The sequence below is a fragment of the Asticcacaulis solisilvae genome, from assembly GCF_017875235.1.
Classification (GTDB): Bacteria; Pseudomonadota; Alphaproteobacteria; order Caulobacterales; family Caulobacteraceae; genus Asticcacaulis; species Asticcacaulis solisilvae_A.
In genome coordinates, this window is sequence record NZ_JAGGMI010000010.1 from 113417 (window position 1) to 167512 (window position 54096).

The following is a 54096-nucleotide window of genomic DNA, read 5'->3' on the forward strand; positions in this document are numbered from 1 at the left end:
TGTTCATCAACCTGTTGCCAGTGTTCGGCGTCATCCTGTCGGTTATTATCCTGCGCGCCCCGCTCGAAGCCTTCCACCTGGTGGCGATGGCGTTGGTCATCGGCGGGATTGTCCTGTCGGAGTGGAGCCGGGCTAGGTCTTCATCCCCTTTACCGCGCTGAAGAACAGACTATCGGGCAGAAGCGCCAGTAACTTGGCGCCTATCGAGAACGCCGCTGGGAAATGGATTTCGAAGCGCTTGCTGTTCAAGCCATTGGCGATGATCTTCGCGGCTGTCTCGGCCGAGATTTTCATCGGCATGTCGAAGGTATTCTTGTCGGTCAAGCGCGAGGTGACAAAGCCCGGATTGATCAGCTTGATGTCGAACCTGTGGCCCCATTCGGCACGCAGCGAATTGGCCAGCGAGATGACACCAGCCTTGGTGGCGGCATAGGGCTGGGCATTGGGCAAGCCGCGATAACCGGCAACGCTGCCGCACAGCACGATCTGTCCGCCGGCCTGCGCCTTCATCAGGCTCAAAGCCGTCTCGACCGTATTGAAGGCGCCCGACAGGTTGATGTCTATGATCGACCGCGTTTCCTTGAGGTCGAGTTCGCCAAGGTGCATCGGCGTATAGGCGCCGGCCATGAAGATAATGCGATCGGTCTGCGTCCAGGCGTGAAAGAGCTGCTGGGCGGCTGACATCAGGGTCGCGATATCGGTGACATCGGCCTGTATGGCCAAATGGCCATGACCCGACAGGCGTGCCCTGACGGCTTCAAGCGCCTTGGCGTTGCGCGCCGTGACGCAGACCGTCTCGCCGCGTTTGGCCAGTTCAACCGCCAGTGCCTCGCCGATGCCGCTCGACGCCCCGATGATCCACGTGTTTGTCATGCGCCCATCCCAAGCAACTGCTTGCGCAAGACGGGCTGAGATGTCTTGGCCCCCAGCCAGATATCGAAGAAGGCCCGGCCAAAGGCAGGATCTTCGACACGCCCGATCACCTTGCCATCGCGATGAAAGCTGGTTGAGCCATCGGCGTGGCGGACGCCGGTCAGGCTCGCGCCCTTGGTCACATCCGGGAAGATACCCGCCATGTCTTTGCCCCACGCCGCCAGTTGCGTCTCGCTGTGTATGCCCTGACGGCGCATCTGCTCGACCGAATTACGGGCGATGTCGCGGCCTTTCAGTGTGCGCAGGTAGGAAAGCTTGAGCGCGAACGGCTTGGACGCCGAATAGACGCCGCCCGGCGCATACAGGGTGGCGTCGAACACCGGCAGGGTCAGGTAGGTCATCCGCCCTGCCCCGACCTTTTGCGCACCCGGAAGCTGCGGCACCTCGGCCAGGGCAGGCGTTGCGCAAAGACAGGCGAAACTCAACAACAGCAGGCGGCGATGCATCGGCTTTATTCCCGGTGAACAGCTTTTACGCCGGGGCATTTTGGTTGGATCGGCAACGGCCTTGCTTTCTTCGACTCGCCAAACCATGTAAGAAGGCGAATGATGAAAAAGATAAAGCAAGAGAAGGTCCGGCTGCCGCAGGGGCTGCCCGACGATCAAACCCTTCTGAAGACCCTGCAGGACAATCGCGAACTCGATCTCTCCGACATTGCCCGCATGTACGGCCTCAAGGGTGAGGACCGCCGCGCGCTGCGCCATCGCCTGAAAGCCCTTTCCGAAGCCGGCAAGCTCGACAAGCGCGGCCGCAAGACCTTTGGCGCCATGGGCCAGCTGCCCGAAACCGGCGTGGTCGAAGTCGTCGAGCGCGACATCGACGGCGAGCTGTGGGTCAAGTGGGGTAAACCCGAAGAGAGCAAGACACCCCTCGCCCGCCTGGCGCCGCTCAAGAAGAGCGCCCAGCAGACGCCACCGAAACTCTACGACCGCCTCTATGTCCGCTTCGAGAAGGTCTCGGACGGCTGGGTCGCGCACCTGGTCAAGGTTCTCGACCAGGACGCGCCACGGCTCGTCGGCGTCGTCCGCAAGGGCCGCCGCGAAATCCGCCTGGAAAGCGTCAACCGCAAGGAAAAGGACAGCTACGTCCTGACCGGCGCCAAGATCGAGGAGCTTGAGGACGGCGATGTCGTCCTGGCCGCACCCGCCGGCGGCAATCACCGCTATGGGCCCAAGCCCGTCCGCGTCGTCGAGGTCATCGGCAAGGAGGATAGTCCGCGCATTGCCTCGATCATGGCCATCCACAGCCACGGTCTGCCGGTCGGTTTCCAGTCTTCAACCGAAGACGAAGCCAAATCCGCCAAGGCGCCTGATCTCGGCAAGCGTACCGACCTGCGCGACCTGCCGTTCATCACCATTGACCCGGTCGACGCCAAGGACCACGACGACGCCGTTTACGCCCACGACGACGACGATGCGGCCAATCCCGGCGGCTTTGTCGTCTGGGTCGCCATCGCCGATGTCGCCCATTACGTCACGCCAGGTTCGTCGCTCGATCGCGACGCGCGCGACAAGGGCAATTCGACCTACTTCCCCGACCGCGTCGAGCCTATGCTGCCGCACGTCCTGTCATCGGGCCTGTGCTCGCTGCAGGAAGGCGAAAACCGTGCGACTCTTGCCGTGCGCATGGTCTTCGACGCTTCGGGCAAGAAGACCGGCCACAAGTTCGTCCGCGGCCTTATGCGTTCGGCCGCCAAGCTCTCTTACGAGCAGGCGCAGGCCGCCATCGATGGGAATCCGGACGACAAGACGGGTCCGATCCTTGAGACCTTGCTGAAGCCTTTGTGGGCGGCGCACGCGTGCCTGACCAGGGGCCGCAAGGCGCGCCAGCCCCTGGCCATCAACTCACCCGAACGCCGCGTCCACCTCGATGCGGACGGCAATGTTGTCAAGATCGAGCCACGCATCAGCCTGGATGCCATGCAACTCATCGAAGAGATGATGATCCAGGCCAATGTCAGCGCCGCCGAAGAGCTGGAAAAGCATCGGACGCCGCTGATCTATCGTGTCCACGAAGCGCCCTCGATGGAGAAGATCGGCAATCTCGCCGACTTCCTGGGTACACTGGGCCTGCCGTGGAACAAGGGCGAACCGCCGCGCACGGATCGGTTCAACCGCCTGCTGGAACAGGCCAAGGACACGGAAAACGCCGAGATCATCAATGAAGTCGTCCTGCGTACCCAGATGCAGGCCCACTATAGCGCCGAGAATTACGGCCACTTCGGCCTGAACCTCGACAAGTATGCCCACTTCACCTCTCCGATCCGCCGCTATGCCGACCTAGTCGTGCATCGGGCACTGATCCGCGCGCTGAAGCTGGGTGAGGACGGCCTGACCGACTACGAGATCAAGACGATGGCCGACACGGCCGACCACATCACCCAGACCGAACGCCGGTCGATGCAGGCCGAACGCGAAGCCATCGAGCGCTATATCGCCGCCTACCTGCATGACAAGGTCGGCGCGTCCTTTCACGGCCGCATCACCGGCGTTACACGCTTTGGCCTGTTTGTGAAGCTCAACGACACCGGCGCCGACGGCCTGGTGCCGGTCTCAAGCCTCGGCAACGACTATTACATCCACGACGACGTCCAGCACGCCCTGATCGGCGAACGTTCGGGCACGCGCTGGCGACTGGGTGCCGAGGTCGAGGTCGAACTGTCCGAAGCCGTGCCGATCACCGGTGGCCTGTTGTTCAAGATGCTGTCGGAGCCTGAAAACGCCGATCCGAACGCGCCCCGCCCGCGCCTCGGGATCCGCAAGCGTAGCGATGGCGGCGGCTTCCAGCCGCGCGGCAAGGGGCCGAAGAAGCCGGGCTTCCGCGACGAAGCGCGCGGACCGAAAAGAGGCGGCCCGCGCGACGGCGTCAAGAATATGAAGAAAAAGAAGAAGCGTTAGGGTTTAACTGCCCCAGCGGCGGGCCACTCGCTGTCGCCGACGCGCTTGAGGTTCATTTCGACGACGGTGCGCGCCGGCTGGCCTTGCGTGACATATTGCTGGACTTCGTGCCAGGTGCCGTCCTTGATCGTGATGGTGCTGACGATATTGGCATTGGGACCGGCAGGGATTTCCCAGACCGCGCCCGTATCGGTCGGAGTCATTTTGAACGTGCCCGATCGGCCGGCATTGTAGGTACGGAACTCGTAGCCCTGCGTCTGGGTATTCCACGAAATGACGCCGAACGCGTTGAAGCCGATCTTGCCGTCCGCCAGATAGCCCGTGCCTTCGACGACCAGGACATCGCCACCGAGCAGCGGCCCGATCCGCTCGGTCTGCGTCACATTGAACGGCACGCCACCGGGGCCCGTCCCCTTGGCTTCGCCCTTCCAGACGCCCTTCATGGCGTCGAATTTCGCCATGGCGGCGGCGTTGACGCCGGCCTCCCCGGCAAAGGCAGGCATGGCTATGGCGGCGGCGATCAGCGCACCGGCGGCAAGTACGGTCTTCAGCATGTCAGTCTCCCTCAGCGATAGCGGTGAGGTTAACACGCCGCCAGACTCGCGGCTTGAAGATTTCGGACTTCGAACTTTGTCGCATTGCCCAACGGCGACCCGGTGGCCACTTCGCCGGGAAATGCTCCGCTCAGCAGAGTTCCAGCAGATTGAAATGCCGTATCTGGTCGAGGTAGGCGCGCAGTTGCAGCGGCGACATGCCGAACACGGCCTTCAGTTCCCGCGTGAAGTGCGGCTGGTCGGCATAACCGTGATCGGCCGAGATGGTCGCGACATTGCCCGATCGTTGATAGGCCAAGTCGATGCAGGCCCGGCGCACACGCCGCAGCCGGGCGAAGACCTTCGGTGACAGTCCCGTCTCACGCTGAAAGCGGCGGCGCAACTGCCGCTCGCCGATCGCACTGCTGGCCATGAGGTCGCTCATTGCCGCAAAGCCATCGCTGTCGACCAGCTTCTGCGCCAGGGCACAGACCTCTGCGTCGAGCAAGCCGTGATCAGGGCGCCCGGAAAGAGCCGCTTCAAACCCTTCGGCAAAACGGGAAAGGCTGTCCGCTCCGCCGCACGCCGACTGGATGGCCGCGCCGAGCTCCGGCGACAGCATCATCATGGGCATTTTCTGGCCAACCAGCCCGATCACGTCAGATCCCATTACGGCGCGCCAAGCGCCTGAGCGAATGCGCGCGCCGCGATAGGTCAGCCCGCGCTGCACCGGCACACGTACCGCAACCGGCGATGGCCCGGCGACACTGACAAAGGGGCCGCCCGGCATGGGTTCGATCACGGCGATATTGGCCGTGCCGTCCGGGACGATAACGTGTTCGTAGCTTTCCGGATCGCACGCTTCGGTTCCGAACGCCCAGAACCGTTCGATGAACGGGGCGAACTGTGGCGACGGCGCGCGCTCCTCGTATTTCATGGATAGGGTGTTCCGTCCTTATGCGTGAACCGCCAGGCACCATCGACCATTTCGGCGGCAATGTCATCGTCCGGGTAGGATGCCGTATCGCCGGGCGTGCGATCGCCGACTTCGAGATAGACGACGTCTTCACTGCCCTGGTTAGTCAGGACGTGACCGTCGGGCAAGCCGGCCTTGAAACCGGCGCACATGCCGGCCGTCAGGACCGTCTCGCCGACGTCCGTGACCAGCGTCGCCGTGCCGCTTAAGATGTAGATGAACTCGTCCTGGCGGGAATGATAGTGCCGGAGCGCCGACTGGCCGCCAGGAAGGATGCGCGTCAGATTGACGCCGAAGTTGGTCAGTCCAAACAGATCGCCAAGCGTGCGCTTCTCGCGCCCCTTCATCATCGAATAGAACGGCTCGGGATAGACCGAGGGCTTGACACGCGGCGCGACATCCGCTGCTAGGACGGCGATTGGCTTGGCTTCAGGCATGGCGTTTCCCTGTGTTTGACGGGCCAAAGCTATAAAGTCGCGGCACTGCCAAAAAAAGCGCGACATCCTGCCATTTGGCCATTGACTTTGGGCGGATGGTGAGTATTTTCCGCGCCTCGCAATTCTTCGCGCCGGATGTTACCGCGCGCGCCAAATCGTACTGTTAGGGACACCCGTCATGGCTAAGCCAGCTTCGATCAAGATCCGTCTGAACTCGACGGCTGACACCGGCTTCTTCTACGTCACCAAGAAGAACGCCCGCACCAAGACCGAAAAGATGGTCCTGAAGAAGTATGACCCGGTCGTGCGCAAGCACGTCGAATTCAAGGAAGGCAAGATTAAGTAATCTGCTTTTCAATCTAGATTGGCCTTGAACATTCCCCCCCCTCGTTCAAGGTCTGCGGAAGCCGCGCCTTTGAGTTCCCCCAACTCGGCGCGGCTTTTTCGCGTCTGGCCCTTTTTACCGCCCTACAAGTGGGGCGGTAAAAAAGATCTTACGCCGCGGCGCGGACGACGACCTTGTTGCGGCCGGACTGTTTGGCCTCATAAACGGCTTCATCGGCCCGTTTGACGAAGGCTTCCGGCGAATCGCCTACACCCTGGGATGTCGCGACACCTACCGATACCGTGACATTCAGCGCGCGGCCGTTGGCCAGGACGAACGGCGTATCCGCGACCTGGGCCCGCACGCGCTCAGCAATGTGGGCGGCGTCAACCGCATCGGTTTCCGGCATCAGCACAACGAATTCCTCACCGCCGAAACGACACGGCATGTCGATCGCGCGGACGTTCAGCCCCAGCCGGCGGGCAAATTCCTTCAGCACCTCGTCGCCGGCGTCGTGGCCGTGCGTGTCGTTGACCGTCTTGAAGAAGTCGATGTCGAGCACCAGCAGCGATGGCGCCGCCCCGCCCTTGAAATGGCGCGCCATCAGAAGGTTCAACTGATGATCGAGGAAGCGGCGGTTGTTCAGCCCGGTCAGCGGATCGGTCACCGCCAGTTCCAGGCTGCGGTCGAGCGAATTGCGCAGGAAGTCGCTGTAACGCTTGCGGCGGATCTGGGTGCGGGCGCGCGCCAGCATTTCCTGCATGTCGAGCGGCTTGGCGATGACATCATTGACGCCCAGTTCCAGCGCCTTCAGCAGACGGTCGCGGTCGTCGGGATTGATGATCCCCAGCACCGGGCGCTGACGCGTCGCCTCCTGAGAGCGCAACTGCGCCACCCAGCGCAACGGATCGAAGGTCTTGGCCGTCATGTTCAGCACAACCAGGTCGACGCGGCCGGCTGAAATCTGAAGCGCATGGGCCGGATCAGTCAGGTAGGCGCAGCGATGATCCTGGCCCAGTTGCAGCATCAGCCGCTCGGCCTGGCGTTCATTGTCATCGAGAATCAGCACATTGCCGGTCGCCGAGATATGGCGCTGCAACTGCTCCGAATCACTCAGGCCCGCGCGGCGCGACGAGGCTTCGCGCAGGCGGATGTCATCCACCATCTGCTTGAGGCGGACCAGGGCCTTCAGGCGCGCCATCAGCACCATGTCGTCGAACGGCTTGGTCAGGAAGTCGTCGGCGCCGGCTTCGAGACCCGACAAACGGTCGTCGCGGCCGTCGAGCGCCGTGACGAGAATGATCGGAATATGCCGCGTCTCGGGATTGTCCTTGAGCTGGCGGCAGACCTCGTAACCGTCGATGCCGGGCATCATGACGTCGAGCAGGATGATATCGGGTTGCGCGGAGATGGCGACCTCGATGGCGCCCAGTCCGTCGGCCGCTGTCAGGACTTCATAGTAATCCGCTTCCAGCTTGGCCTGGAGCAGGCGCACATTGGCGGCAATGTCGTCAACGATCAGAACGCGGGCGGTCATGACTTAACTCAGCCCAGATAGCGCCGGACCGTTTCCAGGAAATGCGTGACCGAGATCGGCTTGGAGATATAGGCCTCGCAGCCGCCGTCACGGATACGCTCCTCGTCGCCCTTCATGGCGAAGGCCGTCACGGCCACCACCGGAATGTGCGACAGCTCGTCGTCTTCCTTCAGCCACTTGGTGACTTCGAGGCCGGAGATTTCGGGCAGCTGGATATCCATGAGGATCAGGTCCGGACGATGCTGGCGGGCAAGCGTCAGGGCCGACAGACCTTCACCGGTCTGAAGCGTCTCATAACCCTGCGCGTCGAGCAGGTCATGGAAGAGCTTCATGTTCAGCTCATTGTCCTCGACAATGAGGACCTTCTTGTTGGTCATATCGACAACCTTTGTGCCCTCGAACATCTAAACCGCCACCTGTGCAAGTGTCGAATCGGGGCGCAGCCGGATTCCGTAAGTCTTCTGAGAACGTTTAGCAGGGAGTCTCTTAAAGGCAGGTGAAGGGGAAGCTAACGAGAGGTAAAAATGCGTAGTTAATTCCTTAGCAAAACGTTAGTATATAAGGCTTTTTCACGTCCGTTAGGGGTATGTTTACCGCTTCTCGACAAGGCGGCAGATTCGGCTATAAGCGTGCCAATCTCACAGCCCAGATAAGGTGCCTCCAATGTCCAAATCCGAAGAGCGTCTGAGCGCGCTCGGCCTCAGCCTGCCGACCCCGACCTCCCCGGTCGCCAACTACGTGCCCTTCGTGCGCACCGGCAATTACGTCCACATCTCCGGTCAGCTGTCGAACGACGGCTCGGGCCGCATCAAGGGCACGCTGGGCGTCGACGTCTCGATCGAGGAAGGCCAGGAAGCGGCGCGCCTGTGCGGCCTGAACCTGCTGGCGCAGATGAAGGCGGCCGCCGGCGGCGACCTCGACAATATTGTGCGCGTCGTCAAGCTCAACGCCTTCGTCCAGGCCGGCCCGGACTTTTACGATATCCCGCAGGTCATCAATGGCTGCTCGGACCTGATGGTCGCCGTCCTCGGCGATGCCGGCCGCCATGCCCGCTCGGCCGTCGGCATGTACAAGATTCCGCTCGGCTTCGCGGTCGAGATCGACGCGTTTGTGGAAGTGGCGGATCGCCGATAGCTCCGTCGCGTTACGGGGTGAGGGGGACCGTGTCCCCTTCCTCTTTAAAGATAAATCAGGGCAGCCCTTCCAAGGGGCTGCCCTGATTTATATCTAAGGCGAGGGGGCTCAGCCCCCTCGACCCCATAAGCCGACAGGGCTATTGTCGCCGCATGACCTCCCCCACCCTCTCCCTGCACGATCGGATCAGCGATATCGGTGAGGCCGCGTGGGATGCGCTTCTGCCCGATCAGAACCCGTTCACCACCTTCGCCTATCTCGAAGCGCTGGAAAGCACAGGTTGCGTCGGCGAAGAGTCGGGCTGGCAGCCGGCGCACCTGGCCTTGCGCGACGGCGACGCCGTCATCGGCGCCATGCCGCTCTACATCAAATACCATTCGATGGGCGAATACGTCTTCGATCACGCCTGGGCCCGCGCCTATGAACAGGCCGGCGGCGACTATTATCCGAAGCTGCAATCGTCCATTCCGTTTACGCCGGTCACCGGCCCGCGGCTGCTGGCAAAAGACGTAGCAACGCGCCAAGCTCTCCTTAATGCCGCCATGCGCGTCTGCGACCAAAACCGCCTGTCGTCGCTGCACATCACCTTTCCGCTCGAGGAGGAATGGCTGAGCGCAGGCGAACAGAACATGCTACTGCGCCAAGACCAGCAGTTCTGGTTCGACAATCCCGGCTATGGCTCCTTCGAGGATTTCCTGGCAGCCCTGTCGTCCAATCGCCGCAAGGTCATCCGTCGCGAACGCCGCGACGTGCAGGCGCAACTGTCTTTCCGTCTCATCACCGGCAAGGACATTACCGAAACACATCTCGACGAGATGTACGCCTTTATCCGGAACACCTACGACCGCAAATGGGGCCAGCCCTATCTGACCCGCGCCTTCTTCTCTAGCGTGACGGAACGGATGCGCGACCGCATCCTGCTGGTCTTCGCCTATGACGGTGACCAGGCCGTCGCCGGCGCCATCAACTTCATCGGCGGCGACATCCTATATGGCCGCCAGTGGGGCGCCACGGTCGACGTCCCCTTCCTGCATTTCGAAGTCTGCTATTATCAGGCCATGGACTATGCCATTGCGCACGGGTTGAGGCGCGTCGAGGCCGGCACGCAAGGCGAGCACAAGCTGATGCGCGGCTACCTGCCCCACCCGGTCTATTCGGCCCACTATATTCGCGACGCCCGCCTACGCCGGCCGGTCGCCGACTATCTGGAACGCGAACGCGTCGCCGTCGTCGAGCAGATGGAGCTGATGGAGGCCGAAGCCTCGCCATTCAAAAAAGGCGAATAAGGGCGTATGATCGCCGGATGGACCGCTACCGCACCTATTCGGCCTTTTTTGACTTTTACCTCAGCGAACACAGCCGGCCGCTGACGCGCGCCCTGCACTATGTCGGATCAAGCTGCGGCATCGCCGCCCTGATCGCCACAATCTCAACCGGCAATCCGTTATGGATAGCGGCAGGGCTATTGGCCGGCTACGGCTGCGCCTGGATCGGGCATTTCTTCGTCGAGCACAACAAACCCGCGACCTTCACGTATCCGCTGTGGTCGTTCATCGGCGACTACCACATGTTCTTTCTGTGGCTGACGGGACAGTTGGGTAAGCGCATGAAGCGCGTCAGAGGTTCCTGAACCAGACATCGAGGCTGCGCGCCTGCGCCCGCATCGACGCGGCGCGTTGTGCCGCCTCTTCGTCGCGACCCCAGGTCTCGGACTGGAAGTCCTCACCGACGCGCGACGCTTCAAACGCCGCCTCGCCGGCAATCCGGCCCTTCCACACCGCCAGCGCCAGAACGACTGAGCCAAACAACGGAATGGCCGACATCAACCCAGCGCGCTCATAGGCCGTGGCGCCTTCGACCAGAGCCTGGATGCGCGCGGCTGTTTCCGCCGGCTGCGGCTTATGGATCAGGGTGCGGTTCTGGCGGAACTCTAGTCCCAAGGCTTCGTTGGCCCAATCGATCAGCGGCAGCCAGGCGGCGTCCTCACGTTCGATCAAGGCCGCCGGATATTCCGACGGATAACAGACAAGGTCGGTTTCGGTATAGCGCAGCACTTCGCCGACCGTTTCGGCCACCAGCGTGTCCATGCGATCGACCGCGGCAAAGCCCAGACGTGTCAGCGGCATGTCTTCATAGCCGACATATTCGCCGACAGCCGCCCACTCACCGGCGACCTGTCCCGCCACGGCCAGGGTCGGGAAGCGCAGCACGTGGCCTTGCGGCGTCTTGACTGCGCGGCCGTCGAGGTGGATTTCAAACCCTTCCGCGACCTGGGCCGGCACGGCTTCACGCCAGAAGCGCTTGGGGCGGTGGCCCAACTGGTCGCTCTTCTTCGAAGGGGCTTCGGCCTTATAGGTCATATCGCAGCCTTTACGTTTTCGGGCACGAAGGCATCGAGCGCCGCATTCAATTGGTCGAAATCGTGGACGATGATGTGCGCACCAGCGGCCTTTAGCTCATCGACCGTATGAAAGCCCCAGGACACGCCGATCGTATAGACGCCGGCGCTCAGGCCCATGCGAATATCGTGCGCGGTATCGCCGATCATCACCGTCTGGTGCGGATCGACGCCGAGATGGTCGAGATTGCATTTGAGCATATGCGGGTGCGGCTTTGACGGCCCGTCATCGGCGCAGAAGCTGCAATCGAAAATGCCGTGCCAGTCATAGACGGCCGTATTGCGCTCGATGCCGCGCCGCGACTTGCCCGTCGCCATGCCCATCAGCCAGCCTTCGGCTTTCAAACGGCGCAGGCAGGCATCGGCGCCGTCGTAAAGCGGCTCATGGAAATCGGGCTGGGCATGGGCGCGGATAAAGGATTGCTTGTATTCGTAGGCGTAGCGTTCGGCGACATCGAGGGCGAGGTCCGGCCGCATGCTCTGGATCGCTTCCAACAACGAGAGGCCGACAATCTGTCGAACGTCCTCGTAGGTCGGCTCGTTCAAACCAAGGATCGCAGCCGCTTCCTGAAGGCCTTTCAAAATCGAAGCGCGGCTATCGACCAGAGTCCCGTCAACGTCCCATACCGCTAATTTTAGTTTGCGTTCAGTCGCCACGCAGGCTCTCCTCGCATTCGCTCGGGCGGGCAGTCGCCCTTGCCAAAAAGCCTTCAGCTTTTTGGAAGCTCATCGCTTACTCTTCTTCACGCGCACAAACGGATCGGGTTCGGCGTCGTGCCAATCAAAGCCAAAGCGATCAAAACCCGCCTTGCTGACCGGATCGAGCGGCGCTTCGACGATCAGCGTGCCTTGCGTCGGGTGCGGCAGCTCGATGCGGCGGTGATGCAGTTGCAGCCCCAGGCCCTCCGACAGTTCGCGGCTGGCTTCGTTGCCGTATTTCGGGTCGCCCAGGATCGAATGGCCGATCGCCTGCATATGGGCGCGCAACTGGTGCGTCCGGCCGGTGTGCGGGCGCAGGCCCATCCAGGCGACGCGCGGGCCGGCGCGGCCGATGGTGACATATTCGGTTTCGGCCACTTCGGCGCCCGGCTCTTTCGGATCAGCGACCTGAACAATTTCGCGGTCGTGGAAGCCCTTTTTCACCAGCGGCACGTCGATATAGCCGTCTTCCGGCTTGGGGTTACCGACGACCAGCGCCCAATAGGTCTTGTTGGCGCGGCGCTTGGCAAAGGCCCCCGCCAGACGTGCGGCGGCGGCCGGCGATTTGCCGAGCAGCAGCACGCCCGACGTATCGCGGTCGAGACGGTGGACCAGGCGCGGACGCTCCAGCCCCTCGCCCCACGCCGACAAAAGCCGGTCGATGTGGTTCTTGGTCTTGGTGCCGCCCTGGACCGCCAGGCCCGACGGCTTGTTGATGGCGATGACGTCTTCGTCTTCGTAGATCACCAGCGAGCGCGCATACTTGATTTCCTGCGGGCTCAGCGTCGCGCGTTCGCGCTTTTGCTGGTCCTCGGTCGGTGCGTCGGGCAAAGGCGGTACGCGCACGGTCTGGCCTGTCGTCAGCCGCGTATCGGCCTTGACCCGGCCGCCGTCGACGCGCACCTGGCCCGATCGAACAAGCTTGTTCAGTTGGACGTGATTGATGTGCGGCCAGCGGCGCTTGAAAAACTTGTCGAGGCGGACCCCGTCCTCGCCGTCGGTGACGTAGAGGGTTTTGACTTCTTTACTCATGCGGCAACCTTTCGCACGATGAACAGCCCCAGCGCAACCGCGGCAATCGATAATACCACCGACAGACCGGCATAAATCATGGCGCCTGCATAGTCTCGGCGCTCCAGCATCTGCACCGTCTCCAGCGAAAACGACGAAAAGGTCGTGAAACCGCCTAGGACGCCGGTGGCTAGCAACAGGCGCATGCGCTCGCCTTCACCGGGGTTGCGCAGGATAAAGCCCATGACCAGCCCCATCAGCAGCCCGCCCGCGACGTTCGCGGCAAATGTGCCGTAGGGCCAGAAACCGTTCAGCCAGCGTCCCAGGCCATAGCGCGCCACCGATCCGACGCCACCACCAATCAAGACAAGAAAAACATTCAACATAAGGCGGTATTACGCCTCTTGGCCCGAGGTGCATAGTCCACTAAGTACGCTTTTGCGGAAACCAAAGGACCAAAGCCGATGAGCCTCGATCTGACCTACGATACCGGCAACATCTTCGCCAAGATTCTGGCCGGCGATATTCCATCCGCCAAGGTTTATGAGGACGCCCAGACGCTCAGCTTCATGGACGCCTTTCCACAGACGCTGGGCCACACACTGGTCATCCCAAAGGTCAAGGCCTGCAACCTGTTCGACATCGCGCCGGATGATCTTTGCGACCTTGTCGCCAAAACGCAGAAAATCGCCCACGCCGTTCGCGATGCGCTCAGGCCCGACGGCGTGCGCATCATGCAGTTCAACGGCGAAGCGGCCGGCCAGACCATCTTCCACATCCACTTCCATATCCTGCCCGTCTGGAACGATGCCACCGAACGCGGCCATGCCTCAGGCAAGATGGCCGATATGGCGGACCTCAAGGCGCTGGCCGAACAGATCAGGGCGAAGCTGTAAGATGTTCTTCGTTCTTCGCCACGGCCAAACCGATTGGAATGTCGAAGCCCGCTTGCAGGGCTCGACCGACATTCCGCTGAACGACACAGGCCGTGCACAGGCACGCGCCGCAGCCGCGTTTTTCAAAGACAGAGGCCTGACCAGGATCGTGACCAGTCCGCTCATCCGCGCCCATGAAACCGCGCGGCTGGTCGGCGAACAGCTGGGGCTGGAACCGGTCATCGACGCCCGCCTGATCGAGCGCAATTTCGGCCTCTTCGAAGGCATGACGATCGACGAGGTCCACCAGCACCGCGAAGAGATGCGCGACCACATGAACCCGACGGCCGATGTCGACGGCAAGCACTATCCGTGGAACGCCGAAGCCCTGCCCGCCGTCATCGATCGCGTCTTCGACTGCGTCAACGCCTACCGCCACGCCGACACCTGCCTGTTCGTCTGCCACGGCATCCCGTTCCGCGCCATTTCTCGCAAGTTCATCGACGACATGTATTCCAGCCCCAACTGCGCGCCGGTCATGTTCGAAGAGACCGACGGCAAATGGCGCATGGTCGCGCTCGATCCGGACAATGCGCCGATCCAGCAGATCTATAACGCCCAGACGACCATGGGACGGATTTAACTGTCATCGCCCCTGTGTTAACCTCCGCGAAAATCAGGGGGAATGACATGCCGGCTAACAGCACTTTCACACCACAATACGCCCTGATCTTCAGGCTTGCGATTGGTCTTGTCTTTGGCCTCGGGCTCGCCTGGCTGACCGACAAGCCCGGCGCCGCGCGGATGGAAAACTGGCATCCCGAGACCTGGCGCATCGCAGCGACCTCGACGCTTGGGCTGGGCGCGTTTATCTTCTGGGCTGGCGCCGGCGCCATGCGACGCCTTAGCTTGGCCGTATGGGGCGTAGTCGCCCTGGCCCTGATCGCCTTCATCAGCTGGAGCCATGCCGCCGGAGACGCCTCCTACGCGGCCTTCTTCAGCCAGAGCAGTTTCCTGATCTACCCCTTCCTGTTCATCGCCCACGAACTGGTCAGCAGCGGCGATCAGGCGCGCAAGATCATCGCGCCCTATCCGACCTATTTCGACGAAGCGTGGAAGCGCGGCGTGCAACTGGCGCTGGCCATCCTGTTCACCGCCCTGTTCTGGGCCATACTGTGGCTGGGCGCGGCGCTTTTAGGTTTTATCGGCTTCAACTGGCTGAGGGACCTCTTGAGCGAATCCTACTTCGGCTGGCCGATGACGGGCCTGGCCTTCGCCGCCGCGGTCCATCTCGGCGACGTCCAGCCCAAGCTGATGGCCGGTTTCCGCGCCCTCGTCCTCGGTGTCCTGTCGTGGCTCTTGCCGGTGATCACCCTGATCGGCGTTGTTTTTGCCGCCTCCTTGTGCGTCAGCGGGCTTGAGCCGCTATGGAAGACCAAGGCGGCGACGGCGTCGCTACTGGCGGCCTGCGTGGCCTTGGTCCTGCTGATCAACGCCGCCTATCAGCAGGGCGACGAAGAACGCCCGGTCCACGTTATTATAAAATGGTCGGCGCGGCTGGCCTGCGGCCTGATGCTGGTCTTCTCGGCCCTGGCCGCCTTCAGCCTGGGCCTGCGCATCCAGCAATACGGCCTGACGCCCGAACGCGTCCTGGCCGGGGTCGGCGTCATCATCGCCCTCGCCTATGGCGCAAGTTACACCGTCGCCGCGCTCTGGCCGAAAGGCCGCTGGCTGAACCTGTTGGAGCCGATCAATATCGGCCTGGCCTTTATCAAGGCGGCGCTGCTTCTGGCCGTGCTGACGCCGGTCGCCAACCCCAACCGCCTGAGCGTCGAAAGCCAGGTCGCGCGCGTCCAGTCCGGCAAGGTCACGACCGATCGGTTCGACTGGCAGCTTCTGCGCTTCAATACCGGCGCCTATGGCCGCGATGCGCTCAAAAAGCTGACCACTTCGGGCAAAACCGGCGCCATCCGTGACGCGGCGCTGACCGCCAGCCGGCTTAAGGACGACGATCGCTACGCATCAGCGGCAGTCGATGTGACGCAGAAAAAGGCCGATCCGAAGCAGTTCACGGTCGTCTTCCCGCAGGGCGCCGCCATGCCTGAAGGCTTCTTTGCGCAAGCCTATGGCCCCTACGTCCTGCCCGATTGCGCAACGGAAAAGACGGCGACGCCCTCCTGTTCGGCGGCATTTATCGACATGTCGCGCGATGGCCAGCCCGAAATGCTGATCCTCGACGATTTTGAAGCCACGGTCTTCGTCCGTGACCAGAACGGCTGGCACAAGACGGGCACGCTGAACCTGTCGCCCGACCAGGCCCGTGACTTCAAGGCCGGCAAGCTTAAGCCGCAAACACCCGAGTTCGATGACCTGAAGGTCGGTGACGCTCCGCCCCTGCGCCTGTGGGTCGAGCGATCGAAATAGTCAGCGCACGGGTTAGTAGGCACTATCACCTTTTCCATATGAGACCTTGCGGCGTTCGTGATCTCCAGTGTGCGCGACGAGGCCCTGGAGCAACGCGATCTTGGGTGTCATGAAGCGCGGGGCTATTTGACGGCAGGCTGAAGCCGTCGGTTACCGCTTACACGCCGGCTGGCGGGACCACCGCCTGCGCCTGAGCGCCCAGCAGGTTACGGACCTCGGCAAACAACTCGACGGACTTCAGGCGCGCGGCGATGTCGTGGATCGGCATGGAGACGATCAGTTCGTCGGCTTCGGTCTGATTGAGGAAGTTGCCAAGGCGTTTGGCAATCGTCGCCTTCGAGCCAACCATGGCGTAGCGCAGCATATGGTCGATCATCGCCGTTTCTTCCGGCTTAAGGTCGGCGACGGCATCATAGGACGGACGCGGAAAGGGCACGCGGACATTGCGGCGCAGATTGGCGAAGGACTGCTGCATCGAGGTGTAGAGGAACTCGGCCTCGGCGTCGCTGTCGGCCGCCACGCCCATGACGCCGACCATGGTGTGGGGCCTGGCCAGAGAGTCGGATGGCCTGAAGTTGCTGCGGTAGATATGCAGGGCGTCGAACAGAAGTTCAGGCGCGAAGTGCGAGGCGAACGCATAAGGTAAGCCAAGCTGCGCCGCCAATTGTGCGCTGTAGAGCGATGAGCCAAGCAGCCAGATCGGCACATTGGCATTCATGCCCGGCACGGCCAGGATGCGCTGCCCTTCGTCCGGCGCGCCGAAATAGGCCTGAAGCTCGAGAATGTCCTGCGGGAAGCTGTCGACACCGTCGCCCATATTGCGGCGCAAGGCCCGCGCTGTCATCATGTCGGTGCCTGGGGCGCGGCCGAGGCCTAGATCGACCCGGCCGGGGAAGAGCGCCTCCAGCGTGCCGAACTGCTCGGCGATCACCAGCGGCGAATGGTTGGGCAGCATGATGCCGCCGGAACCAATCCGGATGGTTTTGGTTGCCTGGCCGACATGGGCAATCACAATGGAGGTCGCCGCCGAAGCAATGGCCGGCATGCCGTGATGTTCTGCCAGCCAGTAGCGCTCATAGCCGTGCGCTTCAGCCGCCTGCGCCATCCGCGCCGAATTGGCCAGGGCATCGGATACCGTGCCGCCTTCGGAAATCTGCGACAGGTCGAGGATGGAAAAGGGAATCATGGCGGCACTCCGGCACTCCAAAGCGATAGCTTTGGCAAGGGCGACCGTCCGCAGCCGCTCATGCGGCGAGCCTGCGCGGCCAATATGTCGCCTATGTAGGTGTTCCGGTTACGATTGGAAGGCAAGAAACAGGTGAATAAATCCTGCTGGCGGTTTGCCTTGTTAAAAAGCGCCCCCAAATACGAAGCGCAACAACCAATGGAGCCTCCCCATGGAATATCGCCAGCTTGGCCGGTCCGGCCTGAAAGTCCCCGTCCTCAGCTACGGCACCGGCACGTTCGGCGGCAAGGGCGACTTTTTTGAAAAGTGGGGCAATGCCGACGTCGCCGAAGCCACCCGGCTGGTTGATATCTGCCTCGATCACGGGATTAACTTCTTCGACACGGCCGATGTCTATTCGCGCGGCGCCTCAGAGGAAATCTTGGGCGCGGCGCTCAAAGGTCGCCGCGACAACGCCCTGATCTCGACCAAGGCCAGCTTCACCATGGGCGATGGCCCGAACGACAAGGGTTCGTCGCGCTACCACCTGATCCGTTCGGCCGAAGCCAGCCTGAAACGCCTCGGCACCGACCATATCGACCTCTACTTCATGCACGGCTTCGACGCCCTGACGCCGGTCGATGAGGTCCTGCACACGCTGGACACGCTGATCACCTCGGGCAAGGTCCGCTATATCGGCGTGTCGAACTTCTCGGGCTGGCACCTGATGAAGGCGTTGGCCACGTCTGAACGCTATGGCCTGGCGCGCTATGTCGCCTATCAGGGCTATTACTCGCTGATCGGCCGCGATTACGAATGGGAGCTGATGCCGCTGGCGCAGGACCAGGGTGTTGGCACCATGGTCTGGTCGCCGCTCGGCTGGGGACGCCTGACCGGCAAGATCAAGCGCGGCCAGGCGCCAAGCGAAGGCCGGATTGCTTCCGGCGGCGAAGGCGGCGGGCCTAAGGTTGATGACGAACACCTCTATAATGTTGTCGACGTGCTGGAAGAGATCGCCGGCGAGGTCGGCAAGACCATCCCGCAGGTCGCGCTCAACTGGCTGCTGCAACGTCCGACCGTATCCAATATCGTCGTCGGCGCCCGCAACGAAGCGCAGTTGATTCAGAACCTCGGCGCCGTCGGCTGGAACCTGACGACGGATCAGGTTGCGCGGCTCGACGCCGTCAGCCGCAAAGACCCGCCGTATCCTTACTGGCACCAGACGGGTTACAACGACCGCAACCCCAAGCCGACGCAGTGGTGATTTAAGAATGCAGGAGGCACGGCCTCCTGCACCTCGATACCTTGACAGCGAAGACTGAAACGTCGCAGCCCAGGCTGCACAAATGAAAACCCCCAAGGCCCTAAGCCTTGGGGGTTTTCATTTGTATATCTTAAGCCGCCGGCGCTTCAACCTGCACCGTTAGCATACCGGGGTGCAGGGGACGCGTCCCCTGCAATCTTAATCCACCGCTTCGGTCTTGGAACCGGCCTTGTCGACGCCGCCCTTGGTCGAGGGCGTGATGTCGAAGGCGATCTTGCCATCGACCAGCTTGACCAGGATATGGCCGCCCTTGACCAGCTTGCCGAAGAGGATTTCGTCGGCCAGCGGCTTCTTGATGTTTTCCTGGATGACGCGCGCCAGCGGACGGGCGCCATACAGTTCGTCGTAGCCGTTTTCCGCCAGCCACTTGCCGGCATCCTCGGTCAGCTCGATCGAGATGTGACGGTCGGCCAGCTGCATTTCCAGCTGCAGGATGAACTTCTCGACGACCTTCGAGATCACTTCCGGCTTCAGCTGCTTGAACGTCACGATGGCGTCCAGGCGGTTGCGGAATTCCGGCGTGAACAGGCGCTTGATGGCGGCTTCGTCTTCGCCCTGGACCTTTTCACGGCCAAAGCCGATCGAGTTCTTCTGGTTGTCCGAAGCGCCGGCATTGGTCGTCAGGATCAGCACGACATTGCGGAAGTCGACCTTCTTGCCCACCGCATCCGTCAGCTGGCCATGGTCCATGACCTGCAGCAGGATGTTGTAGATGTCCTGGTGCGCCTTTTCAATTTCGTCGAGCAGGACGATAGCGTGCGGTTGCTGGTCGACAGCATCGGTCAGCAGGCCGCCCTGGTCGTGGCCGACATAGCCCGGAGGCGCGCCGATGAGACGCGAAACCGTGTGGCGTTCCATGTATTCCGACATGTCGAAGCGTAGCAGGTCGATGCCGAGGGTCGATGCCAGTTGCTTGGCGACTTCCGTCTTGCCGACGCCGGTCGGGCCGGAGAACAGGTAGCAGCCGATCGGCTTTTGCGGATCGCGCAGGCCGGCCCGCGACAGCTTGATGGCGGTCGACAGTTGCTCGATGGCCTCGTCCTGGCCGAAGACAACCTGTTGCAGGTCGGTCTTCAGGTCACGCAGCGACTGGGTGTCGTCACGCGACACTGACTTCGACGGCACGCGGGCGATCTTGGAGATGACATATTCGATCTCCTTGGGCCCGATGACCTTCTTCCGCTTCGATTCCGGCAGGACCATCTGCAGCGCACCCGCTTCGTCGATCACGTCGATCGCCTTGTCCGGCAGCTTGCGGTCGGTGATGTAGCGCGCCGCCAGCTCGACGGCCGTCTTGATGGCGGCGTCGGTGTACTTCAGGTGGTGGAAGGTCTCATAGTAAGGCTTGAGGCCCTTCAGGATCTTGATGGTGTCGTCGAGCGTCGGCTCGTTGACATCGATCTTCTGGAAGCGGCGAACGAGCGCGCGGTCCTTTTCGAAGTGCTGGCGGTACTCCTTGTAGGTCGTGGAGCCCATGCAGCGCAGCGTGCCCGCGGCCAGGGCCGGCTTCAGCAGGTTGGATGCGTCCATAGCCCCGCCCGACGTCGCGCCCGCACCGATGACCGTGTGGATTTCGTCGATGAACAGGACGGCATTGGGGTGCGCTTCCAGTTCCTTGACGACCTGCTTGACGCGCTCTTCGAAGTCGCCGCGGTAGCGGGTGCCGGCCAGCAGCGTGCCCATGTCCAGCGAGTAGATGGTCGCGCCGGCCAGGACTTCCGGAACATCGCCTTCGACGATCTTCTTGGCCAGGCCTTCGGCGATGGCCGTCTTGCCGACGCCCGGATCGCCGACCAGCAGCGGGTTGTTCTTGGTGCGGCGGCACAGGATCTGGATGGCGCGCTCGACTTCGGCGGCCCGCCCGATCAGCGGGTCGACCTTGCCGTGACGCGACTTCTCATTGAGGTCGACGCAGTAGGCGGCCAGCGCGTCGGTCGAGCCGGCCTTGCCGCTCTTTTCCTCCGCGCTTCCGCCGGCAGGCGAAGCGCCCTCTTCCGTCGCGCCGCGAACTGGACGCGGCTCGGAAGCGCCGGGCTTCTTGGCGATGCCGTGGGCGATATAGTTTACCGCGTCGTACCGCGTCATTTCCTGTTCCTGCAGGAAGAAGGCGGCGTGCGATTCGCGTTCGGAGAAGATGGCGACCAGGACGTTGGCGCCGGTGACCTCGTCGCGGCCCGAGGACTGGACGTGGATGACGGCGCGCTGGATGACGCGCTGGAAGCCGGCGGTCGGCTTGGCCTCTTCCGAAGAGGGCTCGACCAGCGATTTCAGGTCGGTTTCGATATAGGCGTCAAGCGCTGTGCGCAGCTTGGCCAAATCGACATTACAGGCGCTCATGACGGCGGCGGCATCGACATCGTCGATCAGCGCCAGCAGGAGGTGCTCAAGAGTGGCATACTCATGATGATGGGCATTGGCGTGACCAACCGCGCGATGCAGGGTCTCTTCTAATGCGCTGGAAAAAGATGGCATGACGACCTCCTAAACCTCAAGCCTACGGTACTCTATATGGCAAAAACTCTAACTTACGGTTTAGGTCGGTTTTACCTTGTTCAAACTGAACCCGACCTGAACCTTACCTTCACGATTGCCCTCATCATCCGCCCTATTTCCTGACTCAAGAATTAACAAATGCGCTCTGCGGCGTAATTATAGTTAACCCTTTATCCCTGTCAGTCCTTCTCCATGGTGCACTGCAGCGGATGCTGGTGCCGGCGCGCCATGTCAACGACCTGAGCGACCTTGGTCTCGGCGACCTCATAGGTATAGACGCCGCACACACCCACGCCCGTCTGATGGACGTGCAACATGACCCGCGTCGCATCCTCGCGCGACTTGTTGAAGAAGCGCTCCAGGACGTAGACCACGAACTCCATCGGCGTGTAGTCGTCGTTGAGAATAAGAACGCGATACAGGGACGGCTTCTGCGGCTTCGGCTTGGCCTCGACCACAGCCAACGGCGCTCCGGCGGGCCGGGTGGTGCCCGCTCCCTTGTCGGCCGCTTCAATGCCTTGCAAATACGTCTCTTCGTTCAGTTCTTCGGATAGCCAAGCGCGCAACAATCGAAACCTCATCTTACCTTTTCGGCCATCCAGAAGCCCGGCGTCCCGGACACTTCTATAGATAGGCCGCTGCATGCGAACTGCAAGATAGCCCAAACAGACGCGCTGCAAATAGGAAATCGCCAAACAGGGCGATCACAGTTTTTTATGGCACGTGACAGAGTGGTGACGGACCGCGTCATGCCTGCGGCAAGCGGCCGCGCGGCGCGCCGTCACATAGCCCGGATCAAGCCGCGTATTTATTCCTTACTTATATTCCGCAACACCCGTCGCACACGGGGAGCCAATGCCATGCCCGATCTCGATCTCACCGCCGAAATGCTGGCGCGCATCCAGTTCGCCTTTACCGTTTCGTTTCACTTCCTGTTTCCCGCCTTCACCATCGGCCTTGCCTCGTTCCTGGCCGTGCTTAATGGCCTGTGGCTGTGGAAGAAGGACGATGTTTACCTACGCCTCTTCAACTTCTGGAAGACCATCTTCGCCGTGACGTTTGGCATGGGCGTCGTCTCCGGCATCGTCATGAGCTACCAGTTCGGCACCAACTGGGGCGCGTTCTCGGACAAGGCCGGCGCCGTCATCGGCCCGCTCATGGGCTATGAAGTCCTGACGGCCTTTTTCCTTGAGGCCGGCTTCCTGGGGATCATGCTGTTCGGCCTGAAACGCGTCGGACCGAAACTGCACTTCTTCGCGACCTGTATGGTGGCGGCCGGGACCTTGATGTCGGCCTTCTGGATCCTGGCGGCCAACAGCTGGATGCAAACGCCGCAGGGTCACATCCTGACACCGGAAGGCCTGTTCCAACCCAGGAGCTGGGTGGAGATCATTTTCAATCCGTCCTTTCCATATCGCCTGACGCATACCGTCATCGCCGCCTACTTGACGACCGCGTTCGCGGTCGGCGGCGTCGGCGCCTGGCACCTGCTGCGCGACAGCGAAAACCGCCAGGCACGCATCATGTTTTCCATGGCCATGTGGATGGCGGCCCTGGTCACGCCGGTCCAGATCTTCGTCGGCGACCTGCACGGGCTAAACACGCTAGAGCACCAGCCGGCCAAGATCGCGGCGATGGAAGGCCATTATGAGACGCACAAGGGTGCGCCGCTGATCCTGTTCGGCATTCCCGACGACAAGGCGGAAAAGACGCACCACGCCATCGAAATTCCGAAGCTCGGCTCTCTCATCCTGGCCCACGATCCGGATGCCGAGATCAGGGGGCTCAAGGAATGGAAGCGCGAGGACCGCCCGCCGGCGCTCATCCCCTTCTTCGCCTTCCGCGTCATGGTGGGCCTGGGCGTCCTGATGCTGCTGGTCGGGCTGTGGTCGCTGTGGGCGCGCTTCCGCAAGACCCTGTTCAGCGACCGCTGGCTACTCAAGGCCGCGGTGCTGCTGGGGCCATCCGGCTTCGTTGCCGTCCTGGCCGGCTGGTTCACCACAGAGGTCGGCCGGCAGCCCTATACGGTCTATGGCCTGCTCAGGCGTTCGGACAGCCTGTCCAATATCGACGCGCCGGCGGCCGCGGCCTCGCTCATCGCCTTTGTTGTCGTCTACTTCCTCGTCTTCGGCGCCGGCACCTTCTACATTTTCCGCCTGATGGGCACGACGCCCCGCGACATGGATGAACCGGCCAACGAGCTGGAAAAAGGCCCGATTCGGTCCGCCGGCATCGCGCCTGGACCGGCGCAAGGCGACAAACCGCATCCGGAGAACCAAGATGGCCATTGATCTACCCACCATCTGGGCGGCGCTGATCGCCTTTGCCGTCCTGGCCTATGTCGTGCTCGACGGCTTCGACCTGGGTGTCGGCATCCTGTTCTTCGTCTTTCCCGACAAGCATGACCGCGACGTGATGACCAATTCGATTGCGCCCGTATGGGACGGCAACGAAACCTGGCTGGTGCTGGGCGGTGGCGGGCTTCTGGCCGTCTTTCCGCTCGCCTACGCCACCGTCATGCCGGCACTATACGCGCCCATCATCGCCATGCTGCTGGCGCTCGTGTTTCGCGGCGTGGCGTTCGAATTCCGCTTTCGCACCGAACGGTGGCGGCCATTATGGGACATGGGTTTCATGCTGGGCTCGACCTTAGCGGCCTTTACGCAAGGCATCGCGCTCGGCGCCCTGATCCAGGGCATCCGCATCGAAGACCGCGCCTACGCCGGCGGCTGGTGGGACTGGCTGACGCCGTTCAGCCTGACGACGGGCGTCGCGGTTGTCGTCGGCTATACGCTGCTGGGCGCGACCTGGCTGAACCTGAAGACGCTGGGTGACGTCCAGGCGCGGGCGCGGAAATGGGCACTGATCACCGCCGTCGGCACTTTAGCCCTGATCGGCGTGGTCAGCCTGTGGACGCCGTTTATCAATCGCCTCTATTTCGAGCGTTGGTTCGGCTGGCCGACCGCCTTCTTCTCGGCCTTCGTGCCGTTGCTGCTGACCGGCTGCGCCTTCGCCCTGTGGCATGGGCTGAAGACCGACAAGCACCTGCAGCCTTTCCTGGCGGCGCTGGGCCTGTTCGTCCTCAGCTATGTCGGCATCGGTATCAGCTTCTTCCCCTACATTGTGCCGGGCGCCCTAACCTTTCATCAGGCGGCGGGGCCAGACAAGTCGCTGGGCTTCCTGCTGGTCGGCGCCGCCGTGCTCATCCCCATTATCCTCGCCTACACGGCCTATGCCTACTGGGTGTTCCGCGGCAAGATCGACCCGAAAGAGGGCTATCACTGATGGCGAAGAAGCTTCTGTGGTTTGCCGGGCTGTGGCTGGCGGGCGTGGCCACCGTCGGCGCGGTCGCTATGGTGATCAAGCTGATGCTCAATCATTAGCTCCTTCCGCTAAGCCCCCCTTCCGTCAGAGCCAAGGAGGCACAAAATTTAGGCCAATAAAAAACCCCGGACCGTATAGTCCGGGGTTTTTCAATTCAGTGTCGAACCGTGATTAACGGCCCAATCTTCTTAGCGATAGGACTGGAACTTCTCGACGGCGGCGGTGACGCGCGCGTTGATCGGCTTGAAGGTGTCCTTGAACGAGGTCGACAGGGTCTCGGTCAACTGGTTCATTTCAGCGACATAGGCTTCCATCGACGACTTGGCGTAACGCGACTGCAGTTCGATGACTTCCTGAACGCTCTTGGCGCCTTGCAGGGTCTTGCCGGCAGTGAGGGCTTCTTCCCAGTTCTTCTTCGCGAAGGCGACGGTCTGCGCGCCGATCGTTTCCGCGCCCTTGGTGGCGGCGGTCAGCGATTCGACGACGGCCTCGACATTGCCCTTCGACAGCGAGTTGACTTCGTTCAGGGCGCCAAGGGTCTTCTCGATCGAATCCTTGAAAGCCTGGTTGCCGGCCAGCGACATGCGCTCGACCGTATTCTTGATGGTGTCTTCGCCCGTTTCCATAGCAGAACTCCGGTTTGGTTTTGTTGGCACTAAAAGGTACGCGACCCCCTGTCCTCAACCTCCAGGGAATCTCGGTAACTTGGTTATCATATATCGCAGGTGCAGCACAGGGTCAAGCTTTTTTGTGCACCGCACAAAACGTTAACATTATCGTGAAGGGAATATTCGCCCCATATGGGAGATTCTTATCGCATCGGCGCGCATAGTGATTGTCTGTGGTAGCGCTAGCTCAAGGATCAATGACCTTTTTGTGTCAGGAAACTTGGCAAAGTGTGAGTGGACGCAATACGGTCACCTTTATATGTTCTTTATGGGGTTTAAGGGTTGCTTAATGACCCGCCGACATTCTGGGTGTAAGGTGACCGGGAAGACGCAACAAACGCCTTACCGGAGTCCAGAACGGGCAGGCTTTTTGTATGAGTTGAGGACAGCTTTGATGGGTAACATCCGGCAGGCGACAGGCGATATCGGGCAAGGGGAGCATACCGGTAATGGCGCGTCCACGCGCCAGACAGCTTTTGGCATCCGCAATGGTCTGGTGGCCTTCCTGGCGGCCGCCGCGGCGTTGACCGTTCCCGCAGCCGTTCAGGCACAGAACATTCCTTCCAACAGCAAGTACGCCGCCATCGTCGTCGACGCGCAGTCAGGTGAGGTGCTCTATGCCAACCGTGCCGATTCCGTCCGTTATCCGGCGTCGCTGACCAAGATCATGACGCTGTACATGGTCTTCGACGCCTTGGCACAGGGCAAGTTGAAGCCGACGGACACGATTACCATCAGTCAGAGGGCCGCTTCCCAGTCGCCCGTCAAGGTCTACCTGAAGCCCGGCGACACGATCGACGTCGATACCGCCATGCGCCTGACCGCGCTCTATTCCGCCAACGACCTGGCCGTGGCCTTGGCTGAAAAGGTCGGCGGCACGGAAGAGCGCTTCGCCGCTCTGATGACCATTCGCGCACAATCGCTGGGCATGACCAATACGCGCTTTACCAATGCCAATGGCTTACCCGACGCCCGTCAACTGTCGTCGGCACGCGACATGGCCATCCTGGCCCGAGCCGTCATGCGTGATTATCCGCAGTACTACAGCTACTTCAATGTAGAGAGCATGCAGTATCGCGGACGGACCTACGTCAATCACAATCCGCTCAAGGCCATTCCCGGGGTCGACGGTCTCAAGACGGGCTTTACCAACGCTTCGGGCTATAACCTCGTCGCCTCGCAGGTGAAGGGCAACCATCGTCTCGTAACGGTCATGCTGGGCGGCGCCAACAAGCTGCAGCGCCGCGAACATGTCACCGACTTGATGGAGGTCGGCTTCGACGTCATGGAGCGCCGTGCCCGCGGCGAAGTCATCACCGTTGCCCAGGCCGAGTTCACGCGCAAGGCGCTGGAACCAAAGATGCCTGACGGCCCGACGCCCTACACGCTGCTGGCCAGCAACAGCAATCCTTTGACGGATTCGCAACTGCGTGAAGCGCTGGAGGACAGCGAAGAGGCCAATGCGACCGATATCGACGTCCAGCGCGTCAGCGCCATGGTCAAGGCGCCGGACGTGGTCCAGGCCCTGACCCAGGACGGCCAGTCCGACAATACCGGCCCGCAGCCCTATCTGGCGCTGAAGGCCGCGGTCGCCGCCCCGGCCTATGAGCCGATCCCGCAGGTGGCGCACGCCACCGAGGAAGCGCCCAAGCCGGTCAAGGTCGTCAACAGGTCGGAAGCCAACAAGGCCGCGGCCATCGAGGCCAACCGCAAGGCGCTCGCCGAAAAGACGACGGCCACCAAGACGGCTGACAAGAAGAAGGCTGACGCCAAAACAAAGCTGGCTGCCGCCGACGACGAGGACGACGACAAGAAGTCCGCCAAGGGCAAGAAGGCCAAGAAGAACGCCAAGGCGCAGTGGGCCGTCCAGGTCGGAGCCTTCAAGGACAAGTCGATGGCTTCGGACTGGGTCAGGAGCGTCAAGATGCGCTTCGATGACGCCCTGGCCGATGGCACGTCGCAGGTGTCGAAGAATGAAAACGGCTGGTACCGCACGCGCTTCGCGGACCTGACCAAGGAACAGGCGGAAAAGGCTTGCAAGAGCATGAGCGCCAAGCGCCTGGACTGCATGGTGATCAAGCCCAACGCGTAAAACGTATGGGGTGTGGGGGCTGTGCTCCCCCAAAGCCTTCAAAATCAAAAGAAAAGCCTGGCCCCCAAAAAGGCCAGGCTTTTCTTTTGATTTTGAAGGCTTTGGGGAAACCCCGATAGTTTTAAGGCGCAGGCATGACCACCTTCGCCGTCGCGTCTTCGCGATAGTCAAACCCGCCGACCTCGACCCACTGGCCGTCCTTTTCCACCTTCGACCGCGTCCGGTAAATACCGTCGGTCCCTAGGACACCCGTCGACTTCAGCGCGGCCAGGCCTTTGACGCCGTGCACCGCCTCCTCCATCTCAAAGGCCACGGGCCCCGTCGGGCGGATCGTGCCGGTCGTATGGAATCCGCCTGTCGTGAAATAGTGGAAGATGTAGTTGCCGGTGTCCTTGTCGCGGAAGATAAGCGATTCACCGGCATAGGCGCCATTATTGACCGAGTGCACGATACGGATCGCATGACCGCCGACCGCCCACTCCCAGCGCTGGATGTCCTCGGCCTTGGCGTCCTTTGTCCCCTGGCCGCGCCAGGTTTTTCCGACCATAATCGCGAACGGCGCATAGGCCGCCCGGCCACTCATGGCTTCCGGCAAGGGCGCAGGTTGCGCCAATGCCGCCATCGGCACGGACAGGGCAATAACGGATGCAAGAACAAGTTCGCGGATCATATCGGCGCCTCCCAGCCATGACAGAACACGCCCGTAAGCACGTCCTGTCAAGTTATCGCCGTCGCAACAGCAAATCTCGCGCCGCATTCAACGCGCTGGCGCGTTTGACGTCGCCGCCCTGGTCCGGATGCGCCGCCTTCATCAACCGCTTCCACGCCTCCTTTACCGCCCGGCGGTCGGCGCCGACGGGCAGGTCCAGGGTCTGATAGGCGCGGACCTCTTCCGGCGTGAAGCTACTGGCCGGCTGCGGCTGAGTGGGCCGGAACGGCGTGGCGAAGCGAACCGAGCTTGAGACAATCAGGGACAGCACAGCCAGCACTATGCCCACCGCCCAGGCGCCGCGCGCCATCTGGCTGATCGCCAGCGCCATCAGGATAAACCCAACCACGCCACGCACGGCGCGGAACTGCTGAAACCACGGCCCGCCCTTGAACTTGCCCAGCCGCACCTCGCGCCCTACCCAGACCAGCAACAGAAATACGGCAATCGCCCCGACAATCCAGATCACGCCACGGCCTCGGTCGTCGTATTTTCAAGCCCGAGCGACTGCATCAGCGCCAGCAGCTCCTGCCTCGCGGCGACGTGGCTCATGGTCAGGGCCACAGGCTTCACCTCCGGCGAAAGGTCAGTCACCGTCAGGCCGAACGGAAACAGCTCGCGATAGATGACGCGGTCGCGAAGGCCCGGCAGGACGCTAAAACCGACGCGGCGGCTCAGGGCATGGACCTTTTCATCGACCCGCCTACGGTTGCGCGCCTCGGTGGCGGCCAGGCGGTTGCGCAGGACGATCCAGTCGATCGACTTGCCGTCCCACACGGCGCGCTGCTTGCGCGAGTTCCAGACGGTTTCGGCGTAGATCGACGGCCGGCGGATATCGAGCGTCACCGGATCGACTTCCCCCAGCAGGTCGAAATCGATAAAGCTGTCATTCATCGGCGTGATGATCAGGTGCGCGGCCGCGTGGGCTCGCCGCGACAGCACGTGATCGCCGCCCGGTGTGTCGATCAGGATAAAGTCGGCCTCCAAAGCCTCGTTCAGTGCTCGGTCGAACGCCCGCTTGGCGTCCACTTCCGGCGCTTCCAGCAGCCTGGCCGGCTTGTCGGCAAGAAAGGGCTCGACGGCGTGCGGCACAGTCTTTTGATTGGCAGCCGCCCACTGGACGCGATTGGAAAAGAAGCGCGCCAGTGACCTTTGGCGCAGGTCGAGGTCGATGAAGGCGACGCGGCGGCCCTGATGCAGCAGGTGAACGGCCGCGTGCATGGCGACGGTGGACTTGCCGGCCCCGCCCTTTTCATTGCCGAAAACCAGGATACGCGCGTTGGACATTCCGAACTCCTGTCCCTGTCATACACGACTCACGGGACAGATGCTAATTAGGCGCTCACGCCCCTCTCCACCAGATGCGCGGCAAAGTGCCCCCAAGACATTGACGTGGGTAAGTCGGGACGCAAACATGCGCGGCGCTCTAGCGCTGAAGAGGCGGTAGAGCTATATTGTCACACATGACCGCAGATTCTGATTTCCTCGTCCGCACCGAATCCATCCGTATTCACACGGAGGAGGACTTCGAAGGCATGCGCAAGGCGGGCCGCATCGCCGCCGGTTGCCTGGACATGCTGATCCCCCATGTCGTCCCGGGCGTGCGCACCTCGCACCTCGACGACCTGGCGCGCGAATATATCTACGACCACGGCGCCCTGCCGGCCTGCCTGTACTATCGCGGCTACCAGCACACGGTCTGCATCTCGCCGAACCACATCGTCTGCCACGGCATTCCGTCGGACAAGACCTTACGCGACGGCGACATCGTCAATATCGACGTTACCGCCATTATCGGCGGCTGGCACGGCGACACGTCGCGTATGTACGAGGTCGGCCAGGTCGCCCCCAAGGCTCGGCGACTCGTCGACATCACCTACGAATCGCTGCGTCTCGGCCTTGAGCAGGTCAAGCCCGGCAATACCTTTGGCGACATCGCCCACGCCATCCAGAAGTACGCCGAGGCCCAGCGCTGCTCGGTCGTGCGCGAATTCTGCGGTCACGGCCTAGGCCGCGTCTTCCACGACAATCCGAACGTCCTGCACTTCGGCAAGGCCGGCACCGGCCCGCGCCTGGAAAAGGGCATGTTCTTCACGATCGAGCCGATGATCAATCTCGGCAAGCCCGAGGTGAAGGTGCTCAACGACGGCTGGACCGCGGTCACCCGCGACAAGAGTCTGACGGCGCAATGCGAGCACAGCGTCGGCGTCACCGATACCGGCGTCGAGATCTTCACGGCTTCGCTGATCGACCGCTTCCGCCCCTAGAAGCCCTGCTTACTTCGCGTCCCGCCAGCGCCCGCCATATTGAAATGTGGCGGGTTTGCTTTTGTGGACGAAAACCGTGATGCTGTCACCAGTCTCCGGAACGAGATAAAGCGCGTCCTTGATAACCACCGTGCCGGCATATCGCCCTTGGTCTCGCGGGGAAACGAACTCGAAATCCACAACACTTTCGGCTTTTACGCGATATCGTCTTGATTTCGAAAAAGATCTTTTTGTCGCTTCGGCGTCGCGGCAATCTATGTCCCGGTCCGGCCCAGCAAACCAGCCGCTTTCGACAACGACACAATGACTTTTGATACGATTGGCGCGGCCTTCGGTGCGTATATAGTTTTTGGCAAGATCGCCGTCGTGCCAGAGGGTCATCAGGCCCCATACCGACATGACAGTAATGCCCAGCACACCGCCAATGATCCGGTTTTTATAGTAGCTCCACATGGCTTCGACTTACCGCAAACGACCAAAGAAAGCGTCTCTGCATATGGTGAACCGCAACTTAAGGAAGCGCTGGCTTTTTGTAGCCACTGAGGCTAGCCTTAACGTGGAATGGAGAGCACCTTGGACGACATTGCCCTAGCCTTGCCTGACCATGGCGGGCATCGCCAAAGGCTGCGCGACCGGGCGCGAAAGGGCGGCGTTTCGGCGCTGCCTGAATACGAACTGCTCGAACTCTTCCTGTTCCGCGCGATCCCTCAACGCGACGTCAAGCCTCTGGCCAAGGCCCTGCTTGCCCGCTTCGGCTCGCTGGCCGCGGCCTTGTCGGCGCCACTCGAAGACATGCTCCAGGTGTCGGCGCGCGACAACAAGGGCCGCGCCCTCAGGATGACGCCCGATATCGCGCTCGATCTGCAACTGATGTTCGAAGCGACACGGCGGCTGGTCGCCGAGCCATTGAAACGGACAACGGTTATCGCCTCATGGTCGGCGCTTGTATCCTATCTCAGGGTGACGCTGGCCCACGAACCGCGCGAACAGTTCCGTGTCCTGTTCCTCGACAAGAAGAACCAGCTGATCGCCGATGAGGTCATGGGCGTCGGCACGGTCGATCACGCTCCGGCCTATCCGCGCGAAATCATGCGCCGGGCGCTGGAACTGTCCGCCAGCAACATCATCCTGGTCCATAACCATCCGTCGGGCGATCCACAGCCCAGCCAGGGCGATATCGAGATGACGCGGCTGATCGTCAAGGCCGGCCAGCCCCTGAAGATCACCATCCATGACCACCTGATCGTCGGCCGGGAGGGCGTCACAAGTCTGCAGCAGTTGGGGGTGATGTGAGTTAACCTGGGCGGCCTCAGGCTCCCTGCTCCCTATCGCGAAGCGATGGGGAGGAGGACCACACGAGTGAGCAAACGAATGAGATGTGGTAGTGGGTATTCGATCGGAGTCGCGCCCCTCCGTCACCTTCGCTTCGCTCGCTGACACCTCCCCGTTGCTTCGCAACAGGGAGGAGAAAAACAGCCTCAATAAACGAAGTCGATTTCCATGAAGGCCACGACTTCCGGGACCCACTTGCCCTGTACGAAGGCAACATGGTCAGGGTGCTCATTATAGGCCTGATAGGTTTCGTTCGAGGCGAACTCCATCGAGACACCGTAGGTAAAGTCGTTCTTACGGCTGATCTGCGGCATGACCTGAAGGTTGAGCACCCCAGGAATATCGGCCAGCTTCGCCAGCGCCTTGAGGAAATCGGCTTCCTCGGGCGAACCCTTGGCGTGTTTCAAGCGGAACGGGACGATGTGCCGGATCATGAAAACCTCTCTGGTCGGAAAGTCAGCGAGGCCGGGTCTCAGATCCCGTACCCGCCGACAGGTTCGGTGACCGTATGCTGCCCGAAGCCGGCGATCAAGGGCATTGCCGCCTTGATCGTCTCCGCGATGCTGGGAATGGCCAGCGACGCCTTGTGGCTTTCGGCGTTGTCCCAGACCTCAGTAACCCAGACCGTGTCCGCATCCTCTGGATCCCTGGCCACGACATAACTCCTGCAGCCTGGCATATCGCCGACACTGCCGGTCATCAGCGCGATCAGTTCATCGCGCTTGCCCGGATGCGCCTTGAAGCTTCCGATCAGTCCGTACATCTCTACCTCCGCTAAAGGGTCGCCAAACCCTATAGCGCCACCGGCACAAATCCGTCAGCAGGTCAGTCCCGCGTTATCGGATTGATGCCAAGGGCCTGCACGGCTTCGATCGAGACCTGGCCCTGCGGCAGGTCGTTATCGGCCTGGAACTTCTGCATGGCGGCAACGGTCTGCGGTCCCAGATTGCCATCGATGGCGCCCGGGTTGTAGCCCTTGGCGGCCAGGGCCTTCTGGACCATCACGATCAGCTTGGGAGACGCGTTGCGGTCGCACAGGACCTGGCGCCAGACCCCCTCGGCGCGGCCAGTGACGCGGGTCTTCTCGACCTCCTTATAGACCGCCGGGACGGTATAGGTCTTGACCTGCTCCTCGGTGACCAGTTCCTTGACCTGGCGCTTTTCGTAGACGGCCGGGACCGTATACTCCTCAACGCGTTCCGGACGTTCGACGACTTGGCGCTTGACCTGGCGCGTCACGGCCGGCACCTCGATGCGACGGACGCGTTCGGGCTCGACCATCACCTTGCGCTTTTCCGTGCGGTATTCCGCGGGAATGTCTTTCAGGCACCACACGGCCGGCGGATTGCCGCTGTCAAGATAGCGGCGGCCTTCTTCGTCGGCCTCGACGCGCACCGGCTCCTTGCCAGGCCACGCCAGGTAACCGTCTTCGCGGTAGCGCACCGGGCGGTGATCGCCAGGCGTCACCAGCGGCGCATCAATCGGCTCGCCCTCGGTCTTCACCCACTCCTGGCGAGCAGGCGATACCATGACCTGCTCGACGCGGACCTCGTAGCGGGCGGGAATGACCTCCTCGCGGAAGCCGGCTTCACGGATGACTTCGGTTTCCATGCGCGTCGTCACAACGGCCGGAATGACGCGGCGCTCGATGCGCTCAGGCTTCACCAGGACCTCTTTTTCGACGGTGCGGTACTGCGCCGGAAGGATGCGCTTTTCAACGCGTTCGGGCGTGACCAGCACCTGCTCGGTATAGACTTCGCTTTGCGGTCCCAGCAGCAGTCGGGCATAACATTCGCCCGGCTTGGCGTCGCGGCGGATGTTTTCGGGCAGTTCCTTCCAGGCCGGGTCCTTGTCGTCGCAGGCGATAATCCTGCCGTCGACGTCGCGCTTCACGGGCGGCAGCGGATTGTCGCGCGGGTCGGCGGGCGCGGCGGAGCTGGTGCCGGTCGCGAAGACCTTGCCGGTCTGTTTGGCGGCCTGCTTCGAATCCTTCTTGAATGTCTCGCTGACGACCGGCTTGACCGCCGGCTTCGCGAAGGCGTCGGCGGATACACCGAGCCCCATCAGCGCAACAAGCGCCAGCAATGTTGCACCCGATTTCAATTCGCGACGCAGCAACGACGTGGACACAGCAGCAACCCCAGTATGACTAAACGAATGAGGTCAAATTTTAACGCTTTTTAAACCGCGCCGCCAACCCCTCTCGCTCAGGACGGGTAAATTAAAAGCGTTTTCCCGCTTGACTTCCACCGTCACATTCCCAATCAAGCGCGCAATTTCGTAATTCCTCCCCGCAAGGTTCCCATCCATGATCTCCCGTTACGCCCGCAAGGAAGCCGCCGCCATCTGGGACGCGGCCGCAAAATACAAGATCTGGTTCGAGATCGAGGCCCATGCCGCGACCAAGATGGCCGAGCTGGGTGTGATTCCCACCGACGCCGCCGAAACGCTTTGGGCCAAGGGCAAGGACGCGCAGTTCGATTCGGACCGCATCGATGAGATCGAACGCACCGTAAAGCACGACGTCATTGCTTTCTTGACCCACGTTTCGGAAATTGTTGGGCCGGAAGCGCGTTTCCTGCATCAGGGCATGACCTCGTCGGACGTGCTCGACACCTGCTTCGCCGTCCAGCTCCAGCGCTCGGCCGATCTTCTGATCGAAGGCGTCGACTTGGTGCTCAAGGGCCTGAAGCGCCGCGCCGAGGAGCACAAGTTCACCCCGACGGTCGGCCGCAGCCACGGCATCCACGCTGAGCCGGTGACCTTTGGCCTCAAGCTGGCCGGTTACTACGCCGAATTCGTCCGCGCCCGTAAGCGCCTGGAAGTCGCGCGCGAGGAGATCTCGACCTGTGCCATCTCCGGCGCCGTCGGAACCTTCGCCAATGTCTCGCCCGAAGTCGAAGCCTATGTCGCCGACAAGATGGGCCTGAGCATCGAGCCCGTCTCGACCCAGGTCATTCCGCGCGACCGCCACGCCGCCTTCTTCGCGGCGCTCGGCGTCGTCGCCTCGTCGATCGAGCGCCTGGCCGTTGAAATCCGCCACCTGCAGCGCACCGAAGTCCTCGAAGCCGAAGAGTTCTTCTCCGCCGGCCAGAAGGGCTCGTCGGCCATGCCGCACAAACGCAACCCGGTCCTGACTGAAAACCTTACGGGGCTTGCCCGTCTCGTCCGCTCGGCCGTCGTGCCGGCCATGGAAAACGTCGCGCTGTGGCACGAGCGCGATATCTCGCACAGCTCGGTCGAACGCGGCATCGCGCCAGACGCCTGCGTTCACCTCGACTTTGCGCTCCGCCGTCTGGCCAATGTGATTGAGAACCTGCTGGTCTATCCGGAAAACATGCAGAAGAACCTCGACCGCCTGGGCGGCCTGGTCCACTCGCAGCGCGTCCTCCTAGCCCTGACACAAAAGGGCATGTCGCGCGAAGACAGCTACTCGGCCGTCCAGCGCAACGCCATGAAGGTGTGGCGCGGCGAAGGCAACTTCCTCGACTTCCTGGCCGCCGACGAAGACGTGTCGAAATTCTTCACGCGCGCTGAGCTTGAGCCATTTTTCAACATTGATTATCACACCAAGCACGTCGACACGATCTTCCAGCGCGTGTTTGGCTAAGTAAGACGCCCCACCACCACGCCCCTTCGGGTCGCGGTCCCCCTCCCCATGCCTTCGGCACGGGGAGGAGATACAGAGCACGATCACTCCTCCCTGTCGCGAAGCGATGGGGAGGGGGACCGCACAACTGAGCAAAGCGAAGGCGATGCGGTGGTGGGGCCCTTTCAACGGTAGAACCATGCAACTCCTCTCCGACGCCTTCGACACAGCCGGCTATGTCAGCCGCTTCACCAACAAGGGCCGCATCCGGCTGGAAGGCGCCGTGTCCGCGACCGATGCCGACACCATCCACCATGCGTTGGAGCAGGAGACCCCATGGGAATTGCAACTGGTGTCCAAGGAAGGCCGGCCGGAAATCATCAACCGGCGTGAGCTCAACGCCTTGCCCGAATCGGAAATCCAGCAGAGGCTTCAGGACGCCGCCGAGCGCGCGCAATCGGGCCTGTCGTGGCTGCGCCTGGGCGTGAACCTGCTTGATAAGTCAGGTGAGGATTTTCCGCTAACGCCTTTCGCCAGCTTGCTTAAATCGCCGCAATTCGCGCAATTTTGCGGTGAACTGACCGGCCTGTCCGACCTCACTCTGACCGAGCTGTCGGCCGTCTGCTATCGCCCCGGCGACTTCTTCACCCAGCATACCGACCTGGCCGCGCGCCTGTGCTTCGAATGGAATTTCAGCCGCGACTGGCGCGCCGACTGGGGCGGCCAGGTCCTTTTCCATTCGCCGTCGGGTGATATAGAAGGCGGCATCTCGCCGCGCCTCAACGACCTGTCGCTCTATGCTGGCGACCAGCCGCGCTCGATCGCTTCGGTCGCGCCCTACGCCGGCACGCCGCGTTTTTCCGTCATCGGAAGGTTCGTTTAGGAACCGGCCTTGATCGCTTCGCGCGACTGGGCCAGGAATTCGGCCGCCTTGACGCGGACCTCGGCTTCGCGGATCACGATGCGCGAAGCCGTCAGATCACCGACGATTTTGCGGATCACGTCTTCTTCGGAGGCATTCGTCGATTTGCCGAGTGCCAGGGCGTAGTTTTCGATCGATTCGCCGCTCAGACCCATTTTTTCGCCGGCCCACAGGCCAATCAGCCGGTTGCGGCGTTCGGCGGCCAGAAATTCGAACCCTTTCGCGGCATCGTCCGGCTTTACGGCCGGTGACACATCGGAAATACGCTCGTTCATACTGGACATCTGGGCAAACCTTTCAGGCAGAGTTCTGTTTTAATTCTCCTAAGGGCCGGGCGCAACAAGAAGTGTCATTTACATGGCAAAAGTTTTTGTTTATTTGCGGCGTCGAACGGCATCCCTTATGATGCTTTAGGTCAAATCACGGATGGCCTGGGACTGTCCCAACGCTTTGAGAACCTTGTGGTTGCGCCCGCTGACCCCAGCGCGGCGCGAATCGCCAATTCAAGCGTCGCCCTCCGATCAAGGAAGTCAGGTCCGATGACCAACACGCGCCGCAAGAAAATCTATGAAGGCAAGGCCAAGATTCTGTACGAAGGCCCCGAGCCCGGCACCCTTATCCAATACTTCAAGGACGACGCCACTGCGTTCAATGCGCAGAAGAAGGCCGTTCTGGACGGCAAGGGCGTGATCAACAACCGCATTTCCGAATTCGTCATGACCAAGCTGACGAACATCGGCGTGCAGAACCACTTCATCAAGCGCCTGAACCTGCGCGAGCAGCTGATCCGCGAAGTCGAGATCATCCCGCTGGAAGTCGTCTGCCGCAATGTCGTCGCCGGCTCGATGGCCAAGCGCTTCGGCCTGCCGGAAGGCCAGCAGCTGCCGCGCTCGATCATTGAATTCTACTACAAGAATGACGCCCTCGAAGACCCGATGGTCACCGAAGAACACGTGACGGCGTTCAACTGGGCCAACACCCAGGAGATCGACGACATCCTGGCCATGACCCTGCGCGTCAACGACTTCCTGAGCGGCATGTTCGCCGCGGTCGGTATCACCCTGGTCGATTTCAAGATCGAATACGGCCGCCTGTTCGAAGGCGAGTTCTCGCGCGTCATCCTGGCCGACGAAATCAGCCCGGATTCGTGCCGGCTGTGGGATGCCCAGACGAACGAGAAGCTGGACAAGGACCGCTTCCGCCGCGACATGGGCAATGTCATCGAAAGCTACGCCGAAGTCGCCAAGCGTCTCGGCATCATGGGCGATATGCCAAAAGTCATCGAAGGCGGAATGCAGTAAAATGAAAGCTAAGGTCCACGTGTTCCTGAAACCCGGCGTCCTCGACGTCCAGGGCAAGGCCGTCGAAGGCGCCCTGCACGGCCTCGGCTGGGGCGGCGTCTCGAACGTCCGTGTCGGCAAGGTGCTGGAATTCGACATGGACGGCGCCGACCAGGACGCCGCCAAAGCCGAGCTGAAGGCTATGTGCGAAAAGCTTCTGGCCAATACGGTCATCGAATCCTACAAGGTCGAGGTGGCGTAATGGCCCTTAAAGCCGCCGTCCTCGTCTTCCCCGGCTCCAACTGCGACCGCGACTGCAAGACGGCCGTCGAAACCACAGTCGGCGGCAAGGTCGAAATGGTGTGGCACCAGGAAACCGCGCTTCCTTCGGGCCTCGACCTGATCGTCGTTCCGGGCGGCTTTTCCTACGGCGACTACCTGCGTTGCGGCGCCATGGCCTCGCTGTCGCCGGTCATGCAGGCCGTCAAGACCGAAGCCGAACGTGGCGTATCGGTCCTTGGCATCTGCAACGGCTTCCAGATCCTGTGCGAAGCCGGTCTTCTGCCCGGCGCCCTGCTGCGCAACGCCCAGCTGAAATACGTCTGCAAACCGATCGAACTGACGATCGAAAACCGCAATACACGCTTCACCAGCGCCTATGGCAATCAGCAGAGCGTCTGGATGACCCAGGGCAATGGCGACGGCAACTTCTTTGCCGATCCCGATACGCTCAAGGCCATCGAGGACAACGACCAGGTCGTGTTCCGCTACGTTGAAAACCCGAACGGGTCGTTGAACGGCATCGCCGGTATCGTCAACACCGCCGGCAACGTCCTTGGCATGATGCCGCACCCGGACCGCGCCTTTGAGCCGGCCTTGGGCTCAGCCGACGGCGCACCGATGTTCCACAGCCTGGTCGACGCCCTGCAATCGGCCTGAGCCAATTGACTTTTGATCGTTAACAATGAAAGCATCCCGAAACCATAAAGTTTCGGGATGTTTTTCTATGTGGCGTCGTATCGGATTGGCAGTCATCGCAACCCTGGCCGTGGCGGGGTGTACGAAGAAGGACAAGGCGCAGGATACCACCGCCCTCGGCTTCCACAAGGAAGCCTGCCCGGCCGAACTGAAGAACGCCGAGTGCGGCAAGCTGGTTGTCGAAGAGACACGTGGCGCCAATAATGGCCGCACAGTCTCCTTGCCCGTCGTCATCGTCCGCGCAACGGCCGCCAACAAAAAGGCCGATCCGGTCATCTTCCTGCACGGCGGCCCGGGCGGCAGCGTGGTCGCGGGTCTGCCGCGCCGCCTGGCCCGTACGCCCAGCGTCATCACCGCTGACCGCGACTGGATATTTTTCGACCACCGCGGCACAGGCCTGTCGAAGCCGTCACTCGATTGCGGCACCGCGCCGTTGTCGGATGCCGGGATCACCACAGATGCCGGCGTGAAAATGGTCCAGGACTGCGGGAAGACATGGGCCGCCGAAGGCATCGACCTTAGCCAGTACAATTCCGCCGTCGTCGTCAAGGACATCCGCGACCTGCGCAAGGCGCTCAACATCACCACCTATAATCTCTACGGCGGCTCCTACGGCACGCGCGTCGCCATGGCAGTGATGCAGCATGATCCGGAGGGCCTGCGCGCCGCCGTGCTGAACTCGACCTGGTCGCCGGAAGGCAATGCTACCGCCCCCCTGCCCGGCCTGGTCTCTCAGGAGGTTCGCCAGGTCCTGGCCTACTGCGCCGCCGACGCGACCTGCAACGGCAAGTATCCGGACCTGGAACGCCGTCTCGACGCCCGCATGACCGAATGGCTGAAAACCCCGGTCAGCAAGGACGGCCAGACCCATACGGCCGACGAGATGGGCGCCTTTCTGCTTGAGACCATCTACAGCGATCGCGGCGCGCGCAGTCTGCCCATGCTGCTCGACGGCATCCTGAAGGGCGATTACGCGCCCCTCATCGCGTTCAAACAGGAATATGCCGGCTACACCGAAGGCCAGTTCCTGACCACCCTGTGCAACGAAGAATTCTCCTTCGAAACACCGGCGGCCGTCACGGCTGGACTGAACGGAGCCGATCCGATCGCCGCGGCGGTGGCGCGCGACACTATTCGCTTCTTCCCGGCCTGCGAAGGCTGGGCGACCGGAAAGGGCGCGGCCGTGGAAAACCAGCCCCTGACCAGCGCGATTCCAACGCTGATGCTGTCGGCCGATATAGACGCCGGCTGTCCGGCGGAGATGTCCGAACAGGTCGTCACGCGCCTGAGCAAAGCTCGGAACTACATGTTCAAGAACCGGATGCACACCATCCAGGGCAGCGACTGCGCCAAGGCCATGGTCGCGCAGTTCCTCGAAACCGCCGATGCCAATGTCGATGCAAGCTGCATGGCGACCGACCGGCCGACCTTCCCGTTCATCTACGAAAAGAGCTAATCGCGCCGCATTAATTCCATAATTGGCCGTCACGACTGCTTCCTCTCTCAGGGGGCGGTCTTGAGGCAGTTTTGGAAGCCTGAATGGACCCGATTACGGCGTTTGTCGTCCGCATTTTTTCCACGCCCGGCGTCGCACTGTGGTTGGCGGGCGGCATTCTCGCCTTCGCCACAGGGCTAATCGTCCGCGGAGGCTGGCTGGGATACCGGCCGTTGCGCGCGGCACTGAACGACCGCTGGAACAAGCTGTCCGCACTGAATGTGCATTATCTGGACGATACCCAGTTCCTTGAGGTAGACCGCGTCTTTTCCAGCACCGACGTCCCCGAACTGACCGAAGGCTGGGTGCGCTATCGCAGTCTATTGACCTTGCAACCCGATAGGCGCTACGCCACCTCCATCCACGCCGCCGAAGCCTTTGATCATCTGGATGAGCCCGCCCGGACGCTGGAATGGTGGGCCAACATCCTGGTCGCCGCCGGTCTGGTGGTCACCTTCTTAGGGATTGTTGCGGCGCTCAGCGAGGCGACGGCGACGATCGGCCAGGGCGCAGTCGCCGAAGGCGCGTTGCTGGGGCTTTTGGCCGTGGCCGCCACCAAGTTCTGGACCTCTATTGCCGGCGTCGCCGGATCGATCCTGCTGCGCATCACGGCACGCAACTGGCGGCGCAGGACGGAACTGGGGGCCCGCCTCCTGTTCGCCCAGCTGGATGCCGCCGTCGTCTTTCTCCCCCCCGAAAAGGCGCTTCTGGAACAGCTCAGTGCGCTCAACCGCATCGAAACAGCGCTGAAGGCGCGCGCGTCATGAGCCTGCGCCCGCGCCGAATATCCGCCCGGCGAACAGACACCACCGAGCCCGAAAGCGACTATATCGCCATGACCGACATGATGGTCGGCGTCCTGTTCATCTTCATCATCATGCTGTGCTTCTTCGCGCTCCAGTACAAAAAAACGACGGCGTCGCTGACCGGGGCCAAGGATGCCCAGACGACCGCCTTACTCCAGACCGCGAACGCGCTGAGCCGCGAAACCATCGAGGCCGAAATCGACCGGCAGGCGCACGTCGTCTGCCTGCCCGGCGCCCTGTTCGGCGACCATGGCGCGGGCGAAACGCGGCGCTGCTTTGCCTATACCGGCGACAAGCCACAGCTCCAGCCGGATGCAGCCGATCGCCAGAGGCAGATCGCCGCGGCCGACCGGGCGGCGCTGATGAGCGGCATCGACAACGACATGCAGGGCGCAAGCGTCCCTGTGACCGTAGGTATCGACAACGCCAACCTGGTCATGCCGGCCAACCGCCTGTTCGCCGCAAACAGTGCGGCCTTGACGCCCGAAGGCCAGGCGGCGATGGCGCGGGTCGCCCAGACGCTTAGAACCCGGTTGCCCTGCTATGCCGAAGGCGCGGCGGGCAGCTGCGGCAATGCCGCCCGTCTGAACGGCGTCAATATCCAGATCAACGCCAGTTTCGACGCCTTTACGGCTGAAGGCCGCGCGGCATCCGCCCTGGCGTTGCAACGCTCGGTCGCCTTCCATAACGCCCTGGTCGCTACGGCGCCGGAGCTGGGCAAGCTGCGCGCGGCGCCTGGAACCGAGCCGCTGCTGCGCGTATCGAGCTATCAGCAGTCGAGCACGGCTGGCCAGAACCAGGATCTGGTCATTCAGTTCGTGATCACTCAGTAACCGCGTATTTTCGGCTGACATGGCAGGCTGAATCCGCTACATGCGCGCGCATGAGCACAAGCACCGCCACCGCGCAAAAAACCATGGCCCAAAAGGCCGCCGAATATGGCCTGAAGCCCGACGAGTACCAGGTCGTTCTCGACCGCCTCGGCCGCGAGCCCAACGACGTCGAACTGGGCGTCTTCAGCGTCATGTGGTCGGAGCACTGCTCTTACAAATCCTCGCGCATGCACCTGCGCAAGTTTCCTGTGACCGGGCCGCGCGTCATCTGCGGCCCCGGCGAAAACGCCGGCGTCATCGATATCGACGACGGCCAGGCGTGCATCTTCAAGATGGAATCGCACAACCACCCGTCCTATATCGAGCCCTATCAGGGCGCGGCGACAGGCGTCGGCGGCATCATGCGCGACGTCTTCACCATGGGCGCGCGCCCGGTAGCGCTGCTGAACGCCCTGCGCTTCGGCGACCCCGAACATCCCAAGACCCGCCGCCTGGTCGAAGGCGTCGTCGCCGGCATCGGCGGCTACGGCAACTGCGTCGGTGTGCCGACCGTGGCCGGCGAGACGAACTTCCACAGCGGCTATAACGGCAACATCCTGGTCAACGCCATGTGCGTCGGCCTGGCCGATGCCGACAAGATCTTCTATTCCGCGGCGCCCGAGCCCGGCCTGCCCGTCGTCTATTTCGGCTCCAAGACCGGCCGTGACGGCATCCACGGCGCCACCATGTCGTCGGCCGAATTCTCGGAAGACTCCGAAGAAAAGCGCCCGACCGTCCAGGTCGGCGATCCGTTCGCCGAAAAGCTCTTGATTGAAGCCACGCTTGAACTGATGGCATCGGGCGCGGTCGCCGCCATCCAGGACATGGGCGCCGCCGGCCTGACCTCATCCTCGGTTGAAATGGCTGGCAAGGGCGGGCTTGGCATCACGCTCGACCTCGACAAGGTGCCGCAGCGCGAAACCGGCATGACCGCCTATGAGATGATGCTGTCCGAATCTCAGGAGCGCATGCTGGCGATCCTGAAGCCCGGCCGCGAAAACGATGGCTATCGTATTTTCGAGAAGTGGGGCCTGGACGCCGCCGTCATCGGCGAAACCAATACGTCGGGCCACATCGTACTGCTGCATAAGGGCGAGGTCGTCTGCGACCTGCCGCTGTCACCGCTGTCGGACGACGCGCCACTCTATGACCGCCCGTGGGTCGAGCCGGCAAAGGAGCCGGAACTGAACGCTGGCGACGTGCCGGCGCACGATCTCAACGACGCCCTGCTCAAGGTCATTTCGTGCCCCGACCAGGCGTCGAAGCGCTGGCTCTGGGAACAGTACGACCGCCACGTCATGGCCGACACCCTGTCGGACAGCTCGACCGGCCACGACGCCGGCATGGTCCGCGTCCACGGCACCAAGAAGGCCCTGGCCGTCACGTCCGATTGTACGCCGCGCTACGTCAAGGCCAACCCCTATGAGGGCGGCAAGCAGGCCGTCGCCGAAGCCTGGCGCAACCTGACCGCCGTCGGCGCCGAGCCGATCGCCATCACCGACAACCTGAACTTCGGCAATCCGGAAAAGCCCGAGATCATGGGCCAGATCGTCCGCGCCATCGACGGCATGGCCGAAGCCTGCCGTGAACTGGCCTTCCCGGTCGTGTCGGGCAATGTCTCGCTCTATAACGAAACCAATGGCCAGGCGATCCCGCCGACGCCGACCGTCGGCGCCGTAGGTCTCCTGAAGGACTATGACCAGCGCGTCGGCTTCAACGCCGTCCGCCAAGGTCAGGTGCTAATCCTGATCGGTGAGACGAAGGGTGAAATGGGTTCGTCGCTGTACCTGCGCGAAGTCCTGGGCCGCGAAGACGGCGCTCCGCCCAAGGTCGATCTGGAATGCGAAAAGGCCAACGGCACTCTGGTGCGCCGCCTGATTAAGTCGGGCGTGGCCAAGGGCGTCCACGACCTGTCGGACGGCGGCCTGCTGTCGGCCGCGGTCGATGTCGCGCTGGCGTCGAAGACCGGCCTGGAACTGAAGAATCCGACCGACCTCGCCGACCACGTTTTTGGCTTTGCCGAGGATCAGGCCCGCTACCTGATCGCCGTTGATGAAGCCGCCGCGCATCTGGTCACCGCCCAGGCCGCCGAAGCTGACGTCAAGGCAGCCGTCATCGGCGTCGCTACGGGCACGGACCTAACCTATGCCGGCCTGTCGCTTAGCCTTGAAAGCTTACGTGAAACCAATGAGCGCTGGCTGCCGGCCTACATGGCGGGCAAGGCGTAAGGGGATTACAGCGTGCCGATCCCGGTGACTTCCCACCTGCACTGGGTCGAGTATCTAAAGCTCAGTTGCAGTTCGTCATTGGTATTGGCGTTGATGAAGACCGTGGCGCGCAGGTTGCGTTCGTCCAGCTGCGCGTCGGTCGGTCCATTGCGGAAGAAGCGGCGCATGACGCCTGCCTTGCCGCCGCAGGAAAAGATATCGCAGTAATAGCCGGTTTTCGCGGCAAACTGGCTGGCAAGGTCAGCGCGCGAAACAAAGGCGCCCTCCGCGCCGATGGTCACGCCGTCCGGGCTGATCAGGTTCAGAAGCGCGGACGGGTTGTTCCCCGCCACGGCCGAAATCGTCGATGACACGGCGCGCTTCAGCGACGCATCGTAATTGCGGTCGCAAGTCGCGCCATTGGCCTGAGTGATAAGCGACATGGCCAGAACAATCCCGATACCCATGGCCGCTCCTGTTTTCAGCTTGCTGTCCATCTCGTCGCCCCTGTTTGATCCGTTAACTATAGCGCAGCTTCGGCCGCCGTCAAAACATACGGCTGTGCGCTTGAACCCGCGATGAACGCATTTTTGCCGATCGCGCTTTCGATCCAAAAACCGCGATGCGCTTTTTGGAAAGCGCTCCTAAAACTGCCGGATCAGCTTTGGCTCTGTATGGCCAAACCGACCGTCGAGATAGTGATCGACAATGCGGTCGCCATAGACCTCATAGATCAGGTGCAGGTGCTCCGGCCGCCAGTCCACCGAGCGCCAGATGCGGCCCGTCGTGCCCTGCTTGTGCGGGGGCCGGCCGTTGCCGTCGGATACGACACGCATCAGCGCCGGCATCTCCTGGCCCAGCGCCATCACGGCCCGGCAGGCCAGGTCGTGGAGACCGTCGCCGCGCACCAGCTCTGCGACGCTTTGGTGGATGATGGCCCCACCGTCGATGGCTTCCGTCGTTTCGTGCACAGTCATGCCGGTCATCTGGGGCTCAAGGAAATAGCTCGGCCAGAAATGCGTCGTCACGCCGCGATACCACGGCGACAAGCCACCATGGATGTTCCATTTGCGCAGGGCTTTGATGCCCGTCAGCGTTTCGGGCGTCAGCTTGTGCACGCCGTAGGACAGCACCAGATCGGGCTCCAGGTCATTGATGAAGGCCACCGTCTCAGGCGTGTTGAGCGTATCCATGGTGACATCGTGCCGCTCGGTCTTCGGCAGCACCGTGCCGTCGAAGAAGCGGCGCTCAGCATCGTCGCGCGCGGCGAAATGCCGGCGGAAAAGCGCCCGCGTCTCCGGCGCGATATCGAGCGGCGGTTCCGGAATGAAGCTTTCTCGCTGTTCGATCACCAGCCCGACCAGGACGCCGGCGGCCTGCAGGCTGCGCGCCATGAAGGCGTGGCGCGGATGCGAGCCCGTTAAAAAGACGACTTTCATGTGCGGATTCAAGATACTGTTCCCAGCGCGATTTGGCAGTTGCGCCACTAAGTTTCCAATGTGGACTTGAGCAGTCCGCCATCTTCAAGCCGTGTGACGACCGGCAGCACGTCACGCACCGCGCACCCGGCCTTGTCGGCTATGGCGATCAGATCGTGAGCGCCGTCGCTGTAGTTCAGCACGGTGAGGATGCGTTCGAGGATCTTGCGGCCGTCGAAGACCTCATCGCTGCTGGCGCCCCAGGTCGCCGCGGAATTGATATTGGGATAGAGCCCGCGCCGGCCCAGTTGCGGCTCGCCGTAAGGGGCCAGGTTCGTCCACGGCCCGACCATGTCGAGTTCTTTCAGGAAGGCCTCGATCTCGTCGACGCTCTGCACCAGCGCCTCGATCGTCATGAAGTCCTTGCTGTCGAGCGAATTGTGGTAGCCGTCATAGTCGCCATAGGCACAGCGCGCGAACTGCCCCACCGGGAGGTTGAAGCCCGGCGAGCAGTATTGCCGTTCGTCCGATCCACTGGTGGGCGTAAATGCGCGCAACCGCAAGGGCTGCCCCTGCCCCTGCCAGTGCCGCGCCAGGCGGTCGACGATGGCGGTTTCGCGCCGGCTGGATTTGTAGCTCAGGCTTCCCGGCCCCCCCAGGCAGGTCAGGACCAGGCCGGCGTCCATGCGCGCCATCAGCTCCTCGCCGTGCAGGTGCAGATAGCACAGGCTGCCGATGGTCTCGGGGTTGAGGACGAAACGGAAGCGATGGCGGCGGCGCGGCCAGGCCTTCAGGCGATGATAGAGGCCCAGCAGGACCAGCGGTCCGCTCAATTCATTATTGGCCAGCGACGGGTGGCACAGATAGCTGGAGATCAGGATTTCGCGGGTACTATCCCCGTCCAGGAAGGTATGGGCCAGCGGCACGCGGCCTGAGCTGAAATCGGCGTCGATCCGGACGTGATACATCCCGGGCTTCAGCGCCAGGCGCTGATTGTGGCTCAGGCAGAAGCCCCAGGCCCGATTGTAATAGCTGGTAACGTAAGGCACGGCGTCCGGCAGGTGCGGCAGGCTGTGCAGGTGCGGCTGAAGCTCTTCCAGGGTCAGTTCGCGATCGACGCCCTCGGAATAGTTGACGAGGTGCAGGTTGGACTGGCCGATGTCGCAGATCACCGCGCCGTCCGGCCCGGTCAGGCAGGCCGAGCGGCAATTCCATTGCGGCGGCGTCTCCCAGTCGAAGACCTTGGTGCCCGACGCCACGCCGAAGATGTCGAGCGGCATGGCCTCGGCCATGATGCGCAGCGACTGCTCTATCCCGTCGCCGGTGATCGAACGCATAAGCGGAAACAGGCGGTCGTAGAGCGTGTCGAGCCGCGCGTGATCGTCTTGCTGCTGCATGTCGTAGGCCATTGGAAACTCCTGGACTGGCACAGGAGACTCACGCCTCACCGTTAAAATTCGATGACCGGCGGGATCGGTCTTAATGCGCTTTTAACGTAAACTGGGCCATCTGGATCGGATGCGCTATCGCCCGTTTGGACATTCCGGAATCGCCCTGTCGGCCGTGGGACTACGTCTGCCGACGGCAAAGCTTGCCCGCAACCTGGGCCTGGCCGAAAAGCTGATCATGGGCGCGCTCGAAAACGGCATCAACATCTACCATTTCGACGGCCTGGACCTGGAATTCCTGCGTCGCATGGCCGCCATCTTCTCGCTGGTCGAGCGCAAGCTGCTGTTCATCAGCCTGTCGCCCGATACGCCGCATGCGCCGGGCGACATCGCCGGCTACACCATGCCGGGCCTCAAGGAGAGTTTACGCGGCGCCATCAAGGACTCGGGCTTTGAGTGGCTCGACCTCCTGACCTTCGTTCAGCCCGGGGTCGGCTACATGCCGGCGGACAGTCTCAGGTTCCTGAAGGACCTGAAACGGGCGCGCATGGTTCGTCACCTGGGGGCCACAGCCGAGGTCGGTGAAATCAGGCCGCTGGTCGAAAGCGGCGCGTTCAACGTCATCCAGACGAGCTTCGACATCGATTCGACGTGGGAAAAGCGCCACGAGATCGACTTCGCCATTCGCCATGACCTGTGCATTATCGGCTCCGACTTCTTCCCGGAAATCTACCGCAAGGAGTCCGATGTCGTGCCCAAGCCGGCGCGCCGCGGCTTCTTCGGTGGCAAGCCCGCCAATCCTTTGGCCGGCGCCGGTACCCACGCCTTCCTGCACCAGACGCCGGACTGGACGCCTGAGGAGCTGTGCCTTGGATACGCCCTGTCCCTGCCGTCGCTGTCCTGCATACTGATCGAGCCCGAAACGCCGGAAAAGCTTGAAACCCTGGCCGCGGTGCCGGAGCGGCACCTGCCGTCCTCGGTTCCGGCGCAGATCGAAATGGCGCGCTTCACCGCCCATATGCCCAAGGGCGCTCACGGGTAATTTTTGCTTGGTCGCATTTCCTGATGGCGAACCGCCAGAAACGTACTTTGGCACTTCGCCTGGAAATGCTCTGGGGCTGGATTTCATCCGCCCCCTGCCCTATATGCGTGGATATTCTACTAGGAGTACCGGCGATGAGCAGCGAAGTTCACGACTTTATCGACAAGACCGTCAAGGATCACGATGTGGTCCTGTTCATGAAGGGCACGCCCGAGCAGCCGCGTTGCGGTTTCTCCAGCACGGTCGTCCAGATTCTGGACCACCTGGGCGTTGAATATGTCGGCGTCGATGTCCTGCAGGACGAAGGTCTTCGGGAAGGCATCAAGGTCTACAGCGACTGGCCGACCATCCCGCAACTCTATCTCAAGGGCGAGTTCATCGGTGGCTGCGATATCGTGCGTGAGATGTTCCAGTCGGGCGAACTGAAGACGGATCTGGACCAGAAGGGCCTGCTGCCGGCCTGAGCGTCCGCGCCTTAAAGCCCCCTTGCCTCAACCAATAGCGGCAGTTAAACTGCCACAGGCGATGGAGGGGGCAACATCATGCTATCGAAAACTCTGCTTACGGCCACGTTCTGTCTGGGCGTGGCCTCGAACGCATGGGCCGGGCCCAAATGGGTAAAAGCGGAAAGCGACCACTTCATCGTCTATAGCTCCGTCAATGCCAAGGCGACGGAAGCCTATGTCCGCAACCTCGAAAAATATCGCTACGTGATCGGCGCCTTTTACCGCCGGTCGGGCCAGAACGCCGAGCCCGAAGCCAAGCTGAACCTGTACTTCCTGAACGATCGCAATGGCTTCAAGCAGGTGTGGCCAAAGGTGCCCTCCGGAGTAGGGGGCTTCGTTCGCATCTGTTCGAACGGCATGGCCGGCTATTTCGAGTACGACGACGACAGAATCAGCGAAGCCGCCAAGATCGAAGACCAGGTAGAGAACGACAGCCAGACCATCATCTTCCACGAATATGCCCACCTGTTCATGTTCCAGAACTCGCGCGTGGCCTATCCGCGCTGGTTCGTCGAAGGCTTCGCCGAATATTACGGTACTACGCGCGTCCAGGACGACCAGGCCGTCGTCGGCATGGCCTGGTCGGAGCGGGTGCGCAGCCTGACGGCGCCCGGAGGTATATCCTACGAGGATATCCTGCGCGACGCACCGTCGACGCGTCGCTTGGGGGCCGGCTACGACCTCTATGCCCAGTCGTGGCTGCTGACCCATTGGATACTGTCGGATGCGACCCGATCGGAAGCGCTCAGCGGCTATCTGGAAGCCCGCAACCGCGGTGACGATCCGGTCAAGGCGTTTGAAACGGCATTCGGCATCCCGGTCAAGAAGCTGTCCGGGACGCTCAACGCCTATCTGGACAAGATCCAGGCGACGGTCTACCGCCTCAAGGACATGCCTACGCCTAAGGTCACCCTCACGCCCATGCCAGCCAGCGCCGACAAGCTGCTGCTGTGGGACAGCGGCGTTCGTTCCTGCCTCCACAAGGAGGTTCGGCAACCGGTGTTGCAGAAGATCAAGGCCGAAGCGGCCAAGTATCCCGGCGATGACTATGCCGGTGCGGTCGCGGCGCGCGCGGAAGTGCTGTTCGGTGATGCGTCTCAGGCGCTAGCCTACTATCAGGACCGAACCAAGGCGCATCCGGAAGATCCCGAAGGCTTCTTTCGGTTAGGCCAGGTATGGTTCCTGATGGCTAAAGCCGGCAAGCCGGCATCGGGCGAGGCCCCGGAAACCCAAATGCGCAAGGCCAGAGCCGCATTCGGCCGCGCCTATCAGCTGGATCCGCTGAACGCCGTCAACCTGTACTATTTCTCACGCGCCGCCAATCAGGGCCCAAACTATCCAGACGACAATACGGTGAACGCGGCCCAGGAAGCGCACCGGCTGGCGCCGTCCGTGCGCGAATACGCCATACACGCCGCGCGCCTGATGATCATCAAGGACCAGCTCCCGGAAGCCGCCGCGACGCTTTCGCCGCTGGCGAACAATCCGCACGGCGGGGCGTTTTCAGAATGGGTCGCGTCGATCATTGCGGCCATCAATGCCGGCAAATCCAAGGACGAGTTGGAGGCGCTGATGCAAAAAGGGCCGGAAGGCAAAGGCCTCGATAGCGACGAGTTATAAAGAACCCCGGAAGCCTGGCTTCCGGGGTTTCCACATCTATAGCTCGTATCGTCATGACGCGGCGAAAATGCCCGTCAGAACATTACGACGAATAGTATTCGACGATCAGGTTCGGTTCCATCTTCACCGGATACGGCACTTCGGCCAGCTCCGGCGCGCGGACGAAGCGCGCCTTCATGCCCTTGGCGTCCAGCTCGATGTAGTCCGGCACATCGCGTTCCGGCGACTGCAGGGCTTCGAGGACCAGGGCCATGTTGCGCGAACGTTCACGGACTTCGATGACGTCGTCAGCCTTGACGCGGTACGAAGGGATGTTGACGCGCTTGCCGTTCACCAGGACGTGGCCGTGGTTGACGAACTGACGGGCCGCCCAGACGGTCGGCACGAACTTGGCGCGGTAGACGACGGCGTCGAGGCGCGATTCCAGCAGGGCGACCAGGTTTTCCGAGGTGTTGCCCTTGCGGCGGTCAGCCTCTTCGTAGGTGCGCAGGAACTGCTTTTCGGTAATGTTGCCGTAGTAGCCCTTCAGCTTCTGCTTGGCCTTCAGCTGCAGACCGAAGTCCGAAACCTTGGACTTGCGGCGCTGGCCGTGCTGGCCGGGGCCATACGAGCGCTTGTTGACGGGGGACTTGGGACGGCCCCACAGGTTTTCACCCATGGCGCGGTCGAGCTTGTACTTGGCGCTGTGGCGCTTGGACATATCGTACCTTATAAATTTATTCCAGCTGGCAACCCGTAAAGGATTGCGATCGCAACGGCAGCGCGGAATGGCCCGTAATACTCCTCAGGGTGTGAGGAAGCGCGGCTTATGGCGGAAAGCTCGCCATGAGTCAACCGTTGTCGAACACGGCTTCCTTAGGTTTTTCAACGCGCCGCGTGAACAGAAGCTTGTCGATGCGCCGTTCATCCATATCGACGATTTCGACGTCGAAATGACCCAGGCGCACCTTCTCCCCTGCCTTGGGGATACGGCCCAGGCGATGCAGCACAAGGCCCGCCACCGTATGATAGCCATTGGCGGTCTCGAAATGGTCGCCGATCGTCTCGCCCAGCTCGAACAGGTCGGTGCGGCCGTCGATCAGGAAGGAGCCGTCGTCGCGCTGGACGATCATGGGATCGTCGTCATCGTGCTCTTCGTTGAAATCGCCGGCGATCATTTCCAGCAGGTCGGTCGGGGTCAGCACGCCCTCGATGCCGCCGAACTCGTTGACCACAAAAGCCATATGAATCTTCGACGACTTGAAGGTCTCCAGCGCCTGCAGGAGCGAGGTCGTCTCCGGGATGAAGATCGGCTCCTGGGTCAGGGCCTCAAGGTCCAGGTCCTGGCCCGCCAGGATGACGTCGGCGACGTCGCGCTTGTGCAGGATACCGACCGGCGTTTCCAGGTCGTTGCCGCGCACCACCACGAGGCGCGAATACGGACAGTTGCGGATCTCGTCGCGCACCGAGCCGTCGGCATCGTCGAGCGACACCCAGTAGACATCGGGGCGCGGCGTCATGGCGGTGCGCACCTGGCGGTCGGTCAGCCGCAGCACCTCTGTCATCATCGCCTGTTCGGCCGGCTCGAAGACACCGGCGCTGGTGCCTTCGGCCAGGGCGCTTTCGACCTCTTCCTTGGTGATGGCGTCGCCCTTCTTGTCGCGAATGCCCAGGATCTTGAGCACCAGGCTGGTCGAACCGGTCAATAGCGTGACGAAGGGCGTCAGCAGCAGAGCCATGAAGGACAGCGGCCGCGACACGGCGCCGGCGATCGTTTCCGGGAACAGCATGGCCAGGCGTTTGGGAACCAGTTCACCGACGATCAGCGACAGATAGGTCAAAAGGACAACCACCACACCGGTCGAAATGGCTTCGGCCGTGTCCTCACCGATCGGGGCAAAGGCCAGGATGATTTTTTCCAGCTCGCCGGCGATCGTCGCCTGGCCATAGGCGCCGGCCAGGATGCCGATGAGGGTAATGCCCACCTGGACGGCCGACAGGAAGCGCGTCGGTTCCTCGGCCAGTTGCAGCGCCTTTTCGGCGCCCCGGTCGCCCTTGTCGGCGCGGGTCTGGAGTTTGGCGCGGCGGGAAGAGACGACCGCGAGTTCCGACATGGCGAAGATGCCGTTGAGGACGATAAGCGCGAGCACAACAGCGCAGGCGAAGAAGAGCATTAAAGGTGTCCAAGGCGACGCCGAAGCATCAGAAAGGCACAGGTTAACGGAATCGGACGCGATCCCTTGTCACAACTGCGTGAAACAGGGGGTTCACGTTACTTTGCTACCGCCGCGATAACGGCCGTATCCTTCGGTGCATTGGATATCTGTACCGTGTAGTGGCCAGGATCGAGCTTGAAGTCGACCATCTTGCGGACCGTCGAACAGTCGGGGCCGTGGCCATGGCCAGACGACTTGATCACCTTGCCGTCGCGGACAACATCGATCCACCCGGCCTGATCGAGCCCGATGGTGTAGATGCCGGCCTTCTCAACGGTCAGCATGAACAGGCCGCCAAAGGTGCCGTCGGTGATCTTCCTGGGCTGGACGGCATAGCTGACCGACGCGGTGGCTTTGAGCGGCGCATTGTAGGCGCGGCCCAGAAGGATTTCCGGTTGCGTGGCCGGTGTTGCCGCGGCCGGCACGGTTTCCGGCGTCGCCCAGTCGCTCCAGGCGGCCGGCAGTGCCGAATTCAGCGCCGTCGAACAGACGGGCTTGGCGGCCGCGTCGGCAAGGGCCGCGTACGGCGTCAGGGCCAGGAGGGCAATGGCGATCAGCCATTTCATGCGGTCATTTCCTCCGCCGCCACCGCTTTCAGCCGTTCGGCGTGAAAGGCCAGGTGGTCATCGATAAAGCTTTGGATGAAGTAGTAGGAATGGTCGTAGCCAGGCTGGTAGCGCAGCGTCAAGTTCTGCCCCGATGCCGCGGCGGCCTGTTCGAGCAGTTGCGGCATCAGTTGGTTATCGATGAACGGATCGGCCTGCCCCTGGTCGATCAGGATGGTGTCAAAGGCCTTCCCCTTCCCTTCCGCGATCAGCAGAGCGGCGTCATAACGTTCCCAGGCCACATGGTCGCTGCCCATATAGGCGGTCAGTGCCTTTTCGCCCCAAGGGGCGCGCATGGCTGAACCAATCGGCGCAAAGGCCGACACCGAGTGGAACAGGTGGGCGTGGTTCATGGCGATGGTCAGCGCGCCATGGCCGCCCATCGAATGGCCGGAAATACCCCGGCGCAACGGATCGGCCGGAAAGTTGGCCTCGACCGTCTCGATCAGGTCGCGGGTTACATAGGTTTCCATCTGGAAGTTGTTCTTCCATGGGCCTTGCGTGGCGTCGACATAGAAGCCCGCGCCCTGGCCCAGGTCTCCGGCCGGGTCATTGGGCAGGGTCGAGCCGCGCGGGGACGTGTCGGGAGCAACGACGATCAGGCCAAGCTCAGCGGCCTTGCGGTAGGCGCCCGACTTTTCCGTGAAGTTGTTGGCCGTGCAGGTCAGGCCCGACAGCCAGTAGAGTGTCGGCAGCTTGCCCTTGGCGTCGGGCACGAAGATAGTAAAGGCCATCTGGCCGGTCACCGCCGCGCTTTTGTGGCTGACGAAATAGAGGGTGCCGCCGTGGGTGCGGTGCTGTTCGGTGATCTCGATCTCGGACATGACGGCCCTCCTTGGAAATGCGGATACGCTTACACTGCAAGGCGCAGGAATGTCAGCGGAAAGTTCCGGACTTCCGGCAAGTTTTCAGTAAACCAACACATGCGGAGCTTGATGATCATTGCCAGTGGGCGGGGCCTCTTACTTAGAACACCACCACGGAGCGAATGCTTTCGCCCGCGTGCATCAGGTCGAACGCCTTGTTGATGTCTTCCAGCGCGAAGGTATGGGTGATCATCGGATCGATCTCGATCTTGCCGTCCATGTACCAGTCGACGATCTTTGGTACGTCGGTGCGGCCTCTCGCCCCGCCAAAGGCCGAGCCCTTCCAGACGCGGCCGGTGACCAGCTGGAAGGGACGGGTCTTGATCTCGGTGCCAGCCGGTGCGACACCGATGACGATGCTCTCGCCCCAGCCACGATGGCAGGCCTCCAAAGCCGTGCGCATGACATCGACATTACCGGTGCAGTCGAACGTATAGTCCGCGCCGCCCCCCGTAAGTTCGACCAGGTGCGCCACCAGATCGCCCGAGACCTTGGTCGGGTTGACAAAATGGGTCATGCCGAAGCGCGTGCCCCACTCGGCCTTCCCGTCATTGATATCGACGCCGACGATGCGATCCGCGCCGACCATCTTCAGGCCCTGAATGACGTTCAACCCGATGCCGCCAAGGCCGAACACGACGGCATTGGCGCCGGGTTCAACCCCAGCTGTATTGACCACGGCGCCCACGCCGGTGGTAACCCCACAGCCGATATAGCAGGCCTTGTCGAACGGCGCGTCGTCGCGGATTTTCGC

The 54096-nt window shown here is 62.1% G+C and carries 59 protein-coding genes (2 of these 59 only partly in view); 28 read left to right on the forward strand and 31 right to left on the reverse strand.

Annotated features, from left to right (window positions below; genetic code table 11):
• Nucleotides 1–161 carry the 3' end of a DMT family transporter gene (locus tag J2X24_RS16365; protein WP_209724052.1) on the forward strand. The gene continues 772 nt to the left of window position 1, outside the view, so 161 of the gene's 933 nt are visible here — the last part of the coding sequence; its start codon lies off the left edge, out of view; the stop codon is at nucleotides 159–161.
• Here J2X24_RS16365 and J2X24_RS16370 read toward each other — a convergent pair.
• A complete protein-coding gene (locus J2X24_RS16370; RefSeq protein ID WP_209724054.1) occupies nucleotides 133–873 on the reverse strand; it encodes an SDR family NAD(P)-dependent oxidoreductase in 741 nt (246 codons plus the stop codon). The genes J2X24_RS16365 and J2X24_RS16370 overlap by 29 nt on opposite strands.
• On the reverse strand, nucleotides 870–1379 hold the full coding sequence (locus J2X24_RS16375) for a chalcone isomerase family protein (protein ID WP_209724056.1): 510 nt from the start codon (nucleotides 1377–1379) through the stop codon (nucleotides 870–872). The genes J2X24_RS16370 and J2X24_RS16375 overlap by 4 nt, the downstream gene beginning before the upstream one ends.
• 102 nt (nucleotides 1380–1481) lie before the next feature.
• Between J2X24_RS16375 and rnr the strand changes: the two genes are divergently transcribed.
• Nucleotides 1482–3830, forward strand: coding sequence for a ribonuclease R (gene rnr / locus J2X24_RS16380; RefSeq protein WP_245344760.1), 2349 nt, complete (start codon nucleotides 1482–1484; stop codon nucleotides 3828–3830).
• On the opposite strand, the gene J2X24_RS16385 is transcribed toward rnr, so the two are convergent.
• The 3 genes from J2X24_RS16385 to J2X24_RS16395 all read right to left on the reverse strand — a co-directional run bounded on the left by J2X24_RS16385 (nucleotide 3827) and on the right by J2X24_RS16395 (nucleotide 5776).
• Nucleotides 3827–4384: a DUF1579 domain-containing protein gene (locus J2X24_RS16385; protein WP_209724060.1), complete on the reverse strand. Its 558-nt coding sequence runs from the start codon at nucleotides 4382–4384 to the stop codon at nucleotides 3827–3829. The two genes, rnr and J2X24_RS16385, sit on opposite strands and share 4 nt — an antisense overlap.
• Before the next feature lie 130 nt (nucleotides 4385–4514).
• Nucleotides 4515–5300, reverse strand: a complete 786-nt coding sequence (locus J2X24_RS16390) for an AraC family transcriptional regulator (RefSeq protein ID WP_209724062.1) — start codon at nucleotides 5298–5300, stop codon at nucleotides 4515–4517.
• The gene (locus J2X24_RS16395; protein ID WP_209724064.1) at nucleotides 5297–5776 is read right to left on the reverse strand and encodes a cupin domain-containing protein; all 480 of its coding nucleotides are present in this window, start codon (nucleotides 5774–5776) and stop codon (nucleotides 5297–5299) included. Before J2X24_RS16395 ends, J2X24_RS16390 begins: the two co-directional genes overlap by 4 nt.
• Before the next feature lie 178 nt (nucleotides 5777–5954).
• On the opposite strand from J2X24_RS16395, the gene rpmG reads away from it, so the two are divergent.
• On the forward strand, nucleotides 5955–6122 hold the full coding sequence (rpmG, locus tag J2X24_RS16400; RefSeq protein WP_018079812.1) for a 50S ribosomal protein L33: 168 nt from the start codon (nucleotides 5955–5957) through the stop codon (nucleotides 6120–6122).
• A 148-nt stretch (nucleotides 6123–6270) separates the two neighbouring features.
• Here rpmG and J2X24_RS16405 read toward each other — a convergent pair whose 3' ends face one another.
• Nucleotides 6271–7638 (reverse strand): PleD family two-component system response regulator, encoded by a 1368-nt coding sequence (locus J2X24_RS16405; protein WP_209724066.1) that lies wholly within the window; start codon nucleotides 7636–7638, stop codon nucleotides 6271–6273.
• An 8-nt stretch (nucleotides 7639–7646) separates the two neighbouring features.
• Nucleotides 7647–8015, reverse strand: a complete 369-nt coding sequence (locus J2X24_RS16410; RefSeq protein ID WP_192618530.1) for a response regulator — start codon at nucleotides 8013–8015, stop codon at nucleotides 7647–7649.
• A gap of 286 nt (nucleotides 8016–8301) precedes the next feature.
• Here J2X24_RS16410 and J2X24_RS16415 point away from each other — a divergent pair, with 286 nt between their 5' ends.
• The 3 genes from J2X24_RS16415 (at nucleotide 8302) to J2X24_RS16425 (ending at nucleotide 10402) form a co-directional block, all read left to right on the forward strand.
• Nucleotides 8302–8772, forward strand: coding sequence for a RidA family protein (locus J2X24_RS16415; protein WP_209724068.1), 471 nt, complete (start codon nucleotides 8302–8304; stop codon nucleotides 8770–8772).
• 152 nt (nucleotides 8773–8924) lie between these two features.
• Nucleotides 8925–10058, forward strand: a complete 1134-nt coding sequence (locus J2X24_RS16420) for a GNAT family N-acetyltransferase (protein WP_209724070.1) — start codon at nucleotides 8925–8927, stop codon at nucleotides 10056–10058.
• Nucleotides 10059–10075: 17 nt separating this feature from the next.
• On the forward strand, nucleotides 10076–10402 hold the full coding sequence (locus J2X24_RS16425; protein ID WP_209724072.1) for an Mpo1-like protein: 327 nt from the start codon (nucleotides 10076–10078) through the stop codon (nucleotides 10400–10402).
• On the opposite strand, the gene J2X24_RS16430 is transcribed toward J2X24_RS16425, so the two are convergent.
• From J2X24_RS16430 to crcB, 4 genes are all read right to left on the reverse strand, one after another.
• Nucleotides 10389–11132, reverse strand: coding sequence for an ATP12 family chaperone protein (locus J2X24_RS16430; RefSeq protein ID WP_209724074.1), 744 nt, complete (start codon nucleotides 11130–11132; stop codon nucleotides 10389–10391). The two genes, J2X24_RS16425 and J2X24_RS16430, sit on opposite strands and share 14 nt — an antisense overlap.
• Nucleotides 11129–11827, reverse strand: coding sequence for an HAD-IA family hydrolase (locus tag J2X24_RS16435; RefSeq protein WP_209724076.1), 699 nt, complete (start codon nucleotides 11825–11827; stop codon nucleotides 11129–11131). The genes J2X24_RS16430 and J2X24_RS16435 overlap by 4 nt, the downstream gene beginning before the upstream one ends.
• 69 nt (nucleotides 11828–11896) lie before the next feature.
• Nucleotides 11897–12901 (reverse strand): RluA family pseudouridine synthase, encoded by a 1005-nt coding sequence (locus J2X24_RS16440; protein WP_209724078.1) that lies wholly within the window; start codon nucleotides 12899–12901, stop codon nucleotides 11897–11899.
• On the reverse strand, nucleotides 12898–13266 hold the full coding sequence (crcB, locus tag J2X24_RS16445; RefSeq protein ID WP_209724080.1) for a fluoride efflux transporter CrcB: 369 nt from the start codon (nucleotides 13264–13266) through the stop codon (nucleotides 12898–12900). The genes J2X24_RS16440 and crcB overlap by 4 nt, the downstream gene beginning before the upstream one ends.
• Nucleotides 13267–13344: 78 nt before the next feature.
• On the opposite strand from crcB, the gene J2X24_RS16450 reads away from it, so the two are divergent.
• From J2X24_RS16450 to J2X24_RS16460, 3 genes are read left to right on the forward strand one after another with little or no spacing between them, the layout of a single operon-like run.
• Nucleotides 13345–13776, forward strand: coding sequence for an HIT family protein (locus J2X24_RS16450; protein WP_209724082.1), 432 nt, complete (start codon nucleotides 13345–13347; stop codon nucleotides 13774–13776).
• Between the two features lies 1 nt (nucleotide 13777).
• Entirely contained in the window at nucleotides 13778–14398 is a 621-nt protein-coding gene (locus tag J2X24_RS16455; RefSeq protein WP_209724084.1) for a histidine phosphatase family protein, read from the forward strand.
• Between the two features lie 47 nt (nucleotides 14399–14445).
• Nucleotides 14446–16179, forward strand: a complete 1734-nt coding sequence (locus J2X24_RS16460) for a DUF4153 domain-containing protein (protein ID WP_209724086.1) — start codon at nucleotides 14446–14448, stop codon at nucleotides 16177–16179.
• Nucleotides 16180–16336: 157 nt separating this feature from the next.
• On the opposite strand, the gene J2X24_RS16465 is transcribed toward J2X24_RS16460, so the two are convergent.
• Complete coding sequence (locus J2X24_RS16465) at nucleotides 16337–17365, reverse strand: LLM class flavin-dependent oxidoreductase (protein WP_209724088.1); 1029 nt, start codon at nucleotides 17363–17365, stop codon at nucleotides 16337–16339.
• Nucleotides 17366–17576: 211 nt separating this feature from the next.
• Between J2X24_RS16465 and J2X24_RS16470 the strand changes: the two genes are divergently transcribed.
• The gene (locus tag J2X24_RS16470; protein WP_209724090.1) at nucleotides 17577–18608 is read left to right on the forward strand and encodes an aldo/keto reductase; all 1032 of its coding nucleotides are present in this window, start codon (nucleotides 17577–17579) and stop codon (nucleotides 18606–18608) included.
• A gap of 198 nt (nucleotides 18609–18806) precedes the next feature.
• Here the strand turns inward: J2X24_RS16470 and clpA are convergent, their stop codons facing one another.
• Entirely contained in the window at nucleotides 18807–21140 is a 2334-nt protein-coding gene (gene clpA / locus J2X24_RS16475) for an ATP-dependent Clp protease ATP-binding subunit ClpA (protein WP_209724091.1), read from the reverse strand.
• Nucleotides 21141–21340: 200 nt separating this feature from the next.
• Nucleotides 21341–21625 carry an ATP-dependent Clp protease adapter ClpS gene (clpS, locus tag J2X24_RS16480; RefSeq protein WP_245344785.1) on the reverse strand — a complete coding sequence of 95 codons (285 nt, stop codon included), beginning with the start codon at nucleotides 21623–21625 and terminating at the stop codon, nucleotides 21341–21343.
• Between the two features lie 396 nt (nucleotides 21626–22021).
• Between clpS and J2X24_RS16485 the strand changes: the two genes are divergently transcribed.
• Genes J2X24_RS16485 through J2X24_RS16495 form a run of 3 tightly spaced genes read left to right on the forward strand, consistent with a single transcriptional unit; the run spans nucleotide 22022 to nucleotide 24544 of the window.
• Nucleotides 22022–23452, forward strand: coding sequence for a cytochrome ubiquinol oxidase subunit I (locus J2X24_RS16485; protein ID WP_245344761.1), 1431 nt, complete (start codon nucleotides 22022–22024; stop codon nucleotides 23450–23452).
• Nucleotides 23442–24446, forward strand: coding sequence for a cytochrome d ubiquinol oxidase subunit II (gene cydB, locus J2X24_RS16490; RefSeq protein WP_209724093.1), 1005 nt, complete (start codon nucleotides 23442–23444; stop codon nucleotides 24444–24446). The genes J2X24_RS16485 and cydB overlap by 11 nt, the downstream gene beginning before the upstream one ends.
• Entirely contained in the window at nucleotides 24446–24544 is a 99-nt protein-coding gene (locus tag J2X24_RS16495) for a DUF2474 family protein (RefSeq protein ID WP_209724095.1), read from the forward strand. Before cydB ends, J2X24_RS16495 begins: the two co-directional genes overlap by 1 nt.
• A 129-nt stretch (nucleotides 24545–24673) precedes the next feature.
• Here the strand turns inward: J2X24_RS16495 and J2X24_RS16500 are convergent, their stop codons facing one another.
• On the reverse strand, nucleotides 24674–25111 hold the full coding sequence (locus J2X24_RS16500) for a phasin family protein (protein ID WP_209724097.1): 438 nt from the start codon (nucleotides 25109–25111) through the stop codon (nucleotides 24674–24676).
• A gap of 436 nt (nucleotides 25112–25547) precedes the next feature.
• Here J2X24_RS16500 and J2X24_RS16505 point away from each other — a divergent pair, with 436 nt between their 5' ends.
• Nucleotides 25548–27245, forward strand: coding sequence for a D-alanyl-D-alanine carboxypeptidase (locus tag J2X24_RS16505; RefSeq protein WP_209724099.1), 1698 nt, complete (start codon nucleotides 25548–25550; stop codon nucleotides 27243–27245).
• Nucleotides 27246–27366: 121 nt separating this feature from the next.
• On the opposite strand, the gene J2X24_RS16510 is transcribed toward J2X24_RS16505, so the two are convergent.
• From J2X24_RS16510 to J2X24_RS16520, 3 genes are read right to left on the reverse strand one after another with little or no spacing between them, the layout of a single operon-like run.
• On the reverse strand, nucleotides 27367–27915 hold the full coding sequence (locus J2X24_RS16510; RefSeq protein ID WP_209724101.1) for a hypothetical protein: 549 nt from the start codon (nucleotides 27913–27915) through the stop codon (nucleotides 27367–27369).
• Nucleotides 27916–27967: 52 nt separating this feature from the next.
• Complete coding sequence (locus J2X24_RS16515; protein WP_209724103.1) at nucleotides 27968–28423, reverse strand: J domain-containing protein; 456 nt, start codon at nucleotides 28421–28423, stop codon at nucleotides 27968–27970.
• Nucleotides 28420–29241 (reverse strand): division plane positioning ATPase MipZ, encoded by an 822-nt coding sequence (locus J2X24_RS16520; RefSeq protein WP_209724106.1) that lies wholly within the window; start codon nucleotides 29239–29241, stop codon nucleotides 28420–28422. Before J2X24_RS16520 ends, J2X24_RS16515 begins: the two co-directional genes overlap by 4 nt.
• A 176-nt stretch (nucleotides 29242–29417) precedes the next feature.
• Here J2X24_RS16520 and map point away from each other — a divergent pair, with 176 nt between their 5' ends.
• Complete coding sequence (map, locus tag J2X24_RS16525; RefSeq protein WP_209724108.1) at nucleotides 29418–30221, forward strand: type I methionyl aminopeptidase; 804 nt, start codon at nucleotides 29418–29420, stop codon at nucleotides 30219–30221.
• Between the two features lie 9 nt (nucleotides 30222–30230).
• Here the strand turns inward: map and J2X24_RS16530 are convergent, their stop codons facing one another.
• Entirely contained in the window at nucleotides 30231–30674 is a 444-nt protein-coding gene (locus J2X24_RS16530) for a hypothetical protein (RefSeq protein WP_209724110.1), read from the reverse strand.
• A 108-nt stretch (nucleotides 30675–30782) separates the two neighbouring features.
• Between J2X24_RS16530 and radC the strand changes: the two genes are divergently transcribed.
• On the forward strand, nucleotides 30783–31514 hold the full coding sequence (gene radC / locus J2X24_RS16535) for a RadC family protein (RefSeq protein WP_209724111.1): 732 nt from the start codon (nucleotides 30783–30785) through the stop codon (nucleotides 31512–31514).
• A gap of 185 nt (nucleotides 31515–31699) precedes the next feature.
• On the opposite strand, the gene J2X24_RS16540 is transcribed toward radC, so the two are convergent.
• From J2X24_RS16540 to J2X24_RS16550, 3 genes are all read right to left on the reverse strand, one after another.
• The gene (locus J2X24_RS16540) at nucleotides 31700–31987 is read right to left on the reverse strand and encodes a Dabb family protein (protein WP_209724113.1); all 288 of its coding nucleotides are present in this window, start codon (nucleotides 31985–31987) and stop codon (nucleotides 31700–31702) included.
• A 38-nt stretch (nucleotides 31988–32025) separates the two neighbouring features.
• Nucleotides 32026–32316, reverse strand: a complete 291-nt coding sequence (locus J2X24_RS16545) for a putative quinol monooxygenase (protein ID WP_209724114.1) — start codon at nucleotides 32314–32316, stop codon at nucleotides 32026–32028.
• 62 nt (nucleotides 32317–32378) lie between these two features.
• On the reverse strand, nucleotides 32379–33683 hold the full coding sequence (locus J2X24_RS16550; protein ID WP_310004289.1) for a peptidoglycan-binding domain-containing protein: 1305 nt from the start codon (nucleotides 33681–33683) through the stop codon (nucleotides 32379–32381).
• A 178-nt stretch (nucleotides 33684–33861) separates the two neighbouring features.
• On the opposite strand from J2X24_RS16550, the gene purB reads away from it, so the two are divergent.
• Together purB and J2X24_RS16560 are read left to right on the forward strand one after the other, a co-directional pair.
• Nucleotides 33862–35163, forward strand: a complete 1302-nt coding sequence (gene purB / locus J2X24_RS16555; RefSeq protein WP_209724115.1) for an adenylosuccinate lyase — start codon at nucleotides 33862–33864, stop codon at nucleotides 35161–35163.
• 178 nt (nucleotides 35164–35341) lie between these two features.
• Nucleotides 35342–36025, forward strand: a complete 684-nt coding sequence (locus tag J2X24_RS16560) for a 2OG-Fe(II) oxygenase family protein (protein ID WP_209724116.1) — start codon at nucleotides 35342–35344, stop codon at nucleotides 36023–36025.
• On the opposite strand, the gene J2X24_RS16565 is transcribed toward J2X24_RS16560, so the two are convergent.
• Nucleotides 36022–36339: an ATPase inhibitor subunit zeta gene (locus tag J2X24_RS16565; protein WP_245344764.1), complete on the reverse strand. Its 318-nt coding sequence runs from the start codon at nucleotides 36337–36339 to the stop codon at nucleotides 36022–36024. The two genes, J2X24_RS16560 and J2X24_RS16565, sit on opposite strands and share 4 nt — an antisense overlap.
• 264 nt (nucleotides 36340–36603) lie before the next feature.
• Here J2X24_RS16565 and purC point away from each other — a divergent pair, with 264 nt between their 5' ends.
• The 7 genes from purC to purL all read left to right on the forward strand — a co-directional run bounded on the left by purC (nucleotide 36604) and on the right by purL (nucleotide 43723).
• Nucleotides 36604–37365, forward strand: coding sequence for a phosphoribosylaminoimidazolesuccinocarboxamide synthase (purC, locus tag J2X24_RS16570; RefSeq protein ID WP_209724118.1), 762 nt, complete (start codon nucleotides 36604–36606; stop codon nucleotides 37363–37365).
• Nucleotide 37366: 1 nt separating this feature from the next.
• Nucleotides 37367–37606 (forward strand): phosphoribosylformylglycinamidine synthase subunit PurS, encoded by a 240-nt coding sequence (gene purS, locus J2X24_RS16575; protein ID WP_209724119.1) that lies wholly within the window; start codon nucleotides 37367–37369, stop codon nucleotides 37604–37606.
• A complete protein-coding gene (gene purQ / locus J2X24_RS16580) occupies nucleotides 37606–38283 on the forward strand; it encodes a phosphoribosylformylglycinamidine synthase subunit PurQ (protein ID WP_209724121.1) in 678 nt (225 codons plus the stop codon). Before purS ends, purQ begins: the two co-directional genes overlap by 1 nt.
• Nucleotides 38284–38350: 67 nt before the next feature.
• Nucleotides 38351–39778: an alpha/beta fold hydrolase gene (locus J2X24_RS16585; RefSeq protein ID WP_209724123.1), complete on the forward strand. Its 1428-nt coding sequence runs from the start codon at nucleotides 38351–38353 to the stop codon at nucleotides 39776–39778.
• Between the two features lie 83 nt (nucleotides 39779–39861).
• On the forward strand, nucleotides 39862–40584 hold the full coding sequence (locus tag J2X24_RS16590; protein ID WP_209724125.1) for a hypothetical protein: 723 nt from the start codon (nucleotides 39862–39864) through the stop codon (nucleotides 40582–40584).
• Entirely contained in the window at nucleotides 40581–41456 is an 876-nt protein-coding gene (locus tag J2X24_RS16595) for a hypothetical protein (RefSeq protein WP_209724127.1), read from the forward strand. Before J2X24_RS16590 ends, J2X24_RS16595 begins: the two co-directional genes overlap by 4 nt.
• A 50-nt stretch (nucleotides 41457–41506) precedes the next feature.
• Nucleotides 41507–43723 (forward strand): phosphoribosylformylglycinamidine synthase subunit PurL, encoded by a 2217-nt coding sequence (gene purL / locus J2X24_RS16600; RefSeq protein ID WP_209724129.1) that lies wholly within the window; start codon nucleotides 41507–41509, stop codon nucleotides 43721–43723.
• A 5-nt stretch (nucleotides 43724–43728) separates the two neighbouring features.
• On the opposite strand, the gene J2X24_RS16605 is transcribed toward purL, so the two are convergent.
• From J2X24_RS16605 to J2X24_RS16615, 3 genes are all read right to left on the reverse strand, one after another.
• Nucleotides 43729–44199, reverse strand: coding sequence for a hypothetical protein (locus J2X24_RS16605; RefSeq protein WP_209724132.1), 471 nt, complete (start codon nucleotides 44197–44199; stop codon nucleotides 43729–43731).
• 147 nt (nucleotides 44200–44346) lie between these two features.
• Complete coding sequence (locus J2X24_RS16610) at nucleotides 44347–45141, reverse strand: formyl transferase (protein WP_209724133.1); 795 nt, start codon at nucleotides 45139–45141, stop codon at nucleotides 44347–44349.
• Nucleotides 45142–45188: 47 nt separating this feature from the next.
• Complete coding sequence (locus tag J2X24_RS16615; RefSeq protein ID WP_209724135.1) at nucleotides 45189–46529, reverse strand: DUF4910 domain-containing protein; 1341 nt, start codon at nucleotides 46527–46529, stop codon at nucleotides 45189–45191.
• A gap of 109 nt (nucleotides 46530–46638) precedes the next feature.
• On the opposite strand from J2X24_RS16615, the gene J2X24_RS16620 reads away from it, so the two are divergent.
• The 3 genes from J2X24_RS16620 (at nucleotide 46639) to J2X24_RS16630 (ending at nucleotide 49676) form a co-directional block, all read left to right on the forward strand.
• Nucleotides 46639–47550, forward strand: coding sequence for an aldo-keto reductase family protein (locus J2X24_RS16620; protein WP_209724137.1), 912 nt, complete (start codon nucleotides 46639–46641; stop codon nucleotides 47548–47550).
• A gap of 134 nt (nucleotides 47551–47684) precedes the next feature.
• Nucleotides 47685–48014 carry a Grx4 family monothiol glutaredoxin gene (gene grxD, locus J2X24_RS16625; protein WP_209724139.1) on the forward strand — a complete coding sequence of 110 codons (330 nt, stop codon included), beginning with the start codon at nucleotides 47685–47687 and terminating at the stop codon, nucleotides 48012–48014.
• A 78-nt stretch (nucleotides 48015–48092) separates the two neighbouring features.
• On the forward strand, nucleotides 48093–49676 hold the full coding sequence (locus J2X24_RS16630) for a hypothetical protein (protein ID WP_209724141.1): 1584 nt from the start codon (nucleotides 48093–48095) through the stop codon (nucleotides 49674–49676).
• Between the two features lie 82 nt (nucleotides 49677–49758).
• Here J2X24_RS16630 and rpsD read toward each other — a convergent pair whose 3' ends face one another.
• From rpsD to J2X24_RS16655, 5 genes are all read right to left on the reverse strand, one after another.
• Entirely contained in the window at nucleotides 49759–50376 is a 618-nt protein-coding gene (gene rpsD, locus J2X24_RS16635) for a 30S ribosomal protein S4 (protein WP_209724142.1), read from the reverse strand.
• Nucleotides 50377–50506: 130 nt separating this feature from the next.
• The gene (locus J2X24_RS16640) at nucleotides 50507–51829 is read right to left on the reverse strand and encodes a hemolysin family protein (RefSeq protein WP_209724144.1); all 1323 of its coding nucleotides are present in this window, start codon (nucleotides 51827–51829) and stop codon (nucleotides 50507–50509) included.
• Nucleotides 51830–51927: 98 nt separating this feature from the next.
• Nucleotides 51928–52437, reverse strand: a complete 510-nt coding sequence (locus J2X24_RS16645) for a homogentisate 1,2-dioxygenase (RefSeq protein ID WP_209724146.1) — start codon at nucleotides 52435–52437, stop codon at nucleotides 51928–51930.
• Nucleotides 52434–53300, reverse strand: coding sequence for an S-formylglutathione hydrolase (gene fghA, locus J2X24_RS16650; RefSeq protein ID WP_209724148.1), 867 nt, complete (start codon nucleotides 53298–53300; stop codon nucleotides 52434–52436). The genes J2X24_RS16645 and fghA overlap by 4 nt, the downstream gene beginning before the upstream one ends.
• Before the next feature lie 142 nt (nucleotides 53301–53442).
• Nucleotides 53443–54096: the 3' portion of an S-(hydroxymethyl)glutathione dehydrogenase/class III alcohol dehydrogenase gene (locus tag J2X24_RS16655; RefSeq protein ID WP_209724150.1), read on the reverse strand. It continues 456 nt past the right edge of the window; the window shows 654 of its 1110 coding nt (coding positions 457–1110); its start codon lies off the right edge, out of view; the stop codon is at nucleotides 53443–53445.

What these genes read in the sequence shown, in the direction of transcription:
- J2X24_RS16370 (WP_209724054.1), bottom strand. Translation starts at nt 873, where the DNA reads ATGACAAACACGTGGATCATCGGGGCGTCGAGCGGCATCGGCGAGGCA.
- J2X24_RS16375 (WP_209724056.1), bottom strand. Translation starts at nt 1,379, where the DNA reads ATGCATCGCCGCCTGCTGTTGTTGAGTTTCGCCTGTCTTTGCGCAACG.
- rnr (WP_245344760.1), top strand. Translation starts at nt 1,482, where the DNA reads ATGAAAAAGATAAAGCAAGAGAAGGTCCGGCTGCCGCAGGGGCTGCCC.
- J2X24_RS16385 (WP_209724060.1), bottom strand. Translation starts at nt 4,384, where the DNA reads ATGCTGAAGACCGTACTTGCCGCCGGTGCGCTGATCGCCGCCGCCATA.
- J2X24_RS16390 (WP_209724062.1), bottom strand. Translation starts at nt 5,300, where the DNA reads ATGAAATACGAGGAGCGCGCGCCGTCGCCACAGTTCGCCCCGTTCATC.
- J2X24_RS16395 (WP_209724064.1), bottom strand. Translation starts at nt 5,776, where the DNA reads ATGCCTGAAGCCAAGCCAATCGCCGTCCTAGCAGCGGATGTCGCGCCG.
- rpmG (WP_018079812.1), top strand. Translation starts at nt 5,955, where the DNA reads ATGGCTAAGCCAGCTTCGATCAAGATCCGTCTGAACTCGACGGCTGAC.
- J2X24_RS16405 (WP_209724066.1), bottom strand. Translation starts at nt 7,638, where the DNA reads ATGACCGCCCGCGTTCTGATCGTTGACGACATTGCCGCCAATGTGCGC.
- J2X24_RS16410 (WP_192618530.1), bottom strand. Translation starts at nt 8,015, where the DNA reads ATGACCAACAAGAAGGTCCTCATTGTCGAGGACAATGAGCTGAACATG.
- J2X24_RS16415 (WP_209724068.1), top strand. Translation starts at nt 8,302, where the DNA reads ATGTCCAAATCCGAAGAGCGTCTGAGCGCGCTCGGCCTCAGCCTGCCG.
- J2X24_RS16420 (WP_209724070.1), top strand. Translation starts at nt 8,925, where the DNA reads ATGACCTCCCCCACCCTCTCCCTGCACGATCGGATCAGCGATATCGGT.
- J2X24_RS16425 (WP_209724072.1), top strand. Translation starts at nt 10,076, where the DNA reads ATGGACCGCTACCGCACCTATTCGGCCTTTTTTGACTTTTACCTCAGC.
- J2X24_RS16430 (WP_209724074.1), bottom strand. Translation starts at nt 11,132, where the DNA reads ATGACCTATAAGGCCGAAGCCCCTTCGAAGAAGAGCGACCAGTTGGGC.
- J2X24_RS16440 (WP_209724078.1), bottom strand. Translation starts at nt 12,901, where the DNA reads ATGAGTAAAGAAGTCAAAACCCTCTACGTCACCGACGGCGAGGACGGG.
- crcB (WP_209724080.1), bottom strand. Translation starts at nt 13,266, where the DNA reads ATGTTGAATGTTTTTCTTGTCTTGATTGGTGGTGGCGTCGGATCGGTG.
- J2X24_RS16450 (WP_209724082.1), top strand. Translation starts at nt 13,345, where the DNA reads ATGAGCCTCGATCTGACCTACGATACCGGCAACATCTTCGCCAAGATT.
- J2X24_RS16455 (WP_209724084.1), top strand. Translation starts at nt 13,778, where the DNA reads ATGTTCTTCGTTCTTCGCCACGGCCAAACCGATTGGAATGTCGAAGCC.
- J2X24_RS16460 (WP_209724086.1), top strand. Translation starts at nt 14,446, where the DNA reads ATGCCGGCTAACAGCACTTTCACACCACAATACGCCCTGATCTTCAGG.
- J2X24_RS16465 (WP_209724088.1), bottom strand. Translation starts at nt 17,365, where the DNA reads ATGATTCCCTTTTCCATCCTCGACCTGTCGCAGATTTCCGAAGGCGGC.
- J2X24_RS16470 (WP_209724090.1), top strand. Translation starts at nt 17,577, where the DNA reads ATGGAATATCGCCAGCTTGGCCGGTCCGGCCTGAAAGTCCCCGTCCTC.
- clpA (WP_209724091.1), bottom strand. Translation starts at nt 21,140, where the DNA reads ATGCCATCTTTTTCCAGCGCATTAGAAGAGACCCTGCATCGCGCGGTT.
- J2X24_RS16485 (WP_245344761.1), top strand. Translation starts at nt 22,022, where the DNA reads ATGCCCGATCTCGATCTCACCGCCGAAATGCTGGCGCGCATCCAGTTC.
- cydB (WP_209724093.1), top strand. Translation starts at nt 23,442, where the DNA reads ATGGCCATTGATCTACCCACCATCTGGGCGGCGCTGATCGCCTTTGCC.
- J2X24_RS16495 (WP_209724095.1), top strand. Translation starts at nt 24,446, where the DNA reads ATGGCGAAGAAGCTTCTGTGGTTTGCCGGGCTGTGGCTGGCGGGCGTG.
- J2X24_RS16500 (WP_209724097.1), bottom strand. Translation starts at nt 25,111, where the DNA reads ATGGAAACGGGCGAAGACACCATCAAGAATACGGTCGAGCGCATGTCG.
- J2X24_RS16505 (WP_209724099.1), top strand. Translation starts at nt 25,548, where the DNA reads ATGGGTAACATCCGGCAGGCGACAGGCGATATCGGGCAAGGGGAGCAT.
- J2X24_RS16510 (WP_209724101.1), bottom strand. Translation starts at nt 27,915, where the DNA reads ATGATCCGCGAACTTGTTCTTGCATCCGTTATTGCCCTGTCCGTGCCG.
- J2X24_RS16520 (WP_209724106.1), bottom strand. Translation starts at nt 29,241, where the DNA reads ATGTCCAACGCGCGTATCCTGGTTTTCGGCAATGAAAAGGGCGGGGCC.
- map (WP_209724108.1), top strand. Translation starts at nt 29,418, where the DNA reads ATGACCGCAGATTCTGATTTCCTCGTCCGCACCGAATCCATCCGTATT.
- J2X24_RS16530 (WP_209724110.1), bottom strand. Translation starts at nt 30,674, where the DNA reads ATGTGGAGCTACTATAAAAACCGGATCATTGGCGGTGTGCTGGGCATT.
- radC (WP_209724111.1), top strand. Translation starts at nt 30,783, where the DNA reads ATGGAGAGCACCTTGGACGACATTGCCCTAGCCTTGCCTGACCATGGC.
- J2X24_RS16540 (WP_209724113.1), bottom strand. Translation starts at nt 31,987, where the DNA reads ATGATCCGGCACATCGTCCCGTTCCGCTTGAAACACGCCAAGGGTTCG.
- J2X24_RS16545 (WP_209724114.1), bottom strand. Translation starts at nt 32,316, where the DNA reads ATGTACGGACTGATCGGAAGCTTCAAGGCGCATCCGGGCAAGCGCGAT.
- purB (WP_209724115.1), top strand. Translation starts at nt 33,862, where the DNA reads ATGATCTCCCGTTACGCCCGCAAGGAAGCCGCCGCCATCTGGGACGCG.
- J2X24_RS16560 (WP_209724116.1), top strand. Translation starts at nt 35,342, where the DNA reads ATGCAACTCCTCTCCGACGCCTTCGACACAGCCGGCTATGTCAGCCGC.
- J2X24_RS16565 (WP_245344764.1), bottom strand. Translation starts at nt 36,339, where the DNA reads ATGAACGAGCGTATTTCCGATGTGTCACCGGCCGTAAAGCCGGACGAT.
- purC (WP_209724118.1), top strand. Translation starts at nt 36,604, where the DNA reads ATGACCAACACGCGCCGCAAGAAAATCTATGAAGGCAAGGCCAAGATT.
- purS (WP_209724119.1), top strand. Translation starts at nt 37,367, where the DNA reads ATGAAAGCTAAGGTCCACGTGTTCCTGAAACCCGGCGTCCTCGACGTC.
- purQ (WP_209724121.1), top strand. Translation starts at nt 37,606, where the DNA reads ATGGCCCTTAAAGCCGCCGTCCTCGTCTTCCCCGGCTCCAACTGCGAC.
- J2X24_RS16585 (WP_209724123.1), top strand. Translation starts at nt 38,351, where the DNA reads ATGTGGCGTCGTATCGGATTGGCAGTCATCGCAACCCTGGCCGTGGCG.
- J2X24_RS16590 (WP_209724125.1), top strand. Translation starts at nt 39,862, where the DNA reads ATGGACCCGATTACGGCGTTTGTCGTCCGCATTTTTTCCACGCCCGGC.
- J2X24_RS16595 (WP_209724127.1), top strand. Translation starts at nt 40,581, where the DNA reads ATGAGCCTGCGCCCGCGCCGAATATCCGCCCGGCGAACAGACACCACC.
- purL (WP_209724129.1), top strand. Translation starts at nt 41,507, where the DNA reads ATGAGCACAAGCACCGCCACCGCGCAAAAAACCATGGCCCAAAAGGCC.
- J2X24_RS16605 (WP_209724132.1), bottom strand. Translation starts at nt 44,199, where the DNA reads ATGGACAGCAAGCTGAAAACAGGAGCGGCCATGGGTATCGGGATTGTT.
- J2X24_RS16610 (WP_209724133.1), bottom strand. Translation starts at nt 45,141, where the DNA reads ATGAAAGTCGTCTTTTTAACGGGCTCGCATCCGCGCCACGCCTTCATG.
- J2X24_RS16615 (WP_209724135.1), bottom strand. Translation starts at nt 46,529, where the DNA reads ATGGCCTACGACATGCAGCAGCAAGACGATCACGCGCGGCTCGACACG.
- J2X24_RS16620 (WP_209724137.1), top strand. Translation starts at nt 46,639, where the DNA reads ATGCGCTATCGCCCGTTTGGACATTCCGGAATCGCCCTGTCGGCCGTG.
- grxD (WP_209724139.1), top strand. Translation starts at nt 47,685, where the DNA reads ATGAGCAGCGAAGTTCACGACTTTATCGACAAGACCGTCAAGGATCAC.
- J2X24_RS16630 (WP_209724141.1), top strand. Translation starts at nt 48,093, where the DNA reads ATGCTATCGAAAACTCTGCTTACGGCCACGTTCTGTCTGGGCGTGGCC.
- rpsD (WP_209724142.1), bottom strand. Translation starts at nt 50,376, where the DNA reads ATGTCCAAGCGCCACAGCGCCAAGTACAAGCTCGACCGCGCCATGGGT.
- J2X24_RS16640 (WP_209724144.1), bottom strand. Translation starts at nt 51,829, where the DNA reads ATGCTCTTCTTCGCCTGCGCTGTTGTGCTCGCGCTTATCGTCCTCAAC.
- J2X24_RS16645 (WP_209724146.1), bottom strand. Translation starts at nt 52,437, where the DNA reads ATGAAATGGCTGATCGCCATTGCCCTCCTGGCCCTGACGCCGTACGCG.
- fghA (WP_209724148.1), bottom strand. Translation starts at nt 53,300, where the DNA reads ATGTCCGAGATCGAGATCACCGAACAGCACCGCACCCACGGCGGCACC.